At 64.9% G+C, this 55,630-nt stretch carries 51 protein-coding genes, 8 tRNA genes and 3 pseudogenes (1 of these 62 cut by a window edge); 37 read left to right on the top strand and 25 right to left on the bottom strand.

Features of this window, described 5'->3' with window-relative positions:
- Window positions 1-566, top strand: the 3' portion of a protein-coding gene (ttcA, locus tag Q358_RS0100325) for a tRNA 2-thiocytidine(32) synthetase TtcA (protein WP_027960210.1). 346 nt of this gene lie to the left of the window's left edge; the window shows 566 of its 912 coding nt (coding positions 347-912); its start codon lies off the left edge, out of view; the stop codon is at window positions 564-566.
- Between the two features lie 161 nt (window positions 567-727).
- On the opposite strand, the gene fnr is transcribed toward ttcA, so the two are convergent.
- The 11 genes from fnr to ccoN form a co-directional block, all read right to left on the bottom strand.
- Entirely contained in the window at window positions 728-1,471 is a 744-nt protein-coding gene (gene fnr / locus Q358_RS16220) for a fumarate/nitrate reduction transcriptional regulator Fnr (protein ID WP_043487423.1), read from the bottom strand.
- 152 nt (window positions 1,472-1,623) lie between these two features.
- Complete coding sequence (locus Q358_RS16215) at window positions 1,624-2,964, bottom strand: radical SAM protein (RefSeq protein ID WP_051530104.1); 1,341 nt, start codon at window positions 2,962-2,964, stop codon at window positions 1,624-1,626.
- Between the two features lie 90 nt (window positions 2,965-3,054).
- Window positions 3,055-3,759 carry a sulfite exporter TauE/SafE family protein gene (locus Q358_RS0100305; RefSeq protein ID WP_027960208.1) on the bottom strand — a complete coding sequence of 235 codons (705 nt, stop codon included), beginning with the start codon at window positions 3,757-3,759 and terminating at the stop codon, window positions 3,055-3,057.
- The gene (gene ccoS, locus Q358_RS18875; RefSeq protein ID WP_084286391.1) at window positions 3,759-4,025 is read right to left on the bottom strand and encodes a cbb3-type cytochrome oxidase assembly protein CcoS; all 267 of its coding nucleotides are present in this window, start codon (window positions 4,023-4,025) and stop codon (window positions 3,759-3,761) included. The genes Q358_RS0100305 and ccoS overlap by 1 nt, the downstream gene beginning before the upstream one ends.
- Entirely contained in the window at window positions 4,022-6,502 is a 2,481-nt protein-coding gene (locus Q358_RS0100295; RefSeq protein ID WP_027960207.1) for a heavy metal translocating P-type ATPase, read from the bottom strand. The genes ccoS and Q358_RS0100295 overlap by 4 nt, the downstream gene beginning before the upstream one ends.
- Window positions 6,503-6,516: 14 nt before the next feature.
- Complete coding sequence (locus Q358_RS0100290) at window positions 6,517-7,032, bottom strand: FixH family protein (protein WP_027960206.1); 516 nt, start codon at window positions 7,030-7,032, stop codon at window positions 6,517-6,519.
- A gap of 1 nt (window position 7,033) precedes the next feature.
- Complete coding sequence (gene ccoG / locus Q358_RS0100285; RefSeq protein WP_027960205.1) at window positions 7,034-8,455, bottom strand: cytochrome c oxidase accessory protein CcoG; 1,422 nt, start codon at window positions 8,453-8,455, stop codon at window positions 7,034-7,036.
- 136 nt (window positions 8,456-8,591) lie between these two features.
- Window positions 8,592-9,521 carry a cytochrome-c oxidase, cbb3-type subunit III gene (gene ccoP, locus Q358_RS0100280; RefSeq protein ID WP_027960204.1) on the bottom strand — a complete coding sequence of 310 codons (930 nt, stop codon included), beginning with the start codon at window positions 9,519-9,521 and terminating at the stop codon, window positions 8,592-8,594.
- Entirely contained in the window at window positions 9,518-9,748 is a 231-nt protein-coding gene (locus Q358_RS0100275; RefSeq protein WP_027960203.1) for a CcoQ/FixQ family Cbb3-type cytochrome c oxidase assembly chaperone, read from the bottom strand. The genes ccoP and Q358_RS0100275 overlap by 4 nt, the downstream gene beginning before the upstream one ends.
- A gap of 1 nt (window position 9,749) precedes the next feature.
- Entirely contained in the window at window positions 9,750-10,355 is a 606-nt protein-coding gene (gene ccoO, locus Q358_RS0100270; RefSeq protein ID WP_027960202.1) for a cytochrome-c oxidase, cbb3-type subunit II, read from the bottom strand.
- A 23-nt stretch (window positions 10,356-10,378) separates the two neighbouring features.
- Window positions 10,379-11,803, bottom strand: a complete 1,425-nt coding sequence (gene ccoN / locus Q358_RS0100265) for a cytochrome-c oxidase, cbb3-type subunit I (RefSeq protein ID WP_027960201.1) — start codon at window positions 11,801-11,803, stop codon at window positions 10,379-10,381.
- Window positions 11,804-11,966: 163 nt separating this feature from the next.
- Here ccoN and Q358_RS0100260 point away from each other — a divergent pair, with 163 nt between their 5' ends.
- From Q358_RS0100260 to Q358_RS0100215, 10 genes are all read left to right on the top strand, one after another.
- Window positions 11,967-12,686 carry an alpha/beta family hydrolase gene (locus Q358_RS0100260; RefSeq protein WP_342665532.1) on the top strand — a complete coding sequence of 240 codons (720 nt, stop codon included), beginning with the start codon at window positions 11,967-11,969 and terminating at the stop codon, window positions 12,684-12,686.
- Between the two features lie 59 nt (window positions 12,687-12,745).
- A tRNA-Val gene (locus Q358_RS0100255) sits at window positions 12,746-12,821 on the top strand.
- A 38-nt stretch (window positions 12,822-12,859) separates the two neighbouring features.
- A tRNA-Asp gene (locus Q358_RS0100250) sits at window positions 12,860-12,936 on the top strand.
- 27 nt (window positions 12,937-12,963) lie between these two features.
- A tRNA-Asp gene (locus Q358_RS0100245) sits at window positions 12,964-13,040 on the top strand.
- Between the two features lie 56 nt (window positions 13,041-13,096).
- Window positions 13,097-13,173 (top strand) — tRNA-Val (locus tag Q358_RS0100240).
- A 3-nt stretch (window positions 13,174-13,176) separates the two neighbouring features.
- Window positions 13,177-13,253, top strand: a tRNA-Asp gene (locus Q358_RS0100235).
- 231 nt (window positions 13,254-13,484) lie between these two features.
- The gene (locus tag Q358_RS0100230) at window positions 13,485-15,497 is read left to right on the top strand and encodes an NADPH-dependent 2,4-dienoyl-CoA reductase (protein WP_027960199.1); all 2,013 of its coding nucleotides are present in this window, start codon (window positions 13,485-13,487) and stop codon (window positions 15,495-15,497) included.
- Between the two features lie 233 nt (window positions 15,498-15,730).
- The gene (locus Q358_RS0100225) at window positions 15,731-17,653 is read left to right on the top strand and encodes a PrkA family serine protein kinase (RefSeq protein ID WP_027960198.1); all 1,923 of its coding nucleotides are present in this window, start codon (window positions 15,731-15,733) and stop codon (window positions 17,651-17,653) included.
- Between the two features lie 52 nt (window positions 17,654-17,705).
- Complete coding sequence (locus Q358_RS0100220; RefSeq protein ID WP_027960197.1) at window positions 17,706-18,992, top strand: YeaH/YhbH family protein; 1,287 nt, start codon at window positions 17,706-17,708, stop codon at window positions 18,990-18,992.
- A gap of 27 nt (window positions 18,993-19,019) precedes the next feature.
- Window positions 19,020-20,579, top strand: coding sequence for a SpoVR family protein (locus tag Q358_RS0100215; RefSeq protein ID WP_027960196.1), 1,560 nt, complete (start codon window positions 19,020-19,022; stop codon window positions 20,577-20,579).
- A gap of 95 nt (window positions 20,580-20,674) precedes the next feature.
- On the opposite strand, the gene Q358_RS0100210 is transcribed toward Q358_RS0100215, so the two are convergent.
- Window positions 20,675-20,989, bottom strand: a complete 315-nt coding sequence (locus Q358_RS0100210; protein WP_027960195.1) for a high-potential iron-sulfur protein — start codon at window positions 20,987-20,989, stop codon at window positions 20,675-20,677.
- A gap of 304 nt (window positions 20,990-21,293) precedes the next feature.
- On the opposite strand from Q358_RS0100210, the gene Q358_RS0100205 reads away from it, so the two are divergent.
- On the top strand, window positions 21,294-21,569 hold the full coding sequence (locus Q358_RS0100205; RefSeq protein ID WP_027960194.1) for an Lrp/AsnC family transcriptional regulator: 276 nt from the start codon (window positions 21,294-21,296) through the stop codon (window positions 21,567-21,569).
- Window positions 21,570-21,644: 75 nt separating this feature from the next.
- On the top strand, window positions 21,645-22,505 hold the full coding sequence (locus tag Q358_RS0100200; RefSeq protein ID WP_027960193.1) for a DNA/RNA non-specific endonuclease: 861 nt from the start codon (window positions 21,645-21,647) through the stop codon (window positions 22,503-22,505).
- A gap of 88 nt (window positions 22,506-22,593) precedes the next feature.
- Here the strand turns inward: Q358_RS0100200 and Q358_RS0100195 are convergent.
- From Q358_RS0100195 to Q358_RS0100185, 3 genes are all read right to left on the bottom strand, one after another.
- Window positions 22,594-22,680, bottom strand: a tRNA-Leu gene (locus Q358_RS0100195).
- 39 nt (window positions 22,681-22,719) lie between these two features.
- Window positions 22,720-22,806 (bottom strand) — tRNA-Leu (locus Q358_RS0100190).
- A 33-nt stretch (window positions 22,807-22,839) separates the two neighbouring features.
- Window positions 22,840-22,926: transfer RNA gene (locus Q358_RS0100185), tRNA-Leu, on the bottom strand.
- Between the two features lie 223 nt (window positions 22,927-23,149).
- On the opposite strand from Q358_RS0100185, the gene rnr reads away from it, so the two are divergent.
- Both rnr and rlmB read left to right on the top strand, forming a co-directional pair.
- A complete protein-coding gene (gene rnr, locus Q358_RS0100180) occupies window positions 23,150-25,600 on the top strand; it encodes a ribonuclease R (RefSeq protein WP_027960192.1) in 2,451 nt (816 codons plus the stop codon).
- Between the two features lie 53 nt (window positions 25,601-25,653).
- Entirely contained in the window at window positions 25,654-26,463 is an 810-nt protein-coding gene (rlmB, locus tag Q358_RS0100175; RefSeq protein ID WP_027960191.1) for a 23S rRNA (guanosine(2251)-2'-O)-methyltransferase RlmB, read from the top strand.
- Between the two features lie 69 nt (window positions 26,464-26,532).
- Here the strand turns inward: rlmB and Q358_RS0100170 are convergent, their stop codons facing one another.
- Window positions 26,533-27,912, bottom strand: a complete 1,380-nt coding sequence (locus Q358_RS0100170; RefSeq protein WP_027960190.1) for an NAD(P)-binding domain-containing protein — start codon at window positions 27,910-27,912, stop codon at window positions 26,533-26,535.
- Between the two features lie 625 nt (window positions 27,913-28,537).
- Between Q358_RS0100170 and rpsF the strand changes: the two genes are divergently transcribed.
- The 7 genes from rpsF to Q358_RS0100135 all read left to right on the top strand — a co-directional run bounded on the left by rpsF (window position 28,538) and on the right by Q358_RS0100135 (window position 34,336).
- Window positions 28,538-28,921, top strand: coding sequence for a 30S ribosomal protein S6 (gene rpsF, locus Q358_RS0100165; protein WP_027960189.1), 384 nt, complete (start codon window positions 28,538-28,540; stop codon window positions 28,919-28,921).
- 33 nt (window positions 28,922-28,954) lie between these two features.
- Entirely contained in the window at window positions 28,955-29,182 is a 228-nt protein-coding gene (gene rpsR, locus Q358_RS0100160; RefSeq protein ID WP_027960188.1) for a 30S ribosomal protein S18, read from the top strand.
- 12 nt (window positions 29,183-29,194) lie between these two features.
- Window positions 29,195-30,046 (top strand): hypothetical protein, encoded by an 852-nt coding sequence (locus tag Q358_RS0100155; RefSeq protein WP_027960187.1) that lies wholly within the window; start codon window positions 29,195-29,197, stop codon window positions 30,044-30,046.
- 15 nt (window positions 30,047-30,061) lie between these two features.
- Window positions 30,062-30,508 carry a 50S ribosomal protein L9 gene (rplI, locus tag Q358_RS0100150; protein WP_027960186.1) on the top strand — a complete coding sequence of 149 codons (447 nt, stop codon included), beginning with the start codon at window positions 30,062-30,064 and terminating at the stop codon, window positions 30,506-30,508.
- Between the two features lie 144 nt (window positions 30,509-30,652).
- Window positions 30,653-33,544, top strand: coding sequence for a replicative DNA helicase (gene dnaB, locus Q358_RS0100145; protein WP_027960185.1), 2,892 nt, complete (start codon window positions 30,653-30,655; stop codon window positions 33,542-33,544).
- Window positions 33,545-33,623: 79 nt separating this feature from the next.
- Window positions 33,624-33,917: a hypothetical protein gene (locus tag Q358_RS0100140; RefSeq protein WP_027960184.1), complete on the top strand. Its 294-nt coding sequence runs from the start codon at window positions 33,624-33,626 to the stop codon at window positions 33,915-33,917.
- A 116-nt stretch (window positions 33,918-34,033) separates the two neighbouring features.
- Window positions 34,034-34,336: a DUF6482 family protein gene (locus tag Q358_RS0100135; protein WP_027960183.1), complete on the top strand. Its 303-nt coding sequence runs from the start codon at window positions 34,034-34,036 to the stop codon at window positions 34,334-34,336.
- A gap of 25 nt (window positions 34,337-34,361) precedes the next feature.
- Here Q358_RS0100135 and Q358_RS16200 read toward each other — a convergent pair.
- Window positions 34,362-34,586 (bottom strand): annotated as a pseudogene (locus Q358_RS16200) (DCC1-like thiol-disulfide oxidoreductase family protein); the annotation flags it as partial.
- 218 nt (window positions 34,587-34,804) lie between these two features.
- On the opposite strand from Q358_RS16200, the gene hemH reads away from it, so the two are divergent.
- Entirely contained in the window at window positions 34,805-35,893 is a 1,089-nt protein-coding gene (gene hemH, locus Q358_RS0100120) for a ferrochelatase (RefSeq protein WP_169735495.1), read from the top strand.
- 26 nt (window positions 35,894-35,919) lie between these two features.
- Here hemH and Q358_RS0100115 read toward each other — a convergent pair whose 3' ends face one another.
- Genes Q358_RS0100115 through Q358_RS0100090 form a run of 6 tightly spaced genes read right to left on the bottom strand, consistent with a single transcriptional unit; the run spans window position 35,920 to window position 41,758 of the window.
- Complete coding sequence (locus Q358_RS0100115; protein WP_027960181.1) at window positions 35,920-36,312, bottom strand: Na+/H+ antiporter subunit G; 393 nt, start codon at window positions 36,310-36,312, stop codon at window positions 35,920-35,922.
- An 8-nt stretch (window positions 36,313-36,320) separates the two neighbouring features.
- On the bottom strand, window positions 36,321-36,590 hold the full coding sequence (locus Q358_RS0100110; RefSeq protein ID WP_027960180.1) for a K+/H+ antiporter subunit F: 270 nt from the start codon (window positions 36,588-36,590) through the stop codon (window positions 36,321-36,323).
- Window positions 36,587-37,081 carry a Na+/H+ antiporter subunit E gene (locus Q358_RS0100105; protein ID WP_027960179.1) on the bottom strand — a complete coding sequence of 165 codons (495 nt, stop codon included), beginning with the start codon at window positions 37,079-37,081 and terminating at the stop codon, window positions 36,587-36,589. The genes Q358_RS0100110 and Q358_RS0100105 overlap by 4 nt, the downstream gene beginning before the upstream one ends.
- The gene (locus Q358_RS0100100; protein ID WP_027960178.1) at window positions 37,078-38,586 is read right to left on the bottom strand and encodes a monovalent cation/H+ antiporter subunit D; all 1,509 of its coding nucleotides are present in this window, start codon (window positions 38,584-38,586) and stop codon (window positions 37,078-37,080) included. Before Q358_RS0100100 ends, Q358_RS0100105 begins: the two co-directional genes overlap by 4 nt.
- Entirely contained in the window at window positions 38,583-38,927 is a 345-nt protein-coding gene (locus tag Q358_RS0100095) for a Na+/H+ antiporter subunit C (protein WP_027960177.1), read from the bottom strand. The genes Q358_RS0100100 and Q358_RS0100095 overlap by 4 nt, the downstream gene beginning before the upstream one ends.
- Window positions 38,927-41,758: a monovalent cation/H+ antiporter subunit A gene (locus tag Q358_RS0100090; RefSeq protein ID WP_027960176.1), complete on the bottom strand. Its 2,832-nt coding sequence runs from the start codon at window positions 41,756-41,758 to the stop codon at window positions 38,927-38,929. The genes Q358_RS0100095 and Q358_RS0100090 overlap by 1 nt, the downstream gene beginning before the upstream one ends.
- A gap of 224 nt (window positions 41,759-41,982) precedes the next feature.
- Between Q358_RS0100090 and Q358_RS0100085 the strand changes: the two genes are divergently transcribed.
- From Q358_RS0100085 to rloA3, 9 genes are all read left to right on the top strand, one after another.
- Entirely contained in the window at window positions 41,983-44,313 is a 2,331-nt protein-coding gene (locus Q358_RS0100085; RefSeq protein WP_027960175.1) for a putative monovalent cation/H+ antiporter subunit A, read from the top strand.
- Window positions 44,306-44,731 carry a Na+/H+ antiporter subunit B gene (locus Q358_RS0100080; RefSeq protein WP_027960174.1) on the top strand — a complete coding sequence of 142 codons (426 nt, stop codon included), beginning with the start codon at window positions 44,306-44,308 and terminating at the stop codon, window positions 44,729-44,731. Before Q358_RS0100085 ends, Q358_RS0100080 begins: the two co-directional genes overlap by 8 nt.
- Window positions 44,732-44,746: 15 nt before the next feature.
- Complete coding sequence (locus Q358_RS0100075) at window positions 44,747-45,094, top strand: Na+/H+ antiporter subunit C (protein ID WP_027960173.1); 348 nt, start codon at window positions 44,747-44,749, stop codon at window positions 45,092-45,094.
- Window positions 45,091-46,608: a Na+/H+ antiporter subunit D gene (locus tag Q358_RS0100070; RefSeq protein ID WP_027960172.1), complete on the top strand. Its 1,518-nt coding sequence runs from the start codon at window positions 45,091-45,093 to the stop codon at window positions 46,606-46,608. Before Q358_RS0100075 ends, Q358_RS0100070 begins: the two co-directional genes overlap by 4 nt.
- Entirely contained in the window at window positions 46,605-47,078 is a 474-nt protein-coding gene (locus Q358_RS0100065; RefSeq protein ID WP_027960171.1) for a Na+/H+ antiporter subunit E, read from the top strand. The genes Q358_RS0100070 and Q358_RS0100065 overlap by 4 nt, the downstream gene beginning before the upstream one ends.
- Window positions 47,079-47,109: 31 nt before the next feature.
- Window positions 47,110-47,379 carry a monovalent cation/H+ antiporter complex subunit F gene (locus tag Q358_RS0100060; protein ID WP_027960170.1) on the top strand — a complete coding sequence of 90 codons (270 nt, stop codon included), beginning with the start codon at window positions 47,110-47,112 and terminating at the stop codon, window positions 47,377-47,379.
- Window positions 47,372-47,776, top strand: coding sequence for a monovalent cation/H(+) antiporter subunit G (mnhG, locus tag Q358_RS0100055; RefSeq protein WP_027960169.1), 405 nt, complete (start codon window positions 47,372-47,374; stop codon window positions 47,774-47,776). The genes Q358_RS0100060 and mnhG overlap by 8 nt, the downstream gene beginning before the upstream one ends.
- Window positions 47,777-47,900: 124 nt before the next feature.
- Window positions 47,901-49,178, top strand: a complete 1,278-nt coding sequence (locus Q358_RS0100050) for a lytic murein transglycosylase (RefSeq protein ID WP_043487417.1) — start codon at window positions 47,901-47,903, stop codon at window positions 49,176-49,178.
- Between the two features lie 39 nt (window positions 49,179-49,217).
- Window positions 49,218-49,760 (top strand): retropepsin-like aspartic peptidase RloA3, encoded by a 543-nt coding sequence (gene rloA3 / locus Q358_RS0100045; protein ID WP_027960167.1) that lies wholly within the window; start codon window positions 49,218-49,220, stop codon window positions 49,758-49,760.
- A gap of 44 nt (window positions 49,761-49,804) precedes the next feature.
- Here rloA3 and Q358_RS0100040 read toward each other — a convergent pair whose 3' ends face one another.
- Window positions 49,805-50,518 (bottom strand): 16S rRNA (uracil(1498)-N(3))-methyltransferase, encoded by a 714-nt coding sequence (locus tag Q358_RS0100040; protein WP_027960166.1) that lies wholly within the window; start codon window positions 50,516-50,518, stop codon window positions 49,805-49,807.
- Between the two features lie 102 nt (window positions 50,519-50,620).
- On the opposite strand from Q358_RS0100040, the gene phaR reads away from it, so the two are divergent.
- The 5 genes and pseudogenes from phaR to Q358_RS18075 form a co-directional block, all read left to right on the top strand.
- On the top strand, window positions 50,621-51,091 hold the full coding sequence (phaR, locus tag Q358_RS0100035) for a polyhydroxyalkanoate synthesis repressor PhaR (RefSeq protein WP_027960165.1): 471 nt from the start codon (window positions 50,621-50,623) through the stop codon (window positions 51,089-51,091).
- A 91-nt stretch (window positions 51,092-51,182) separates the two neighbouring features.
- Window positions 51,183-52,475 (top strand): phosphoribosylamine--glycine ligase, encoded by a 1,293-nt coding sequence (gene purD, locus Q358_RS0100030; protein ID WP_027960164.1) that lies wholly within the window; start codon window positions 51,183-51,185, stop codon window positions 52,473-52,475.
- 61 nt (window positions 52,476-52,536) lie between these two features.
- On the top strand, window positions 52,537-52,977 hold the full coding sequence (locus Q358_RS0100025) for an acyl-CoA thioesterase (protein WP_027960163.1): 441 nt from the start codon (window positions 52,537-52,539) through the stop codon (window positions 52,975-52,977).
- Window positions 52,977-53,846, top strand: a complete 870-nt coding sequence (locus Q358_RS0100020; protein WP_027960162.1) for a phosphoribulokinase — start codon at window positions 52,977-52,979, stop codon at window positions 53,844-53,846. The genes Q358_RS0100025 and Q358_RS0100020 overlap by 1 nt, the downstream gene beginning before the upstream one ends.
- Before the next feature lie 34 nt (window positions 53,847-53,880).
- Window positions 53,881-53,973 (top strand): annotated as a pseudogene (locus Q358_RS18075) (histidine triad nucleotide-binding protein); the annotation flags it as partial.
- Between the two features lie 31 nt (window positions 53,974-54,004).
- Here the strand turns inward: Q358_RS18075 and Q358_RS0100010 are convergent.
- A pseudogene (locus Q358_RS0100010) lies at window positions 54,005-55,557 on the bottom strand (IS3 family transposase).
- Window positions 55,558-55,630 lie beyond the last annotated feature (73 nt).

Below are 55,630 nucleotides of genomic sequence, written 5' to 3'. Positions count from 1 at the left end.
GCACCGGCGTCGAGTATCATATCCTCGAGCGTGACACCTACTCGGTGGTCAAGGAGAAGACCCCGGAAGGCAAGACCACCTGTGCACTCTGCTCGCGGTTACGCCGGGGCTCCCTCTACGGCTTCGCCGAGCAGATCGGTGCCAACAAGATTGCCCTGGGCCACCATCGCGAGGATATCCTCGAGACGCTGTTCCTCAACATGTTCTATGGCGGCAGCCTCAAGTCGATGCCGCCCAAGCTGCTCTCGGACGATGGCCGGAACATGGTGATTCGGCCGCTGGCCTACTGCCGCGAGGCGGATATTGCCGAGTTTGCCCGGCAGATGCAGTTTCCGATCATCCCCTGCAACCTGTGCGGCTCCCAGCCCAACCTCCAGCGCCAGGTGGTCAAGGAGATGCTGGCGGAGTGGGAGGCGAAGCACCCCGGCCGTCTGGAGAGCATGTTCAAGGCCGTGACCAACGTGGCCCCCTCGCAGCTGGCCGACCGTGAGCTGTTCGACTTCGCCGGCCTGGAAGAGAAGCAGGCCAGGATGCAGGCCAGCCGGATCGATATCCTCAACGAATAACACTCGACCCTGCCGGGAACGGGGCGCTTTACGACAACCCACCCCGGCTTGGCCTGCAGGGGACAGTCCCCGGATAAGCCGCCCCTGTTCCCTCTGCGGGGGACTGTCCCCAAGGGGCTATCGTGAGCCTCGGTGGCGTACAGCTTACGGCTTACACGGCTTTAGTGCGCTCCCTCTTCCTCGGCGAGGCGGGTAAGCGCCGGCAGGTCGAGGATATTGACCTCGCGGCCGGAGACGGCCACCAGTTCCTGGGTCTGGAAGCGCCCCAGGATGCGGCTTACCGTTTCTACCGCCAGGCCCAGATAGTTGCCGATATCGGCTCGCGACATGGAGAGGCGGAAGCTGTAGGGGGAGTAGCCGCGGCGGCGGAAACGGTCGGATAGGCTGGTGAAGAAGCTCGCCAGGCGTTGGTCCGCGGTCTTGCGGGAGAGCAGTCGCATCATGCGACGATCTTCGCGAAGCTCCTTGCTCATGCTGCGATAGAGTTGACCGCGCAGCTCCGGCAGCGACTCCGAGAGATGGTCCAGTCGATCGAAGGGGATCTCGCAGACGGTGGTGGTTTCCAGTGCCACCACGGAGCCCGGATAGTGTTGTTCGTCGATGCCGTCGAGGCCCACCAGTTCGCTGGGCAGGTAGAAGTTGGTCAGCTGGTCCTCGCCGCTGCCTTCGGTGGTGACCTGCTTGAGGCTGCCGGAACGCACCGCGAAGACGCTGGTAAAGGGAGTGTCCTGACGGAACAGGGTCTCGCCCTTCTTGAGCGGCGCACGGCGCCGGATAATGGCGTCGAAATGGCCCATATCCTCTACCTCGAGCGAGAGCGGCAGACACAGGGAGCTCAGGCTGCAGGTTTGACAGCGTGTCTCCTGCAGCACGGAACGCCGCCGGCCGGTGAGGGTATCCGCCATTGCCCTTTCCTTCTTGATCGTGGTCATGGCCACATTATGGAGCAAAGTGCGGGCAGGGCAAACCATCCTGGGTAGCGGACTGGGATTCCCTCCACGACCAGACCCCCGGCGCCATTCGCTATCATCCTGTCGCCGACACCGTATCGGGGCCGTCAGAGGCCCAGCGGGCCGGCGAGCGCCTCGAGTAAGTGCGGGAGTCGCCACTGCCCCTCGGCGGTCAGTGCCATGTGTCCTGCGGAGAGCTCGATCAGTCCTTCGGCACTCAATCTTTCCAGTCGTGGGCTTGCCGGCAGGGCTGAAAGATCGATGGTGCGGCCGCAGAGCAGCGACTCGAGCTTGGCACGACGGCGGCGCTGGTCGGCCGTCAGGTAGATGCCGCGTGTACCGGGTAGGCGGCTGGCATCCAGCGCGTCCTCGTACGCTCCCAGGGTGTCGGCATTGCGGACCCAGAGCGAGCCGATGCGGCTGGTGGCACTCATGCCGAGCCCCAGGAGGTCGGTTGCCGGTGCCTGGGTAAAGCCCAGCGGACCATGCTCCAGGGTGCCGTTGATCTGGGCCTGTGTCAGGCGGTCATTACGGTGTGCGTAGAGACCCAGGCCGATATGCACGTAACCGGCGCTGTCGAGACGTCCACGCGCCTCGGCCAGCAGCCGCCGGCGAGTCGCCGCGCCGGGTAGCCAGTCACGATGGATGGCGCGCTGCGCCCGGTTATGCTCCGGCCGGTGTCGGTAGCGGTAGAGGCGGATGCGTGCCGGGGCCATGCCGATGACCTGCTCGAGGGTGTCACCGAGGCCTTGCGGCGTCTGGAAGGGCAGGCCCAGCATCAGTGACAGCGTCAGCTCCCGAAAGCCCAGGCGGCCGGCCTCATCGACCAGGGCCTCGGTCAGGGCTCGCGGCTGGATGCGGTTGATAGCCTGCTGGACGCGGGTATCGAGTTCCTGTATCCCCAGATTCAGGCGATTGAAGCCCAGTGCCTGGAGGTGGCGCAGGGTCAGCATATCGGCCTCCCGGGGGTCGAGCTCGATGCTGAAGTCACGTTCTCGGGCGCCGGAGAGACCGAAGCGGGCGTCCAGGCGATCGAAGAGGTCGCTCATCTGCTCCAGGGAGAGGAATGCCGGAGGGCCGCCGCCCCAGTGCAGGCGTGATACCGGGGGCAGGCCGGGGAGCCGGCGCCGGACCAGTACCATCTCGCGATCGAGACGCGTCAGGTAGGGCTCGGCCTGGCGGCTGCTGTGCGAGGGCACGCATTGGCTGGCGCAGAAACGACAGGCCTGGCGGCAGAAGGGCAGGCGCACCTTGACCGCCAGGGGCGCCTCGGTGGGGCGGGTGGCAAGGGCCGATTCCAGTGCCTGGCCGCCGACCTCGTCGCGGTAGTGATGCGGGGCGGGGTAGGCCACTTCCCTTGCCGACACCAGGTCACCCGCGCCGGACAGCGGTTCCCGAGGCAGGCCCGAGGCCCCGGGAAGGGCGGCGCGCTTGGCGTGGACGGGCATGGGGCGACTCCGGTAGTGAACTTGCTTCCCATGCTAGGACGCGCTGACCGGGCCGACGTTGAGCTGCGTCAATCTTGCGTGGAATAGCGATTAGCCGGAGTGGGCCCCTCCCGCAGGAATCAGCAGCCATAGCTGCCAGAGGGCAAAGGCGATGATGGAGAGCGCGGCAATGCTGCGGGTCGCCCGGTGGCGGATCAGTCCGGAGAGCTGGCGTGCGGCGAACCCGGTGGCCAGCAGCGCCGGCAGGGTGCCCAGCCCGAAGGCGCCCATCAGCAGCGCGCCGCGCAGCGGGTCGGCGATGGCCAGGCTCCAGGTCAGCATGGAGTAGACCAGCCCGCAGGGCAGCCAGCCCCAGACCGCCCCCAGGGCCATCGCCTGGGGGAGCTTGACCACCGGCATCAACCGCCGCCCCAATGGTTCGATATGGCGCCATAGGCGCCGGCCGACCGCTTCTATTCTGAGCAGCCCCTTCCACCAGTCGGCGATATACAGTGCCATCAGGATCAGCATCAGCGCGGCGAGCCCCTGGAGAATCAGGCGAGCCGGGGCGGTCAGCGAGAGCAGGGTGCCGAGGGAGGCGGCCAGGGCGCCGGCAATCATGTAACTGGTGATGCGCCCCAGGTTATATCCCAGCAGCAGGCCCGACAGCCGCGCCGGCGAGCGCATGCTGGGCGGCACGGCGAAGGAGAGTGCGCTCATGATGCCGCCGCACATGCCGATACAGTGTGCGCCGCCCAGCAGGCCGAAGACAAAGGCGGCCGCGAAGGGCGGCAGGTCGAGGCCGGTGGGATCCATCAGTGCTTCACTCCTCCGGGAGTCGAGTCGACCGATCCGGTGTCACCGTTCCCGGCGTGTCTCTCCGAGGGCGGGTTGTGGCCATCGGTTGTGTCTTGTCGGCGCTGTTCGGGGGGGATGTCGTTGGCATCATCATCGAAGAGGATTCGGTAGGCCGGCCCCTCGAGGTCTTCGAACTGGTCATTCTTTACCGCCCAGAAGAAGGCCCAGACGGCCAGGCCGAGCAGAATCAGCGAGAGTGGAATCAGCAGGTAGAGGATGCTCATGGGTTGACCTCCGTGGATGCGGTGGCCGTCAATGCGGAGGAGTCGGTGCTTCGGTGGCGGAAGCGGTTGAGGCGCAGGGCGTTACCCACCACGACCAGAGAGCTTGCCGACATGCCGATGGCGGCCAGCCAAGGGGGCACGATGCCGATGGCGGCCAGCGGCATCGCCGACGCATTGTAGATCACCGACCATAGCATGTTCTGGCGCATTACCCGGCGGGTGGCGCGGCACAGGGCGATTGCCTCCGGGATGCGGGACAGGTGCGGGCTGAGCAGGATGGCGTCGGCGCTGGTGCGGGCCAGGTCGGTGGCGCCATTCATGGCGATGGCCACATCGGCGCCGGCCAGCACCGGAACATCGTTGATGCCGTCGCCGACCATGGCGACCCGTTCACCGGCGGCTTGACCCTCGCGAATACGCGCCAGCTTATCCTCGGGGCTGGCGCCACCCCGCCAGGTCGTGATGCCGAGCTTCCTTGCCAAATCTTCGGCGGCCCCGGGGGTGTCGCCGGAGAGCAGCTCCACTTCGAGGCCGAGCGCATCCAGAGCGGCCACCGTCTCGGCGGCATCCTCCCGGACCCGGTCCTGGAGGCGGAACCAGCAGCGTGGCTCGCCCTCCTCGGCCAGCAGCAACCATTGCCCCGTGTCGGGCGTCGTCGTCGACCGCTCCGGCGCGGCGAAGTCGGGCCTGCCCAGCCGCCAGCGGCGATCGTCCAGGCGACCCTCGAGGCCCTTTCCGGGGAGGCTGGTGATCTGCTGGGCCTGTGGGCAGCCGTCCCGATAGGGACGGAAGGCGCGGGCGATGGGGTGTTCGGAGCGCGCCTCCAGGGCGGCGGCCAGGGAGCGCGCATGTTCTGCCGTCAGGTCCCCCAACGGGCGAGTCGCCACCAGGCTCATGTGGCCCGTGGTCAGGGTGCCGGTCTTGTCGAGGATCACGCGATCGACCTGGGAGAGCGCCTCGATGGCATCGGCGCGGGTGACCAGGACGCCGCGTCGGCGCAGTTGACCGTGGCCGGCGGTGAGGGCGGTGGGTGTCGCCAGGGCCAGGGCGCAGGGACAGGTGACGACCAGCACCGAGAGGGTGACCCAGAGTACCCGTGACGGATCGATGAACCACCAGACGATGGCCACGCCCAGGGCCACGAACAGCAGCCTGAGAACGAAGAGGTGAGCCATGCGCGCTGCCATCTGGGCCAGGCGTGGCCGGCTGGCGAAGGCGCGATCGGTGAGGTCGACGATGCCGGAGACCCGGGTGTCACGGCCGGCATGGGTCACCCTCACCACCAGTGGGCTCTCGACGTTGTGGCTGCCGCCGGTAACGGTGTCGCCGCAGCGGCGGATCACCGGCAGGGTCTCGCCGGTGAGCATCGATTCGTCGAGGCTCGACTCTCCCTCTTCGATCACGCCATCCGCGGGCACGCTGTGGCCGGGCTTGATCAACACCCTGTCGCCGGCGTGCAGTTCGCCGGCGGGGAGGATGCGCTCCTCGCCGGCGTCAGTGAGCCGAACCGCCGAAGCGGGAAGGGCGCCGGCCATGGCATTGCCGTTATGACCGCTGCGACGCCGGGCACGGGCCTCCACATAGCGCCCGAACAGCAGAAAGAAGGTGAACATCGCCACCGAATCGAAGTAGACCTCCCCCTGGCCGCTGATCACCGCGAAACCGCTGGCGAGATAGGCGCCGCCGATCGCCAGGGAGACCGGTACGTCCATGCCCAGCACCCGGGTGCGCAGGTCGCGTGCGGCGTTACGGAAGAAGGGCAGCGCGGAGAAGAACACCACCGGCGTGGCCAGCGCGAAGGAGAGCCAGTGGAACAGGGCAAGGAAGTCCTCGCTGATTTCCCCGGGGCCCGTCATATAGATGGGAATCGAGAACATCATGACCTGGGCCATGCCGACCGCGGCGATGATCAGGCGTCGCACGGTCATGCGCTCTTCGCGCTGCAGCCGGGCCTGGGCCTCGTCGGGTTCCCAGGGCTGGGAGCGATAGCCGATGGCGGCCATCTCCGCCAGGATCCGCGATAGTTTGACGGCCGTCGGATCCCAGCTGACCCGGACTCGGTGGTGAGTCAGGTTGACCGCGCTGGTCGCGATGCCCTCCAGGGCGTTGAGGCGATGCTCGATCAGCCAGGCGCAGGCGGCGCAGGTGATGCCATCGACCGCCAGGGTGGCATGGACGCGGCCGCTGTCGTCGCGTTCGGGGTGCACGAACTGCTCCTGCAGTCCGGCATCGTCGAACACCACCCAGGTCTCGGCCCGGGCGGCGTCGTGGTCCTCGGGGCGCTCGGGCAGTTCGGTGCGGAAGCGGTAGTAGCTGGACAGCCCGCCATCGACGATGGCATGAGCTACCGCCTCGCAACCGGGACAGCACAGGGGGTGGCAGGCATCGTCCAGGGTGATCGACCAGGGGGCGCCCCGGGGCACCGGGTTGCCGCAGTGATAGCAGCGGGTATCGGCGATGTCGGTGGTGTCGGGCATGTCAGGGTACCGGGCTAGAGGCCCGGCTCCAGGGTGACGGGAGCATCACTCGGGAAGCTGACTTCACCGGTGAGACGCCACGGGGCCTGCTCCCCCGCTTCGGGTTGCAGCTGCAGGTACCAGCGATAGTGAAGCGGCTCCTCCATGGTGGTGATATAGCGACCCTCATGCACATGCTCCAGGGTCAGGGTACGATCGAAGTCGCTGTCGGTGGGGAAGATCAGTGCCAGTTGAAGACTCTCCGGCCGGCTCTCCGGGAGGCTCTCGCCGGCCAGGTCCACCACGACGTCGCCGGTACGGTCATCGAACAGGAGCTGGGCCTCCAGGCCCAGCCTCTGAGCGTGCTCCTGCTTGGCCAGCTGTTCGTTGATGGCCAGGCCGCGCTTGTAGTAATCGTCGCCGACCGATCCATCATAGTAACGGATCGAGAACGCCAGATAGACCAGGCTGAAGAGGATCGATGACAGCAACAGCCCGATCAGGAACCAGGGCCAGAACTGCTTGTACCAGGGCTTGAGGTCTTCGCGCATGCTATCTCCGCAGCTCGCCGAGGAAGCGCGCCTCGCGCTCCAGGCTGATATCGGTGGACGCTTCAGCGGTCAGCCGCAGGGTGATGGAGTGGCTGGGCTTGACGATGGCATCACCCGGAGCGGTGATGGTGACTACCCGCTGGCGTGAGTCGCTGGCGGGGACCCGGATGCTGGCGGTATCCAGCGTCAGTCCCGACAGGCCAGAGGCCTCCAGGCGATAGTCGTGAGCCTCACCGTCCATGTTGCGCACCGTGATGGTATAGCTGTTGCTGATATTGCCATCGGCGGTGGTCTGGAACAGCCGGTTACGGTCGCGCTCCACATCGAAGGAGAGGGGGGTGCGATCACTGACGGTCCAGGCGAACAGCCCGACCATGACCAGCAGGGCCGCCAGGTAGCCCAGCAGGCGTGGCCGCAGGATATGGGTCGGCTTGCCCTCCAGGGCGTTCTCGGTGGTGTAGCGAATCAGGCCACGGGGATAGCCCATCTTGTCCATCACGCTGTCGCAGGCGTCGATGCAGGCCGCACAGGTGATGCATTCGTACTGCAGGCCATCGCGGATATCGATGCCGGTGGGGCAGACCTGAACGCAGAGGTCGCAGTCGATGCAGTCACCGTGGCCGGCCTCGCGGGCCTGCTCGTGGGACAGGGTCTTCTTGCGCGCGCCGCGGGGTTCGCCGCGGGCGGCGTCATAGGAGACGATCAGGGTGTCACGGTCGAACATGACGCCCTGGAAGCGGGCATAGGGGCACATGTAGATGCACACCTGCTCACGCAGCCAGCCGGCGTTGAGGTAGGTGAACACCAGGAAGAAACCGGCCCAGAAGTAGGACCAGCCATTGGCCTCCAGGGTGGGCAGCTCCATCACCAGGCGGTTGATGGGGGTAAAGTAGCCCACGAAGGTGACGCCGGTGGCCAGGGCAATGAACAGCCAGATGGCATGCTTCGCCCCCTTGCGCCATAGCTTGTCGGCAGTCAGCGGCTGCTTGTCGAGCTTGATGCGACGGTTGCGTGAGCCTTCCAGGCGGTGTTCGACCCAGATGAACAGGAAGGTCCAGACGCTCTGTGGGCAGGTATAGCCACACCAGACGCGACCGGCGAACACGGTGATGAAGAAGAGTCCGAAGGCACAGATGATCAGCAGCCAGGAGAGCAGCATGAACTCCTGGGGATAGAAGGTCGCCGAGAAGATATGGAACTCGCGGCCGGGCAGGTCGAACCAGATGGCCGGGCGGTCTCCCCAGGGAATCCAGGGCAGGAGGAAGAAGGCCATCATCAGCGCCCAGTTGGAGGCACGGCGCAGGCGCTGGAAAAAGCCCTTTATCTCGCGCACATAGATGTGGCGACGGCTGGCGTACATCTCCTGCTTCACCGGCTCCCCGGGCGAGGGGGTGACATCATGGGTGGGAATCTTGTCGCTCATGGCTGGCTCACGGTAGGGGAGTGAGGTCCGAACGGACTCGGGTCGGGACGGGACTATTGTAGCGATGCAGCGCACAAACGAGAAAGGGTGCGACCTGACGTCGCACCCTTCAATGCCTGCTTGCTGGTGAGCTGCCTCAGTCCTGGTCGCGCAGGCTGTAGACATAGGCGGCCACCAGGTGGACGCGCTCCTCACCGATATAGGCGGCCTGGGCCGGCATATGGCCGTTGCGGCCGTTGCGCAGGGTCTGGCGTACGGAGTCCGCTATGCTCTGGCCGGGCTGCTGATAGAGCCAGTTATCGTTGGTCAGGTTGGGCGCTCCCAGGGCCTGATTGCCGGTGCCGTCGGGCATGTGACAGGCGGCGCATACCGACGCGAAGGTTGCCGCACCGCTCTCGGCGCTCTGGGCGTCGTGGTCCTGATTCGACAGCGACAGAACATGTTGGGTGACGTTCTCGATGTTCTCCTCGCCGAGCTGCTGCCAGGAGGGCATCAAACCGTTTCGGCCGTTGTTGAGGGTCGCCAGGATGTTCTCGGGCTCGCCACCGTAGAGCCACTCGTCGTCGGTCAGGTTGGGGAAGCCGTAGCCGCCCTGGGCCCCGGAACCGTGGCACACCGCACAGTTGTTGAGAAAGATGCGCTCGGCAACCTGCATGGCCTCGCCATCCTGGGCCAGCTCGGGAATCGCCACCTCCTCGTACTGGGCGAAGATCGGCGTAAAGCGTTCCTCGGCGCGGGCCACTTCCTGTTCCCACTGGCTTTCCTGACTCCAGCCCAGCAGGCCGGCAAAGTTGCCCAGGCCCGGGTAGAGCACCAGATAGCCCAGCGCAAACACCACGGTGCCCAGGTAAAGCTGGAACCACCAGCGCGGCAGCGGGTTATCGTATTCCTCGATACCGTCGGCGGCGTGGCCGGTGGTATCGACATTGCCTTCGGCATCAGGGGTCTTGTCGGTCTTGCGGTTGGCATAGAGTAGCCAGAAGGCAATACCGATGGAGCCCAGCGTGATGACGATGATCCAGGCGCTCCAGAACCCGGAAAGGGAGTCACCCCAGAGATTGTTCATGTGTTCCTGTCTCCCTTGCTCTTGCAAGAATCGCTCTTGCGGGAATCGGCCCCGTCCGGCGAGGCGCTAGTGTCACGGTTCTGTTGCGGGTCATCGTCGGCAAAGGGCAGGTTGGCCGCTTCGTCGAAGTCCGGCTTGCGCCGCTTCGAATAGGCCCACACCGTGATGCCGATGAAGACCAGGATCAGAATGCCGGTGACGATGCCGCTGACGGTGCCGCTATCCATGTCATTGGTCCTTGAGGACGGTGCCGAGTTGTTGCAGATAGGCGATCAGAGCGGTGATCTCCTGTTCGCCCCGAACCTCGCCTGTGGCGTTCTCGATCTGCTCGTCGGTATAGGGCACGCCGAGGGCGCGCAGGGCACGCATCTTCTTGGGCGTGGCCTCGCCGTCAACGGTGTTCTTGAACAACCACGGATAGGCGGGCATTACCGACTCGGGAACTACATCACGCGGGTTGTAGAGGTGCGCGCGATGCCAGTCGTCGCTGTAGCGGCCGCCCACTCGGGCCAGGTCCGGCCCGGTACGCTTGGAGCCCCACAGGAAGTTGTGGTCGTAGACCGTTTCGCCGGCCACGGTGTAGGGCCCATAGCGCTCGGTCTCGGCGCGGAAGGGGCGCACCATCTGTGAGTGACAGCCGACACAACCCTCACGGCGATAGATATCGCGTCCCTCGAGCTCCAGGGCGGTCAGCGGCTCGAGCCCCTCCACCGGCTCTGTGGTCTGCTTCTGGAAGAACAGTGGTACTACCTCGGCCAGGCCGCCGAAGCTGATGACCACCAGGATCAGCACGGCGAGCAGGCCGACGTTCTTTTCGACGATCTCGTGTCTCATTGGAAGTCTCGTTCCCTGTAGGCTCAGGCGGTCTGGGGAAGCGGCTGATGGGCCCCTTCACCGCGCTTGATGGTCCGGGTGACGTTATAGGCCATGATCAGCATGCCGGTGACCCAGCACAGGCCGCCGATCAGGCGCACGATGTAACCGGGGCCGCTGGCCTCGACGGCCTCGACGAAGGTGTACATCAGGGTGCCGTCCGGATTGATCGCACGCCACATCAGGCCCTGGAGGATGCCGTTGACCCACATGGAGGCGATGTAGAGCACGGTGCCGATGGTCGCCAGCCAGAAGTGCACGGCGATCAGGTTGACCGAATGCATCTCGGTGCGGCCGAACAGGCGCGGAATCAGGTGATACATGGAGCCGATGGTGATCATCGCCACCCAGCCCAGGGCGCCGGCGTGGACGTGGCCGATGGTCCAGTCGGTATAGTGGGACAGGGCGTTGACGGTCTTCACTGCCATCATCGGTCCCTCGAAGGTGGACATGCCGTAGAAGGAGAGGGCGACCACCAAAAAGCGCAGGGTGGGGTCGGTGCGCAGCTTATGCCAGGCGCCGGAGAGCGTCATCATGCCGTTGATCATGCCGCCCCAGGAGGGTGCGAGCAGGATGATGGACAGCACCATGCCCAGCGACTGGGTCCAGTTGGGCAGGGCGGTATAGTGCAGATGGTGCGGGCCGGCCCACATGTAGACCATGATCAGCGCCCAGAAGTGGACGATGGACAGGCGATAGGAGTAGACCGGGCGCTCGGCCTGCTTGGGCACGAAGTAGTACATCATGCCGAGGAAGCCGGCGGTCAGGAAGAAGCCTACCGCGTTGTGGCCGTACCACCACTGCACCATGGCGTCGATGGCGCCGGCGTAGATGGACGTGGAGTACCAGGCGGTAACGGGAAGCGCCGCGTTGTTGACGATATGCAGCACCGCGATGGTGAGGATGAAGGCGGCATAGAACCAGTTGGCCACATAGATATGCGACACCTTGCGGCGCTTGATGGTCATCAAAAAGACGATCGCATAGGCGATCCAGACCACGGCCAGCAGGATGTTGATCGGCCACTCCAGTTCGGCGTACTCCTTGGTGGTGGTGTAACCCAGCGGGAGAGTCACCACGGCCAGCAGGATCACCGCCTGATAGCCCCAGAACGTGAAGGCCGCCAGCCGGTCAGAGAACAGGCGTACCTGGCAGGTGCGTTGAACCACATAGTAAGACGTGGCAATCAGTGCCGAGCCGCCAAAGGCGAAGATCACGGCGTTGGTATGCAGCGGGCGTAGACGGCCGAAGCTGGTCCAGGGTAGATCGAGGTTCAGTTGCGGCCAGACCAGCTGGGCGGCGAGGGTGACACCGAGTGCCATGCCCACGATGCCCCAGACCACGGTCATGATCGCGAACTGCCGAACTACCTTGTAGTTGTAGGTCGGATGTTCAAATGCTGTGCTCATGTCGGGTTCCCATCGAACGCGGTAGGAGATAAAGCTGCGTCAGTTTGTCACTGATGCGGCCTCCCTGAGGTGATGCAGATCAATTCGCGGGGGATTCTACCCTAGCGGAGCCATATCCTGAACACGCCAATCGGCGTAGTCGGAGAACTTGCAAGGAGATCGCGTGTCAGATCACACCCCTCAGCATCATGATTCGATCACTGCAGCCGAGTGTCGCGAGCGCCTGTTGAGAGGCGAGCGCGGCCACTGGCATCTGCCTGGAGGTCCCCTGACAGTCTGTGGCGAGGCGCATGTGGGCCGGTTGCTGGTAGCCCATGGTGCCGGCGCGGGCCAGGATTCCACGTTTCTGCAACGGTTGCGAAGCGGCCTGGCAGGAAGCGGCGTTCAGACTCTTGCCATCGAGTTCGCCTACCTCCAGCAGATGCGCCGCGAGGGGCGCCGCCGCCCACCACCGAGGGTCGACCGCCTGATGGAGGAGATGGCGACCTGGTGCGACACTCTGTCACACCCCGACCTGCCTCCCCTGTGGTTGGGTGGCAAGTCCATGGGGGGCCGAGTGGCCAGTCTGCTCGCCGCCCGTGATGGCGCCCCGGGCCTGGTGCTGTGTGGTTACCCCTTTCATCCGCCGCGCAAGCCGGAGCGACGACGCCTCGAGCACTGGCCGCGACTCCGCTGTCCCACCCTGGTCGTGCAGGGGAGTCGTGACGCCTTCGGTACCCGAGAGGAAGTGAAGCACTATGCATTGCCCGACGTAGCGCGCCTGCACTGGCTGGAAGATGGCGACCACGACTGGAAGCCGCGACGCGTCAGCGGTAGAACCCAGGAGCAGCTGATCGATGAGGGGGTCGCCACGATCGCCGCCTTCATGGACGAGTCGACATGACCCGATAAAAAGCGTTGACATTCAAGGCGGCCCCTGTAGAATGCAGCGCCACGTACCGGGGGTGGTTAGCTCAGTTGGGAGAGCACCAGCCTTACAAGCTGGGGGTCACTGGTTCGAACCCAGTACCACCCACCACTGCTTCGGCAGTCCCGATTACGTAGGCAACACGCAGCGGACTGGTAGTTCAGTTGGTTAGAATGCCGGCCTGTCACGCCGGAGGTCGCGGGTTCGAGTCCCGTCCAGTCCGCCAACGTGTTTCCACAGTCAGTCCTTTTGCGGACCGGTAGTTCAGTTGGTTAGAATGCCGGCCTGTCACGCCGGAGGTCGCGGGTTCGAGTCCCGTCCGGTCCGCCATCAAGGCCTGATGTAGTGAATAGTAGTAGAAAGTGTAGTATCTTGTGCGATTGCGTGGGTGATTAGCTCAGTTGGTTAGAGCACCAGCCTCACATGCTGGGGGTCACTGGTTCGAATCCGGTATCACCCACCACGCGGACTGGTAGTTCAGTTGGTTAGAATGCCGGCCTGTCACGCCGGAGGTCGCGGGTTCGAGTCCCGTCCAGTCCGCCATTATCGCCACGAATTCCAGAAGCCCCGGGCCCAGTGCCCGGGGCTTTCTCGTTGTGCGCCACACCCCTCGGGGCTTCGGGCTCTTCCTTCTGTATAGACCGTCTGTGTAGACCGTCCTTTCTCTCCGGACAAAACTGTCATACAGTTGTTTGAATATTCGTGGCTGTGTTCGGGCGCCGTGTTTCGCCGGTGCCTCTGAATCAGCGTTGTTCAAATAACAGGAGTGTCGCCGTGGCCGCCTATTCGCGCATTTTTCAGCCCCTGCAACTCGGTCATCTGACCCTGCCCAATCGAGTGTTGATGGGGTCCATGCATACCAATCTGGAGGAGAGGCCGGGAGGCTTCGAGCGCCTGGCGGCCTTCTATGCCGAGCGCGCCCGGGAGGGCGTCGGGCTGATCGTCACCGGCGGTATTGCCCCCAACCCCGAGGGTGCCGTCTTTCAGGGCGCGGCGAGCCTCGAGGAGGAGGCGCAGCTGGATGATCATCGTCGGGTGATCGAGGCGGTACACGCCGAAGGCGGGCGGATCTGCATGCAGATCCTCCATGCCGGTCGCTATGCCTATACGCCGGAACTCGTGGCGCCCTCGGCGATTCAGGCCCCGATCAATCCCTTCGCCCCTCGGGCGCTGGCCGGCGACGAGGTGGAGCGCCAGATCGAGGACTATGTGCGCTGCGCGACGCTGGCCAAGCGGGCCGGCTATGACGGCGTGGAGGTGATGGGCTCCGAGGGGTATCTGATCAACCAGTTCATCTGCCGGCGCACCAATCATCGAGAGGATGAGTGGGGGGGCGCCTTCGAGAACCGGATCCGCTTCCCGCTGGAGGTGATGCGCCGCATTCGTGCGGCGGTCGGCAATGATTTCGCGGTGATCTTCCGTCTCTCCATGATCGATCTGGTGGAAGACGGCAGCACCCACGATGAGGTGGTCGCCCTGGCCAGGGCGCTCGAGGCCGCCGGGGCCGATGCGCTCAATACCGGCATCGGCTGGCATGAAGCCCGGGTGCCGACCATCGTCACCAGCGTGCCCCGGGCGGCGTTCACGGAGGTGACCCGAAGACTGAAGGGCGAGGTCTCGCTTCCATTGATTACCACCAATCGCATCAACATGCCCGAGGTCGCCGAACGGGTGCTGGCCGAGGGGCATGCCGACATGGTCAGCATGGCACGCCCCTTCCTCGCCGACCCGGCCTGGGTCAGCAAGGCGGCGGCGGGGCGCAGCGAGGAGATCAACACCTGCATCGCCTGTAATCAGGCTTGCCTGGATCACACCTTCGAGGGCAAGCCGACGTCCTGTCTGGTCAATCCCCGCGCCGGTCACGAGACCGAGCTTGTGATCGAGCCGGCGGCCGCGCCGCGTCGCGTCGCCGTGGTCGGTGGCGGGCCGGCCGGTCTGGCGGCGGCGCTCACGGCGGCCGAGCGCGGCCACGCGGTCACCCTCTTCGAGCGCGATAGCGAGCTGGGCGGCCAGTTCCACTATGCCCGCCAGATTCCCGGCAAGGAGGAGTTCAACGAGACCCTGCGCTACTACCGGGTGATGCTCGACAAGCATCGCGTCGAGGTGCGGCTCGACTGTGCGGCGGATGCCGCCATGCTGGCCGACTTCGATGCGGTGGTGCTGGCCAGTGGCGTGCGTCCGCGGCGGCTCACGCTACCCGGCAGCGACCATCCCAGCGTGATGAGCTATCCCGAGGCCATCCTGCACACCGAGCGGGTAGGTCGCCGGGTGGCGATCATCGGGGCGGGGGGGATCGGCTTCGATGTGGCGGAACTGCTGACCCATGTCGGCCAACCGTCCCTGGACACCGGGGCCTGGTGTGCGGAGTGGGGGGTGGATCTCACCGTCTCCTCGCCGGGCGGGCTCAAGGCGCCCGAGCGGCCCGAGGTGCCACGCCAGGTCTTCCTGCTTCAGCGCAAGCGTTCCAAGCCGGGCAAGGGCCTCGGCAAGACGACGGGCTGGGTGCATCGTGCCTCGCTTCGGCAGCGCGGCGTGGAGACCCTGGCCGGCTGCGAATATCGGCATATCGATGATGCCGGCCTGCATATCCTGCATGCCGACGAGCCGCGCCTGCTGGAGGTCGATACGGTGGTGGTCTGTGCCGGCCAGGAGTCGGTGCGTGACCTCCACGAGCCGCTCCGGGACGCCGGCGTGGCGGTCCACCTGATCGGCGGTGCCGATGAGCCCGGCGAGCTGGATGCCAAGCGTGCCATCGACCAGGGGACACGGGTAGCGGCGGCGCTATAATCGCCGCTCGCCGGTTCCGCCACGGGCCTGCCGCCTGCGAAGGGGCAGGCCCGTGGCGTCGAGTGGTCCGGCATTGAAACATCGAACCCTCCTGCTCTCATCGCGTCTACAGGTGTAGGTGAAGCGTTGACTCGATATCCGCTGAACCAGGGCCCGTCTGGCTACGCTGAGAGTGACCCAGTTCTCGAGCGCCCATGGGCCGGCGCCGAGCCATCGGGCTTAAGGAGGCATCGATGAGCATCTTCGACCACGTTCAGAACCGTTTCGCTCGCGTCCAGCAGGAGGAGATGAGCCTGCAGGAGTACCTGGCGCTGTGTCGCGAGGAGCCGCTGGCCTATGCCTCGGCCGCCGAGCGCATGCTTCAGGCGATCGGCGAGCCGGAGGTCATCGACACGGCCAAGGATCCCCGGCTTTCACGCATCTTCTCCAACAAGGTGATTCGCCGCTATCCGGCCTTCGCCGAGTTCTACGGCATGGAGGAGGCGATCGAGCAGATCGTCGCCTACTTCCGGCATGCCGCTCAGGGCCTGGAGGAGCGCAAGCAGATCCTCTACCTGCTGGGGCCGGTGGGTGGTGGCAAGTCATCGCTGGCCGAGCGCCTCAAGCTGCTGATGGAGAAGGTTCCCTTCTATGCCATCAAGGATTCGCCGGTCTACGAGTCTCCCCTGGGGCTGTTCTCGCCCGAAGAGGACGGGGCGCTGCTGGAGGAGGAATACCGGATCCCTCGCCGCTATCTGAAGAGCGTGATGTCGCCCTGGGCGGCCAAGCGGCTCAGGGAGTACGGCGGTGATATCAGCCAGTTCAGGGTGGTGAGGCTCTACCCGTCGCGGCTGAACCAGATCGCCGTCTCCAAGACCGAGCCGGGCGACGAGAACAACCAGGACATCTCGTCGCTGGTCGGCAAGGTGGACATCCGCCAGCTCGAGCTTTACTCCCAGGATGACCCCGATGCCTACAGCTTCTCCGGTGGGCTGTGTCGCGCCAACCAGGGGTTGATGGAATTCGTCGAGATGTTCAAGGCGCCGATCAAGGTGCTGCATCCGCTGCTGACCGCCACTCAGGAGAGCAACTACAACCCCACCGAAGGCATGGGCGCCATCCCCTTCGAGGGCGTGGTCCTGGCCCACTCCAACGAGAGCGAGTGGCAGACCTTCCGCAACAACCGCAATAACGAGGCCTTCCTGGATCGGGTCTATATCGTCAAGATTCCCTACTGCCTGCGGGTCTCCGAGGAGATCAGCATCTATCGGAAGCTGCTGGAGCACTCCTCGCTGGCCGAGGCGCCCTGTGCTCCGGATACGCTGCGCATGCTGGCGCAGTTTTCGGTGCTCTCGCGGCTCAATGAGCCGGAGAACTCCAGCGTCTATTCCAAGATGCGGGTCTACGACGGCGAGAACCTCAAGGATACCGATCCCAAGGCCAAGTCGATTCAGGAATATCGCGATGCCGCCGGGGTCGATGAGGGCATGAACGGGCTCTCCACCCGCTTCGCCTTCAAGATCCTGGCCAAGGTGTTCAACTTCGACGGCCATGAGGTGGCGGCCAACCCGGTGCATCTGCTCTACGTACTGGAGCAGCGCCTGGAGCAGGAGCAGCTGCCGAGCGAGACCTTCGAGCGCTACCTGCGCTTCATCAAGGAGTTCCTGGCGCCCCGCTACGTGGACTTTATCGGCAAGGAGATCCAGACCGCCTATCTCGAGTCCTACTCCGAGTACGGCCAGAACATCTTCGATCGCTACGTGACCTACGCCGACTTCTGGATCCAGGACCAGGAGTACCGTGACCCCGAGACCGGCGAGTTCCTCGACCGCCAGGCCCTCAACGAGGACCTGGAGAAGATCGAGAAGCCGGCGGGTATCTCCAACCCCAAGGACTTCCGCCACGAGGTGGTCAACTTCGTGCTGCGGGCGCGGGCCCAGAACAATGGCATGAACCCCGGGTGGCAGTCCTACGAGAAGCTGCGCGGGGTGATCGAGCACAAGATGTTCGCCAATACCGAGGAGCTGCTGCCGGTGATCTCCTTCAACGCCAAGGCCTCCAGCGCCGACCAGCAGAAGCACGAGGACTTCGTGGCACGCATGGTGGAGCGTGGCTACACCGAGAAACAGGTGCGCCTGCTCTCCGAGTGGTACCTGCGGGTACGCAAGTCCCAGTAGCCCGATGCCGCGCCGTGGCGGCAAGGCCCCCGCGGTGCGCAGGAGAGTTGCCATGAGCTACTTTATCGATCGGCGGGCGAATGCCAAGCACAAGAGCGCGGTCAATCGGCAGCGCTTCCTCGACCGCTATCGCACCCATATCAAACGCTCCGTGGAAGAGGCCGTGAATCGGCGCTCGATCACCGACATGGAGCGTGGTGAGAAGGTATCGATTCCCACCCGCGATATCTCGGAACCGGTGTTCCAGCATGGCCCCGGTGGCAAGCGCCGCATTATCGCCCCCGGCAACCAGGAGTTCGTGGAGGGGGATCGCCTGCAGCGCCCGAGTGGGGGCGGCGGGGGAGATGGCGCCGGCGAGGGTGGGGCGTCCAACCAGGGTGAGAGCATGGACGAATTCGCCTTTACCCTCTCCCGGGAGGAGTTTCTCGATTTCGTCTTCGATGGCCTGGAGCTGCCCCATCTGGAGCGCAAGGCGATGGTGGATCTCGACGAGGTGCGTCCGGTGCGTGCGGGGGTCTCCAAGGAGGGGGTGCCGGCGCGGGTCAATATCGTGCGCTCCATGCGCGAGGCCCATGCTCGTCGCATCGCCATGCGCGCACCGATTCGTCGCGCCCTGCGCGACGCCCGCGACGCGCTGGAGGCCGAAGAGCGCAAGGACCCGGTGCTGCGCAACCCGGCGCGCATCGCCGAACTCAAGGCGGAAATAGAGCGCCTCGAGAAGCGTCTCGAGGCGGTGCCCTTCATCGACACCTACGACCTTCGCTACAACCATCTGGTCAATCAGCCGCAGCCGTCCAGCAAGGCCGTCATGTTCTGCGTCATGGACGTGTCCGGCTCCATGACCCAGGCCCACAAGGACATCGCCAAGCGCTTCTTCCTGCTGCTTTACCTGTTTCTCGAACGCAACTACGAGAAGGTCGAGCTGGTCTTCGTTCGCCATCATACCGCCGCCCGGGAGGTGGACGAGGAAGAGTTCTTCTATTCACGTGAGACCGGCGGCACCATCGTGTCCAGTGCGCTGTCGCTGGTGGATGACATCATCGTCGAGCGCTACCCGCCGGGCCAGTGGAACCTCTACGTCGCCCAGGCCTCGGACGGCGATAACTGGGATGACGACTCGGTGACCTGTCGTGACCTGTTGATCAGAAAGCTGATGCCGCGCGTGCAGTACTTCACCTACGTGGAAATTACCCCCCATGCCCACCAGGCCCTCTGGGAGGAGTACGAAACCGTGGCCACCGAGTTTCCGGCGCGTTTTGCCATGCGCCAGATCGTCGAAGCCGGAGATATCTATCCGGTGTTTCGCGAGCTGTTCAAGCGCCGCGCTGCCGGCGGCTGAGGGCCGGTCAGCGGCCGAGGAGGCAAGATGACCCGACGCAAGCCTATCGCCAGCGGATCCGACTGGAACTTCGAGATACTCACCGAGTTCGAGCAGGAGATTGCCCGCCTGGCGGATGAGTATCGCCTCGACACCTACCCCAATCAGATCGAGGTGATCACCTCGGAGCAGATGATGGATGCCTACGCCAGCGTGGGCATGCCGGTGGGCTATCACCACTGGTCATTCGGCAAGCAGTTCCTGGCCGTGGAGCAGGCGTATCGCCGCGGTCAGATGGGCCTGGCCTACGAGCTGGTGATCAACTCCGACCCCTGCATCGCCTACCTGATGGAGGAGAACACCCTGATGATGCAGGTGCTGGTCATGGCGCACGCCTGTTATGGCCACAACTCCTTCTTCAAGGGCAACTATCTATTCCGCACCTGGACCGATGCCGGTTCGATCATCGACTATCTGGTGTTCGCTCGGCGGTATATCGTCGAGTGTGAGGAGCGTCACGGTGTCGCGGCGGTGGAGCAGCTGCTGGACGCCTGTCACGCCTTGCAGAACTACGGCGTCGATCGCTACAAGCGCCCCTCGCCGATCTCCACCGAAGAGGAGGTGCGCCGCCAGAAGGAGCGCGAGGAGCTCCTGCAGGCCCAGGTAAATACCCTGTGGCGTACCATTCCCGGTCGCCATCGCGAAGACCGGCTGCCGGACATGGTGGACGAAGAGGAGGACCCGCTCGGCCTGCATGCGGGAGGGCGCTATCCGCCTGAGCCCCAGGAGAACCTGCTCTACTTCATCGAGAAGAATGCACCGCTGCTGGCGCCCTGGCAGAGGGAGGTGGTGCGCATCGTGCGCAAGCTGGCACAGTACTTCTATCCCCAGCGACAGACTCAGGTGATGAACGAGGGCTGGGCCACCTTCTGGCACTACACCCTGATGAACCGGCTCTATGAGGAGGAGGCGGTGGATGAGGGGTTGATGTTGGAGTTCCTGCAGTCGCATACGGCGGTGGTGCAGCAGCCGGCCTTCGACAGCCCCCTGTATAATGGCATCAACCCTTATGCACTGGGCTTTGCCATGTTCAGTGACCTGCGGCGCATCTGCGAGTCTCCCACCGACGAGGACCGCCGCTGGTTCCCCGATACCGCCGGTAGCGACTGGCGCGAGACCCTGGAGTTCGCCATGCAGAACTTCAAGGATGAGTCCTTCATTCAGCAGTTTCTATCACCCCGGGTGATTCGCGATCTCAAGCTCTTCATGGTGGTCGACGACGACCAGGATGAGATGCTGGAGGTGGGGGCGATTCATGACGAGCGCGGTTATCAGCGTATCCGCGAAGCGCTGGCGGCCCACTATGCGCTGGCCGTGCGTGAGCCCAATATCCAGGTCTATGCGGCGGATATTCGCGGCGACCGCTCCCTGACCCTGCACCATGTTCAGGATGAGCGTCGCCCGCTGGCCCGCAGCGTCTATCCGGTGATGCGCCACCTGCATCAGCTGTGGGGCTTCCCGGTGCGCCTGGAGTCGGTCCAGGGGGAGCGGGTGGTGCGGCGCTACCAGTGGCCGTTATCCGATGAGCAGGCCGCCGATGGGGCCTGAGTCGACGGCTGTCGCGGCGGATAAAAACGACAGGACCCGCGCCGTGGCGCGGGTCCTGTCTGGGCCGGTGTGGCGGCGGCCGCCGCCTGGCCATATCAGTTCTGGGCGGTCCAGGATTGGCACCAGCCTGCCGGCTCGACGCTGTTCTGCGGGAACAGCTGGCAGCCCTGACTGTCGGCCTGGAAGAACATGCAGTTATCACACTGCTCGCCTTCCTCATGGGCCGGATGATCGGCGGCCTCGGCGGTGTCTTTCACGTAGTTGAGAGCCTGCGCCTGCTCGGCGGAAGGATCCAGCGGCGGCAGGTCCTGGGCAAAGGCGCGGCCGGAGAGGATGCCGGCACCCAGCGGCAGGGCGGCCATGCCCATCAGGCTGTGGCGCATGAAATCACGACGGCTGTGGTTAGCCATGGAATCTCCTTGGGTCTCGTTGAGGGTCACGGTCGGGCGTTGGCCCGCTATTCCTGGGTGGTGCTCCACCTCTTGGAAGCCGGCAAGTGACTGCCGGCAATATTCATTCCGTATCATAGTCAAGGTGATGCCTGTATGCGAACGAGCCTCTGCGACGACTTGTCGCGCCGTTGCGCAAGGTCAGGAAAGAGGGTGATGCTTCACGCTTCCCGGCGCTGGTATACTCGGCAGGACAACCCGGGCAGCCGTCGGTGGCTGTCTGCCGTCAACCTCCGCCCGTGAGGCGACACCCGGAGAGAACCCGATGCAGAATGCCGTGATCCTGATCAACACCGACAAGGGGCAGGTCAAGTCGGTGGCCGAGCGCCTGGCCGACGTCGAGGGAATCAGCGAGGTCTACTCCACCTGTGGTCGCTACGATCTGGTCGCCATCGCCCGCACGCGCGACTTCGAGAGCCTGGCCGAGCTGGTGACCGGGCGCCTCAACGCCGTGGAGGGTATTCGTGAGACGGAGACGCTCAACGCCATGCAGGTACACTCTCGCCACGACCTGGAGACCATGTTCTCGCTGGGCTGGTAGCGTCCTGGACCGGGTGGCATGGATGCCCGGCCGGTGCCCCCTGTCTTTCACTGATCACAGGAACGTCTTTCACGGATGAGTCGCCTTCGTTTTCCACGTCGTGGCCGCACGCTGCGGCGTCTTGCCGTCAGCCTGCTGTTTGTGATCGTGGGTGCCGGGCTATGGCACTTCCAGGAGCGCGAGCTGCGCGACTCCCTGGTATGGATGGGAGTGCCCGAGTGGCAGGAGCCTTCACTTGTCGGCTTCCACCGCGTGCTACGCAACGAGGGGTTTCTGGTCGGTTGGTCGGACCTGAGGGTCAATCCGCTGTGGGTCAGCTATCGACTCCAGGCGGTGGACGATCCCGGAAGCGGGCCGCGCCCCGGATTCCGCCAGGACTGGCGTACCCTGTGGCCCATTGGTACCGGTCACTACGCCGGCAGCGGCTTCGACCGCGGACACATGGCGCCCAACTACGCCATCGCCGCGGTGCACGGGCGCGACGCTCAGCGCGACACCTTCTACATGAGCAACATGACGCCCCAGCGACCCGACCTCAATCGCCGCCTCTGGCAGCGCCTGGAAGAAGTGGTGATGGACCACTTCGTGCCGCGCTTCGGCGCGGTGCAGGTGATTACCGGGCCCGTGTTTCCCGAGCGCTTTCTCGACAACGTCCTCAATCGGGTCGGCTTCGTGGAAATTCCGACGGCCTTCTACAAGATTATCGTGATTCCCGGCGAGCGTCCCCTGGCCCTGGCCTTCCTGATGCCCCAGCAGGTGCGCGGCGACGAGGCGCTGGATGATTACCTGGTGAGTATCGATGAGGTCGAGGCGCGCACCGGGCTCGACTTCTTCCCCCGGCTCCCCGAAAAGGCCGCCGATGTGCTCGAGGGTCGGGTGAGTACTCGCGGCTGGGCACTGGAGGAGGTGGCAAACCGCCCCGGGCGCTTCGAGTAGCGTATTGTATAGACACAAAAAAACCGCGATCCAGTGTCGCGGTTTCTCGATAATCTTGCCTGCTCCAGCCTGCATGACGCGATATGAATGGTGCCCAGGAGAGGACTTGAACCTCCACATCCGTAAGGATACTAGCACCTGAAGCTAGCGCGTCTACCAATTCCGCCACCTGGGCGCATCATGCATCTCGTCGTGGTCGCGTTTCCCGAAGGAATGGTGCCCAGGAGAGGACTTGAACCTCCACGTCCATAAGGACACTAGCACCTGAAGCTAGCGCGTCTACCAATTCCGCCACCTGGGCGAACACGAGCGAGTCGAACTGTATAAAGAGCAATGGTGCCCAGAAGAGGACTTGAACCTCCACGTCCGTAAGGACACTAGCACCTGAAGCTAGCGCGTCTACCAATTCCGCCATCTGGGCAAGCGACGCGTATAGTACCCGAATTGTTCTTTTTTGCAAGGGGTAGGGTGACGAGGAAGCAACTTTTTTCCAGGCGTCTGTGGCTCGCCAAGGTTGGGTGGCCGCGCCTGCGGCGCTATAATGCTGGCATGATCAATAATCCCCAAGGCAATATCCCGTTTCCGCGGCGCTCGAGCGCCTCCTCCCCCATGTCGTCTCCGACCCTGCCAAGGATGCATCGCGCATGACCCACTGGACGCTCAGCGACGATCCGCACGCGGAACGTGAAGCCCACAAGTATGACAAGCCAGCCCCCAGCCGCGAGTACCTGCTAGCCCGCCTGGAGGATGTCGGCAAGCCGATTACCCATGAGAAGATGAGCCAGTTGCTGGGGCTCGAGGACGAGGAGCTGCAGGAGGCCGTGCGTCGCCGACTGGCGGCCATGGAGCGCGACGGCCAGGTGCTGCGCAACCGAGCGCGGGCCTATGCGCTGATCAACAAGCTCGATCTGGTCAAGGGCAAGGTGCTTGGCCATCGTGACGGTTTCGGGTTCGTGCTGCGTGACGACGGCAAGAAGCCCGACCTGGTGCTGCCGCCACGCCAGATGCGCCGCGTCTTTCACGGTGACCACGTGCTGGTGCGCGTCAGTGGGCGCGATCGTCGCGGCCGCGATGAGGCGACCATCGCCGAGGTGCTGGCACGCAACACCCAGACCATCGTTGGCGTCTACCGCGAGAACACCCCCGAGTTCGGCGTACTGATTCCCGAGAATCCGCGCATCACCCAGGAAGTGATCATCCCGCACAGCGCCTGTGGCGGGGCCAAGGATGGTCAGGTGGTCTCGGCGCATATCGTCAAGCAGCCCGAGACCCGGGTGCAGCCGGTGGGCGAGGTGATCGAGGTGCTGGGCGAGTGCATGGATCCCGGCATGGAAATCGACATCGCCATCCGTAGCTATGAGATCCCCGCCGAGTTTCCGCCGGAGGTCCACGACCAGATCGCCAGCATGTCCGCCGAGGTGGCCGAGGAAGACAAGCATAGCCGCATCGACCTGCGCGACGTGCCGCTGGTGACCATCGACGACGAGAGCGCCAAGGACTTCGATGACGCCGTCTGTGCCTGGAAGACCAAGTCCGGCAGCTGGAAGCTGTTGGTAGCCATCGCCGACGTCTCCCACTACGTGCGTCCCGGCAGCGCCCTGGACCAGGAGGCGATACGCCGCGGCAACTCGGTCTATTTCCCGGGGCAGGTAGTGCCGATGCTGCCCGAGCTGCTCTCCAACGGGCTCTGCTCGCTCAATCCGGCGGTCGACCGTCTCGCCCTGGTCTGCGAGATGAACATCTCCCAGAGCGGCGCCATCAGTCGCTATCGGTTCTACGAGGCGGTGTTCCAGTCTCATGCGCGCCTCACCTATAACAAGGTGGCGTCGATCCTCGAGGATGAGGGGGAGCAGGGGGACGCCCTGCGCGAGGAGTATCGCGAGCTGGTACCGTCCCTGAAGAGTCTTCACTCTCTCTATCGACTGCTGCGCGAGGCTCGGGTGGAGCGGGGCGCCATCGACTTCGAAACCACCGAGACGGCGATCGTCTTCAATGACGAGCGCAAGATCGAGAAGATCGTGCCCCGCTCGCGCAACGACGCCCACAAGATCATCGAGGAATGCATGCTGGCGGCCAACGTGGCCACGGCGCGCTTCCTCGACAAGCATGATCTGCCGGCCCTCTATCGCATTCACGAGCAGCCCTCGCCCGAGCGTCTCGACAAGCTGCGCCTGTTTCTCAGCGAGCTGGGCCTGTCGCTGGGGGGAGGCGATGACCCGAGCCCCCAGGACTACCGCGAGCTGGCCGAGGCCATCAAGGGGCGCCCCGATGCCGACGTGATTCAGACGGTGATGCTGCGCTCCATGAGCCGGGCGATCTACTCGCCCCAGAATGATGGCCACTTCGGCCTGGCCTATCCGGCCTATGCGCACTTCACCTCGCCGATCCGCCGTTATCCGGACCTGATCGTGCACCGTGCGATCCGTTCGGTGATTCGTGGACCGCGCCAGACCAATACCGTGCTGCGTGCCGAGGGGGCGCCCGTCGAGCCGCCGAGCAAGTGGGCCCCCTATACCTTCGAGCAGATGCTCGAGCTCGGCGAGCACAGTTCGATGACCGAGCGCCGCGCCGACGACGCCACCCGCGACGTCGAGGACTGGCTCAAGTGCGAGTTCATGTCCGACAAGCTCGGCGAGGTATATGACGGCACCATCGCCTCGGTGACCCAGTTCGGCATCTTCGTGCGCCTCGACGAGTTCTTCGTCGAAGGGCTGGTTCACGTGACATCACTGCCTTCCGACTATTACCACTACGAGCCGGAGAAGCACCGTCTCAAGGGCGAGCGCAGTGGCATGAGCTATCGCCTCGGCGATGGGGTTACCGTCCAGGTGGCGCGAGTCGATCTGGATGATCGCAAGATCGACTTCGCCCTGGCCGACGATCAGCCGCGTCCCAAGCGGACGCCGCGTCGCCGCCGAGCGGTGGATGATGCCCCCGCCAAGGGGCGCGCGAGTGCCGGCGGCAAGCCGCCCAAGGCCGATGGCGCCCGCGGCGGTGCTTCCGATGGCGGAGACAAGTCGGGCAAGGGTACCCAGTCCGAGAAAAATGATGGCCGCAAGCGAAGCAGTAGTCGTCGGCGCCGCTCGCGGCGCTGAATTCTGGGGCGGGCCTTCGGGCCCGCCGTATCCCCCGCGATGAAGCGAGAAACATGAAGCATAAGCGACCCCAGCGGCCTGCCGCTGGCAAGCCTGCCGTGCCCGGTGGCCTGGAGGCGGTGTTCGGCGTTCATGCCGTGCGTGCGCTGATGGAGCGCGGGGAGACGCCCCGCGAACTCTGGGTGCAGGAGGGCGAGGCGGGAACGCGCCTGTCCGATCTGGTAGAGGCCGCCCGTCGTGGCGGTGCCCGAATCCAGTCGCGTCCGCGAGACGAGCTCGACCGTCTGGCCCAGGGGGCTGCTCATCAGGGCATCGCGGCCTTCGCTACGCCGCTGGCGTTCGAAGGCGAGAATGCATTGTGGTTCCGGCTCGAGGCCTGGCCCCATGCCGAGCCCCCGCTGCTGCTGGTGCTCGACGGCATCACCGACGTGCACAACTTCGGCGCCTGCCTGCGCAGTGCCGATGCCGCCGGGGTGCATGGGGTCATCGTGCCCAAGGACAAGGCCGCACCGCTCAATGCCACGGTGCGCAAGGTGGCCTGCGGCGCCGCCGAGAGCGTGCCGGTCTATCGAGTCACCAACCTGGCCCGCGCCCTGGCGCGGCTCAAGTCGCTGGGTGTCTGGGTCACGGGTACCGCCGGTGAAGCGGAGTCGCTGGTGTTCGAGGCCGATCTTACCGGACCCACGGCCCTGGTCATGGGGGCCGAGGGCAAGGGCATGCGCCGCCTGACGCGGGAGGCCTGCGACCAGCTGGTCAAGTTGCCCATGGCCGGCAGCGTCTCCAGCCTCAATGTCTCGGTGGCCACGGGTGTCGGCCTCTTCGAGGTGGTTCGCCAGCGGGGGGCGGCGAAGCCGGGGAGCTAAGCATTCCTGGAAGCGCAACCGCAGCGCCTGCCATATGGCAGGCGCTGCGGTTTTGACGGTGTCTGACGATCAGCTGTCGGCGTTCTCGGTGGCGGCGGAATGCCTGGCGGGGGCATTGAGGAAGGATTCCAGCGAGTCATCCATGGCATCCAGCCAGCGGGTATGGTGGCGCGGCGCCTGGGTGCCGGTCATCAGCGAGCGGTAGGACTTGTCACGGAACGTCATGATGTCCTTGTGCTTGTGGGCTTCCCATTCGAGGAAGGTCTGGTTGACTCCTTCGATATCGAAGCTCGGGTAATCCGTTGCCTCGATCAGGCTGGCCACATAGTCACCCTGGAACCGAATCATCTGCTCATCGCTTTCCAGGGCCTCTTCGCGTGCCCGCCATGCCTGGCTGTCGGCTTGCATGGTCTCGCGGTCGGGCAGGGCGGTGCGCCCCAGGATGAGGTCGCGCACATACCAGGCCTGGGCGTCGAACATGTTGAAGGTATACCACTGATCCTGCATGCCCAGGTAGAAGAGCCTCGGATTGGCTTCCCAGGCGACGCCACGATAGAGCCCCAGCGGCCACAGGCGATTATTGGTCTGCAGGCGCAGGGTATCGGGAAGGAAGGGAAAGTGATGCAGGTAGCCGGTGCACAGGATGATGGCATCCACCTGCTTGCTGCTGCCGTCGGCAAAATAGGCGGTATTGCCGTCGACACGCTGCAGCAGGGGCTTCTCTTCCCAGTTCTCTGGCCAGTCAAATCCCATGGGGCGGGTGCGGTAGCTGGTGGTAATGCTGCGCGCGCCATACTTGTAGCACTGTGAACCGATATCCTCGGCGGAATAGCTGCTGCCTACCAGCAGCAGGTTCTTGCCCTGAAACTCCAGGGCGTCGCGGAAGTCGTGGGCATGCAGGATGCGGCCGTTGAAGGCCTCGAAGCCCTCGAACTCGGGCACATTGGGCGTGGAGAAGTGGCCGGAGGCCACCACCACATGATCGAAGACCCGGCTCTCGACCACGTCGCGGTCGTGGTCATGCACGGTGACCAGGAAGGTTTCGTCCTCTTCCCGGTATGCCACATCGCGGACCGCGGAGTTGAAGCGGATGTACTGGCGTACGCCGGCCTTCTCGACGCGGCCCTTGATGTAATCCCACAACACGGCACGGGGCGGATAGGAGGCGATCGGCTTGCCGAAGTGCTCTTCGAAGCTGTAGTCGGCAAATTCCAGGCATTCCTTGGGGCCATTGGACCACAGGTAGCGGTACATGCTGCTGTGCACGGGCTCGCCATTGGCATCAATGCCGGTGCGCCAGGTGTAGTTCCATTGGCCTCCCCAGTCGCTTTGTTTTTCGTAGCAGACCAGCTCAACGGTGTCGGCCCCCTGCTCGAAGGCTGACTGGAAGGCTCGCAGCTGTGCCAGGCCGCTGGGGCCGGCGCCGATAATGGCAACACGTTGGGTCATGAATGGCTCCGTGGTTGAGGCTCGCCACGGCGCTGCCGAGGGGGGAGGCCGGGTCGAGCATCGAGATGGCAGAAAGCATGGATGCCCGCTGCCCGTCAGGAGATGATGTCGACTCCAGGCTTCGCCTCCAGGGCGAAAGTCCGTTACCCGAGGTGGGGCCCCTCATGATGAAGAGACGAGGGCTTCTGATGGCGTCATTTGCTCGTTCTGGTGCCGGGGCCGTGTAGGCCAGCGGCGGAGGCAAGATGGCATCGCTCGCCTGAAGGATCAGTGCGAGTGTGGCGTATCGGCCACGGGTAAAGCGGGGCAATCCATAACTACGCGTTATCAAAATATGGATATTTGATCATTATGTCAAATATGCCCCAGGGGTCGACTCGAACGGTGCGTCGTCGGCGCTTGCCGGCCATCCGCGGTTTTCGGTCATCCGACAAGGCGGCGCGACAGGGCTTGTCCTGGGCGATGCCGGTGGCACGACGATCAAGCCTTGCCAGGTGGGGGGGCATTCCTTAGAATACCTGCGCCCGTTCGTCCATCGAGCGGGCATTCGTGTTTTTCTATCACCTCCTTGCTTCCCCGGAGCCCAAGACCTCCCGAGGAAGCTGCCAAACCGCAAGGAGATTCCATGCGTCATTATGAAATCGTGTTCATGGTCCATCCGGATCAGAGCGAGCAGGTTCCGGCCATGGTCGAGCGCTACACCGGCCTCGTTACCGAGAACGGCGGCACCGTGCATCGCCTGGAGGATTGGGGCCGTCGTCACCTGGCCTACCCGATCAACAAGATCCACAAGGCTCACTACGTGCTGATGAACGTCGAGTGCAGCGGCGAGACTCTCGACGAGATCGAGAACATCTTCCGCTTCAACGACGCCATCATTCGCAGCCTGGTGCTGCGCTGCAATGAGGCGGTCACCGAAGCCTCGCCGATGATGAAGCCGGTGGAAGAGAAGCGCGCACGCCGCGACGAGAAGCCTCGCGACGACAAGCCCCGCGCCGAGTCCGCCTGATCACCCCCATCGCACGTCTGAAGGAGTCTTTACATGGCACGCTTTTTCCGTCGCCGTAAGTTCTGCCGTTTCACCGCCGAGGGCGTGAAGCAGATCGATTACAAGGATCTGGACACCCTCAAGGCCTATATCACCGAGACCGGCAAGATCGTTCCCAGCCGCATTACCGGTACCAAGGCCCGCTATCAGCGCCAGCTGGCGACTGCCGTCAAGCGCTCGCGCTACCTGGCTCTGCTGCCCTATTCCGATAGCCACCAGTAAGTCCGCGGCAAGATGCTGACGATCGCCCGCTGGGTGATGCGCGGCACGCCCTACGCTACCGCCGGGGCCGCCGTGGCTACCCTGATACCCTGGCTCTTCTGGCTGGGGGCCGCCATCGCGGCCCTGGTCACGCTGCGTCGGGGACTTTCATCGGCGCTGCCGGTGATCGTGGCCGCCGCCGTGCCCTCGGGCTGGTGGTGGATGCAGGGAGATGTCATTCCGCTGGCCAGCGTACTGCTGGTCACGCTGATGGCGGTGGTGCTGCGCTCTCGCCTGCGCTGGAGCGAAGCGTTGATCGTCGGCGCCCTGGCTGGCGCCGTACTGATCCAGCTGGGCGTCTTTCTACCGCCCGGCGGCTCCGGGGAGATGCTCGACCAGCTGCGTCAGGCATCCCCCGAGGTAGAGCGTCTGCTCAGTGATCTGGGTAGCCAGGGGGTGGATACCGAGCAGCTGGCGAGCCTGCTGATCGGCGGGGTTACCGGGCTCATCGTGCTGATTGCCGCCGTGGGCTGTCTGGCCCTGGCGCGCAGCTGGCAGGCAGGGCTCTATAACCCGGGGGGCTTTCGCGAGGAGTTTCACGCCCTGCGTCTGACGCCGCGTGAGCTCGCCGTGCTGGTCGTGGTCGGGGTAATCGGTGCCGTTCTGGAGCTGCCTGGCCTGGGTATGCTTCTATGGATACCGCTACTGGTCGCCGGCATCGCCCTGGTGCATGGTTTTATCGGACTTAAAGGGATGAACGGGCTGTGGCTGGTCGCCTTCTATCTGCTGCTGATCACCACCTGGCCCATGATTCTGATCGTGCTGTTGCTGGCCCTTATCGACGCCTTCGCCAATATCCGCGAGCGCCTGGCCAGTCGCAACTGACAAGAGGTTTACGAGATGGAAGTCATTCTGCTCGACAATATTGGCAAGCTGGGCGGCCTGGGTGACCAGGTCACCGTCAAGCCCGGCTATGGCCGCAATTACCTGGTGCCCTACGGCCTCGCCGTGCCGGCCACCAAGGACAACATCGAGGCCTTCGAGGCCCAGCGTGCCGAACTCGAGGCCCAGGCCGCCGAGCGTAAGGGCGAGGCCGAAGAGCGCGCCGCCCAGCTCAACGAGATCGAGCTTTCCCTGGTGGCCAAGTCCGGTGACGAGGGCAAGCTGTTCGGCTCCATCGGGCCGCGGGACCTGGCCGATGCCATCGCGTCCGCCGGCATCGATGTCTCCAAGAGCGAAGTGCGCATGCCGGAGGGGCCGATCCGTGCCACCGGCGAGTACGACATTCAGCTGCGCCTGCATGCCGAAGTCGACGCCACCGTGCGCGTGGTAGTCGTGGCCGAGTAAGTCACGGCGGCCGCTTCCGACGAGGGGCGCGAGGAGAGATCCTCGCGCCCCTCGTTGCGTTGGTACCTGGTCATCGAGCCATGGGGCCCACCGCTCGTCTGAGGTAGAATGATGCCCCCGCCACGCCCAGGGTGAATCATTGCCATGTCAGAGATGCTCGAGCACGACCAGGAAACCGCCGCCCTCAAGGTGCCGCCTCACTCCATGGAGGCGGAGCAGTCGGTGCTGGGCGGGCTGATGCTCGACAACCAGGCCTGGGACAATGTCGCCGACCGCCTGGTAGCCGACGACTTCTACCGCTACGAACACCGACTGATCTTCAACGTCATGGCCGAGCTGGCCGAGTCGGCGCGGCCGCTGGACGTGGTGACCCTCTCCGAGGCGCTGGAGGGGCGCGACCAGCTGGATACCGTGGGTGGCCTGGCCACCCTCGCCGAACTGGCCCGCAACACGCCTTCCGCCAGCAACATCCGTGCCTACGCCGATATCGTTCGCGAGCGGGCGACCCTGCGCAAGCTGATTCGCGCCTCCAGCCAGATTGCCGATGGCGCCTTCAGTCCCCAGGGCCGGCCGGCGGATGAGCTGGTCGATGAGGCCGAGCGGCTGGTGTTCCAGATCAGCGAGGAACGGCCCAAGTCGGGAGGGCCGGTGGGCATGAGCGAGCTGCTCGCCAAGGCGGTGGATCGCATCGACGAGCTGTTCAACATGCAGGGCGAGATGACGGGGCTGTCCACCGGCTTTCGCGACCTGGACGAGATGACCTCGGGCCTGCAGCCCTCGGACCTGGTGATCATCGCCGGACGTCCCTCCATGGGCAAGTGCATCATGACCGGCTCCCGGTTGGTGGACCCGGCGAGCGGGGCGCTGGTGACCATCGATGAGCTGGTGGCCCGCCAGCGGGCCGATCTGCTGACGCTAGATGATACGTTTCGCCTGGCGCCTTCCCGGGCCAGTGCCTTCGTGGATGACGGCCGGAAACCGGTGTTTCGAGTGCGTACCGCGCTGGGTCGTGAGATCTGTACGACCCTGACGCATCCCTTTCTGACCGGTGATGGCTGGCAGCCGCTGGAGCGCCTTGAGGTGGGGGAGCGTGTGGCCGTGCCGAGGCGCCTGCCGGTCTTTGGTCGAGAGCGCTTGCCCGAGCACCAGATCAAGGTGCTGGCCTACATGCTTGGGGATGGTGGCACGACTCAGTCGAATGCCTTGTTCACCAATGCCGACCCACGCCTGCGCGAGGAGTTTGCCGAGGCGGTAGCGGCCTTCCCCGGCCTGGTGTGTCGGCCGGTGGAAAGCGTCGGTCGCACACCGACCCTGCGTGTGAGTCGTGACTCCCAGGCCCTGGCCTCGATGCGCCAGGCCTTCGGCAAGGCGCTTCGCGGGGCCCTGGTTCGGGGCGGGATGAGCGGGGAGGCACTGGCGGGGGCGCTCAGCGTCAGCAAGGCGGCGGTCAGCGCCTGGTGCCATGGCCGGTCCATGCCCGCCGAAGCGACCTTCGGGCGGCTCTGCCATGTGCTGGAGGTGTCGCCGGCCGGGCTCGACGTGCCCGACTACGCCCAGGCGGCGAAGAACGCCACCAGTCCGATGCGGCGCTTCCTGGAAACCCATGGTGTCTGGGGGATAAAGGCCACCGGCAAGCGGATTCCTCCCGGCGTTTTCCGGCTGGAGAAACCGTTGCTGGCACTCTTCCTCAGCCGCCTATTCGCCTGCGACGGCAGCGCCTTCGTGCAAGCCAATGGCCAGGCCAGAGTCAGCTACGCCTCCTCCAGCCGCGAGCTGATCCGAGAGGTGCAGCATCTGCTGCTACGCTTCGGCATCCTGGCCAAGGTGCGGGAGAAGGCACACGCCCATGCCAGCCCCTCCTGCCTGCCCTGGGAGCTGGAAGTTCTCGACCGTGCCAGCCTCGAGGCCTTTGCCGACGAGATCGGAATCTTCGGGAAGGAGTCTCGGCTCGCCGAAGTCACGGCCTGTCTGGCGGGCAAGCGCCGTCACAGCAATCGCGACAGCCTGCCGTGCTCGGTGAATCGTTATGTGCAGGCGGCCAGAGGAGGGCGCTCCTGGCGCCACCTGTTCGAAGCGGCCGGGTACGCGCTGCCTGAGGGCAGCAATCTGCATCTTGCCGGCCGCAGCGAGCGCTGCCTGTCCCGTGCTCGAGCGGCGGAGCTTGCCGAGATACTGGAGGATGAGTACCTGGCGAACCTGGCCGACTCGGACCTCTACTGGGACGAGATCGTCGAGGTCGTACCGTTGGGACGACGGCAGGTCTACGATTTGACCGTGGAGGGGACCCACAACTTCGTGGCCGAGGATGTCTGTGTCCACAACACGACATTCGCCATGAATATGGTCGAACATGCGGTTATCTCCAGTGAAAAGCCGGTTATGGTGTTCTCCATGGAGATGCCGGCCGATGCCCTGATGTTGCGCATGCTCTCCTCGCTGGGTCGCATCGACCAGACGCGGGTGCGTACCGGCCAGCTGGAGGACGAGGACTGGCCACGGTTGACCTCGGCGGTGAACCTGCTCAAGGACAAGCAGCTGTTTATCGATGATACCGCGGCATTGTCGCCCAATGAGATGCGCTCGCGCATTCGGCGCCTGGTGCGGGAGCATGGCAATGTCGGGCTGGTCATGATCGATTATCTGCAGCTCATGCAGATACCGGGCTTTTCCGAGAACCGCACCGGCGAAATTTCCGAGATCTCTCGCTCGCTCAAGGGCTTGGCCAAGGAATTCGGCTGCCCGGTGGTGGCGCTCTCCCAGCTTAACCGCTCCCTCGAGCAGCGGCCCAACAAGCGCCCGGTGATGTCGGACCTTCGCGAGAGTGGCGCCATCGAACAGGATGCGGACGTGATCGCCTTCGTCTACCGCGACGAGGTCTACAATCCCGATAACCCCGACAACCAGGGGCTCGCCGAGCTGATCATCGGCAAGCAGCGTAACGGTCCCATCGGCGCGGTACACATGGCATTCATCGGCCGCTACACTCGCTTCGAGGACCTGGCGCCGGACAGCTACGGCGACGGTTTCGGCCAATAGGCGTTGGTGCCGCGGGTTGAGCCGGGACGGTGGGCCCGTATAATGCGCATCCTTCCAACGAGCATAGCCAGGAGGCAGCATGGCAGGTGGATTTCGGCGCGGTAATCGTCAGCGTACCCCCAAACTGGAGGCGCGCGGTGAACTCCAGTCCGCGGAGCGTGAAGGCCCCTTCAAGGAGTGGTTGGGCATGCCCGACCTCTACCGTTACCAGCTGGTAGTCGAGGGCGAGACTTACAGCTACCAGACCGAGGATGCCGAACTGCCGGTGGCCATCGGCGACCGGGTGGTGTTTCGCTACAAGGAGACCAAGGCCGGCAAGTGGGTGGACCGCAACTCCCTGGGCAAGGCCATCGATCCCTCCGATTATCAATGACTTGTGGAACCCTTCAGGGTGTTTGATGTCTTACCAGGACGCAGCCGTCATCAGATTGTCATCTCTGTGAGGCAGGCTGCCAGGAATCGACATCACAATAAACGCTGGAGGGATCCATGGAATTCCACGATCTCAAGGCCTTCGCGGCCCATCACGACAACTACGAGATTCGCGTCATCGGCCATGCCGGCAGCCGCTTCTATCAGGTAGAACTGGAAGATATCGAGGGCCAGCGCCATATGCTGACTCGTCGAGGCAAGCCGGTGCTCTTCCGCTCGCTGGAAGACGTCTACGGGGAGCTCAAGCGTGCCGGTATCCATCGCGCCTACCTGGTGCAGCAAGTGCCCCATGATGAGGTGGTCGGCCGCGAAACCCACTATCAGGAGCCCTTGGCCTCACGCATGCCGCTGGTGTTCTGAGCCGCCCTCGCGAACAGGGCCCGCGTCACTCCTTCTCCCGCCGTTCCAGCCAGCGTCCCAGACGCAGACGACGGCGGGCTAACCACCGGTACCCCGCATCCATCAGCCCGCCGACCCCTGGCAGGGTGCTCATCCAGACCAGCCGTCGATAGCCCAGCACCGCGTAGAGGGCACGGCTGGCGTCCATTCCCACGAACCAGCGACCGTCCGCGTCGCGCACGTGCAGCCGGCCCATCATCGCCGCAACGCTGCGGCCGAGCGGTGCGGCACCACCGCGTTGACGGGCAGGTCGCGGAGACTGTGAAGCGCCGGGTCGAGCTGGTCGCCGAGCATGAGAGGATGGGGCATATCCTTACCTCAGGTTGTACAAATTATATTGATAGTACAATCTGATCGCCGCCGCTGCGAGGGGCCTGATACACTAGCTTCATCTTTATCCACCCTGTGTATCGATCAAGGAGCACGCCCATGACCACCACGCCCCAGGATTCGGCCCATCCCGGCATGGACCCCGCCGGCAGCGGGCGCCTGGCCCATGCGCCGGACGATCATCCGTCGATTCCTCGTGCCAGGGTCGGGGTGGTGTTGGTCAACCTGGGCACCCCGGATGCCACCGATTACTGGTCCATGCGTCGCTACCTCGGTGAATTTCTCTCCGACAAGCGGGTGGTGGACTACCCGAGCTGGAAATGGCAGCCGTTGCTGCAGTTGATCATTCTCTCGCGTCGCCCCTTCAAGTCCGGCGAGGCCTACCGCGGGATCTGGAACACCGAGAAGGACGAGAGCCCGCTGCTGACCATCACCCGGGAGCAGACTCGCCGGGTGGCCGATGGACTGGCGGCGCGCCACGGCGACGAGGTGATGGTCGATTTCGCCATGCGTTACGGCAATCCCTCCACGGACAGCGTGCTCCGCCGCCTGCAGGATGCGGGCTGCGAGAAGATCCTGTTCTTCCCGCTGTATCCCCAGTACGCCTCGCCGACGACCGCCACGGCCAACGATCACGCCTTTCGAACCCTGATGAAGCTGAAATGGCAGCCGGCGATTCGCACCGTGCCGGCCTACTTCGACCATCCGCAGTACATTCAGGCGCTGGCCGGCAGCGTGCGTGACGCCTACGGCGCCGCCGAGACGCCGCCGGAGGTGCTGGTGGCCTCCTACCATGGCGTGCCCAAGCGCTTCTTGATGGAAGGCGATCCCTACCACTGCCAGTGCCAGAAGACCACTCGCCTGCTGCGCGAAGCGCTGGGCTGGAAGGGCGATGCCATCCAGACCGCCTTCCAGTCGAAGTTCGGCCCCGAGGAGTGGGTGGGGCCGGCTACCGTGGAGCATGTCGCCGAGCTGGCCCGCCAGGGCAAGAAGCATATCGCCGTGGTGTCTCCGGCGTTCTCCGCCGACTGCGTCGAGACCCTGGAGGAGATCCAGGAGGAGATTCGTGACGCCTTCCTCGAGGCCGGCGGCGAGACCTTTACCTACGTACCCTGCCTCAACACGCGTGACGACCATATCGCCGCCCTGTTGTCGATTATCGACAATGAACTGCAAGGCTGGGTATAGGCCCGCCATGGCGGGCCTGCGACGAGTCAGTCGTGGGCGCGGTCGGGGTGGGGTACCGGCTTCTCGCCGAGCTCTTCGGGACGCAGCTCGATCGGTCGGCCGGCGGTCTTTTCCACGTATTTTATGCGCAGGTGGAGGGCCGTCTTGGCCAGCAGGTGGGCACTCACCGGCGCGGTGATAAACAGGAACAGGGTAATCAGCATTTCCTGAATATCGGGCTTGCCCTCGGTGCCCCAGAAATAGAGCATCGAGGCGACCAGCATGCAGCCGATCCCCAGGGTCGTGGCCTTGGTGGGGCCGTGCAGGCGCATGTAGAAGTCGCGCAGGTGGGCCATGCCCAGGGAACCGATAAACACGAAGGCCCCGCCGGCGACCAGCAGCAGGGAGATGACCCCCTCGAGAATGACATGCAGTGTCATGGCGCCTCCTATTCGATGATGTCGCCGCGCAGCAGGTACTTGCACACCGCCACGGTACTGATGAAGCCGAGCATGGCGATCAACAGCGCCGACTCGAAGTAGGTCTTGGTATCGAGCCACAGCCCCAGCAGCACGATCAGGGCGATGGAGTTGATATACATGGTATCCAGCGCCAGCAGGCGGTCGGGCATGTCCGGGCCGATGGTCAGTCGATAGACGTTGAGTGCCATGGCCGCCACGACCAGGGCCAGGCTGATCCAGAGTGCAACCTCAATCATTCATAAATCTCCTTCAGCGGCCGCTCGTAACGCTCTCGAATGGTTGTGACCAGGGCGTCATCATCCTCCACGTCGAGGGCGTGAATCAGCAGCGATCTGCCATCCAGGCGCAGATTGGTCGACACCGTACCCGGGGTCAGGCTGATGGTGTTGGCCAGCAGGGTGATGGTGAAGCGGTCCTCCAGCATCAGTGGGTACTCGATGAAGTGCGGGCGCATGCGCCGCCAGGGGTTGATGATCAACCAGGCAACATGCAGGTTGGCGATCACGATGTCGCCGAGCAGGCGCAGCGTGAAGCGCAGCAGCAGCCCGGGTTTCTGTATATGCGGCTGGGCATCCCAGAAGCGGTGGGTCGCCAGGGGGATTGCCACCGCCAGGGCACCGCCCAGCAGGAAATGGCCGAAGGCGAGGCTGCGTACCATCAGTAGCCAGACGATCAGCAGCAGGATCGACAGCAGGGGGGTGGGCAGCCAGGAACGCGGCTGAATCATGGGACATCTCCCTCGTTGTTCAGCAGGGCCCGGGTCATGACGCCGGGGTGGGCCAGCTGCTCGGCGGTGGCATCGGTGTACTCGACCAGCGGGCCGGCCAGGGCCACCAGCAGCGGTGCCGCCCCGATCAGCCAGGCGACGCCGAACCATTGGCGATAGGGCAGGCGCTGGCCATCCGCCTCGCCGGTGCTGCGCCAGAACAGGGTCGAGCCCGCCCGTGACAGCGCAATGATGGCCGCCAGGCCGCTGAGCAGCAGAAGCGGCCATAGCCAGGCGCGCTGCCCGCCCTCGGCGGTGGCCATCAACAGGGCCTTGCCGATGGCGCCCGACAGCGGTGGCATGCCGGCCACGGCGATGGCGCCAACGAAGAACATCACGGCCAGCCAGCCCCCCTGGCGCAGTGGACGCCCCTTGACCAGGCGGGTACCGGCCTTGCCACGCTGGGCCCCGATCATCTCGGCGAGCAGGAAGAGCCCGCCGGTAATCAGGGTGGTATGAATCAGATAGTAGAGCAGGGCGGAGACCGCCGCAGGGGTGCCGATGCCGATCCCCGCCAGCAGGGTGCCCACCGAGACCAGTACCAGATAGGCCACCAGCAGGCGCAGGTCGCGGGCGGCCAGCACGCCTGTCGCGGCGGCCACGAGCGTGCCCAGCGACAGCCACCATACCCAGCCTTGTTCGAGGTCGGCCAGGGGGCCGGCGCCGTCGCCGAATATCAACGAGTAGACCCGCAGGATGGCGTAGATTCCTATCTTGGTCATGATGGCAAACAACGCGGCTACCGGCGCCGGTGCCGCGGCATAGGCCCTGGGCAGCCAGAAATAGAGCGGCAGGATGGCGGCCTTGAGGCCGAATACCACCAGCAGCATCAGGGCGCCGGCCACCACCAGCCCCTCGCGTTCGGCGGGCAGGTCGGCCAGCCGTACGGCCATGTCGGCCATGTTGAGGGTACCGGTGGCGCCATAGAGAATGCCGACGCTGATCAGGAACAGCGATGACCCCGCCAGGTTGAGCGCCACATAGTGAACCCCGGACATGATCCGGTCCTTGCCGCCGCCGTGCAGCAGCAGCGCATAGGAGGCAAGCAGCAGGACCTCGAAGAACACGAACAAGTTGAACAGGTCGCCGGTCAGGAAGGCACCGTTGATCCCCATCAGCTGCCACTGGAAGAGGCCATGAAAGTTGCTGCCCCGTTCATCGTCGCCGGCACAGGCGAACACCACGGCGCCCAGCGCCAGGAGTGCGGTGAGCAGCACCATCAGCGCCGAGAGCCGGTCGAGCACCAGCACGATGCCGAAGGGTGGTTGCCAGTCACCCAGGGCGTAGTAGATCACCTCGCCGCCGGCGGCGCGTGCCACCAGGCCGATGCCCACCAGCAGGAGGGCGAGGGTGGTAGCGACGCCGATCAGGCGTTTCAGGCGGACACTGCCCTGACGCTGAAACAGCAGCAGGATGCCCGCCACCAGTGGCAGCACCACCGGCAGAACGATCAGATGAGCATTCATCGGCGACCCTCCCCGGCTTCATGCTTGCGGCCGTCGACGTGATCGTTGCCCGCCTCGCTGCGCGCGCGCATTGCCAGGATCACCACGAAGGCGGTCATGGCGAAGCCGATGACGATGGCGGTCAGCACCAGCGCCTGGGGCAGGGGGTCTGCATAGTCTCTGGCGCCGTTGACCAGGGCCGCGCCGTCGGTGGTCAGCCCTCCCATGGAGAACAGGAAGAGGTTCACCGCATAGGAGAGCAGGGTCAGGCCCACCACGACGGGGAAGGTTCGTGAACGCAGGATCAGGTAGAGCCCACAGGCAGTCAGAACGCCGGTGGTGATGGCGTAGAGGCTTTCCATCAGGTGGTCTCCTTGCGAGGGCGTTCGGGGGAAGCGTCGGCCCCGGAGCTCGGCTCCTTGCTGGGGCGATGAACGGTGGTGACCTTGCCCAGGTTGGCCAGGATCATCAGGGTGGCGCCGACCACGGCGAGATAGACCCCGAGGTCGAACAGCATGGCGGTGGCCAGCTCGAAATCGCCCACCAGCGGCAGGTGGAAGTGGCCGAAGGCCGAGGTCAGGAAAGGATGGCCGAACAACCAGCTGCCCAGGCCCGTGAGGGTGGCGATGCCGACCCCGGCCACCGCGACCGGTTGATAGGGGAAGTCGAGGCGCTGCTGGCTCCACTCCACGCCGCGAGCCATGTAGAGCAGAATCAGTGCCACGGCGGTGACGAGGCCGGCGATAAAGCCGCCGCCGGGCTGGTTGTGGCCGCGCAGGAATATAAAGGCGGAGACCAGCAGGGCCAGTGGCAGCAGAGCCATGGAAATGGACGTCAGGATTGCCGGATAGCGATCCGGCGACCAGACGCGTCCCTCGCCGTCGCTATGGGGCATGAAGACCCGCAGGCGGTTGAGCAGCTTGAAGATCGCCAGGCCGGCGAGTGCCAGCACGGTGATCTCGCCCAGGGTATCGAAGCCGCGGAAGTCGACCAGAATGACGTTGACCACGTTATGACCGCCACCCCCCGGTACGCTGTTCTCCATGAAGAAACCCGAGATGGGAGTGTTGTCACGGGTCAGCACCGCATAGTTGAGGCTGGCGATCACCAGGCCGAGGCTGCCGGCCAGCACGACATCGCGCAGGTTGCGGCGGTTGGAAGACTCGGTAGGGGTCTTCTGGGGCAGGAAGAACAGCGCCAGCATCAGCAGAATCATCGTCACCACCTCGACCGAGAGCTGGGTCAGTGCCAGGTCCGGGGCCGAGAAGCGGGCGAAGGTCAGCGAGACGACCAGACCCACCACCGAGAGCATGATCAGAGAGATCAGGCGAAAGCGGTGAGTCACCGCGGTGGCGATGCCGCTGAACACCAGCAAGGCGGCGCCCAGCAGGACGACGCCGTCGACGGGCTGGTTGCCCAGCGAACCGGTCAGGCCACTGATGCGGGCGAGTCCCAGCCCCCCCATGACCAGGGTGGCGAACAGCAGCCAGGTCATGTAGCGCTGAAGGGAACCCCCGTCGAAGCGCTTCAGGCTGCGCTCTGACCCGTTGCCCAGGCGCTGCAGGGCGGCCTCGAATACGAGGCGGGCATCCACCGGACTGAAGCCGCGGTGGAAGTGGCGGAGGTCGGCATGCCGCCAGTAGGCCGTGACCCCGGCGACAAGGGCCAGGGCGCTCATCGCCAGCGGCAGGTTGAGGCCATGCCAGATGGCCAGGTGAAAGTCGAAGGGCTCGCCCAGCACCGCTTCCACGGCCAGGCCCAGCAGGCCTTCGGCCAGCACGGGTGCCAGGCCCACGAGCACGCAAAGCGTCACCAGCAGTTCCACCGGTGCACGCATCAGCCAGGGCGGCTCATGGGGCGACTTGGGCGGGCCTGCCTTGGCGGGCTTGAAGAATACCGCGTGGACCAGGCGCAGCGAATAGGCCACCGAGAGGATGCCGCCCAGGGCGGCGAGTACCGGAAGCATCCAGCTGAGTCCGGCCAACACCGGCGTCTCCAGGGTCTCGGTGAAGAACATCTCCTTGGAGATGAAGCCGTTGAGCAGTGGCACCCCGGCCATGGCGGCCCCCGCCACGCTGGTCAGCAACGCCGTCACCGGCATGGCTCGCCTGAGGCCGCCCAGGCGGCCGAGCTCGCGGGTGCCGGTCTCGTGGTCGATGATCCCGGCGCTCATGAACAGCGCCGCCTTGAAGGTGGCGTGGTTGAGGATATGGAACAGCGCGCCCAGCACCGCCATGGGGCTGCCGATGCCCAGCAGCACGGTGATCAGGCCCAGGTGGCTGACTGTGGAGAAGGCCAGGATGCCCTTGAGGTCGGTCTTGACCAGGGCAAACCAGGCGCCGTAGAGCATGGTGGCCATGCCCACCAGGGAGACGATCGCCGACCATAGCTCGCTGCCGGCGATGGCCGGGTGCAGGCGTGCCATCAGGAAGATGCCCGCCTTGACCATGGTGGCCGAGTGCAGATAGGCCGAGACCGGCGTGGGCGCCGCCATGGCGTGGGGCAGCCAGAACTGAAAGGGAAACTGGGCCGACTTGGTGAAGGCCCCGAGCAATATGAGGGTCAGCATGATCGGGTAACGCGGATCGGCGAGTATCATCTCGCCGCCGGCCAGCACGTCGTCCATGGCGTAGCTGCCCACCATGTCGCCCAGCAGCAGCAGGCCGGCGAGAAGCGCCAGGCCGCCCGCACCGGTCACGGTCAGCGCCATGCGTGCCCCCTTGCGAGCATCGCTGCGATGGGACCAGAAGCCGATCAGCAGGAAGGACGAGAGGCTGGTCAGCTCCCAGTAAAGCCACAGCAGAATCAGGTTGTCGGCCATCACGATGCCGACCATGGAAGCCATGAACAGGATCAGATAGGCATAGAAACGCCCGAAGGGTTCCTCCGGCGAGAGATAGAAGTGGGCATAGAGCAGGATCAGCAGGCCGATGCCCAGGATCAGCAGGTTGAAGAGCGCCGAGAGGCCGTCCAGGCGGAAGGCCAGCTCGAGCCCCAGGCTGGGGATCCAGTCGGCGGAGGTGCGCAGGGCCTCGCCGGCGGAGAGGGTCGGCAACTGGGCCAGCATCAGCAGCAGGGCCAGGGCCGGGAGGACGGCCGTGGCCACGGAACAGATAAGCCGTCCGCGGCCGGCGGTGACCATCGGCACCAGCATGCCCATCAGCGGCAGCAGGGCTATCCACATCAGTGTCATCGATCGCTCATCCTGCGAATTATAAAGTGAGAAGGAGGGACGCAGGATGCCTGCTGGGAGGAAGGATGCAAGCGACGTCGGATCGCATCCCGTCCCTGGCTCGCTGGCCCGACCGCGACGTTATGCCGTTTATCCTAACGTAAAGTTCTCCATTGCGCGCCAGCCTTGTGTTTCAACACGCTGTGTGAATAAGGTGGTGCGGTCGACCGACGGGAGGGTGGCAGATGCAATACGCCGTGCTGGGAGGGTTCTGTGTGGCGGCTATGGCGCCGCTGTTGTATCGCTGGTTCGGTGCGCGAACGGCAGGTGTGATGGCGCTGCTGCCGGCGGCTATTGCCGCCTGGTTGATGGCTCAATGGCCGACCATCGCCGGTGGCGGGACGCTATGGCGGGAGTGGGCCTGGGTGCCGGGCCTCGATATCACCCTCACCTTTATGATCGATGGGCTGGCTTGGTTGTTCGCCATGTTGATCACGGTGATCGGTACCCTGGTGTTGATCTACTCCGGAGAATACCTCCACGGCCATCGTGATCTGCCGCGCTTTCTGGTGGTGATCACCGCCTTCATGATGTCGATGCTCGGCCTGGTGCTGGCCGACAACCTGGTTGCCCTGTTCGTGTTCTGGGAGTTGACCAGCATCACCTCCTATCTGCTGATTGGTTTCAATCACACTGACCCGGTGGCACGCAAGTCGGCTCAGCAGGGACTCTTCGTTACCGTGGGCGGTGGGCTGGCGCTGCTCGCCGGCTTCGTGATGCTGGCCCTGGCCGGGGAGAGCTGGTCACTGGCCGAGCTCACCGAGCGTGGCGAGCAGCTCAAGGCACATGCACTCTATGCGCCGTTGCTGGTCTGCGTGTTGCTGGGTGCCTTTACCAAGTCGGCCCAGTTCCCCTTCCATTTCTGGTTGCCCAATGCCATGGCCGCTCCCACGCCGGTCTCGGCCTATCTGCACTCGGCGACCATGGTCAAGGCGGGCATCTACCTGCTGGCGCGCTTGCACCCGGCCCTGGGGGGCACCGAGGCCTGGGTGGTCACGCTGTCGCTGGTGGGGGCGCTGACCATGGCCAGCGGCGCCTTCCTGGCGATCCAGCACACCAATATCAAGAAGCTATTGGCCTACTCCACGGTGATGGCGCTGGGTACCCTGACGATGCTGCTGGGTATTGGCACCGAGACGGCGCTCGCCGCCTTCGTGGTCTTTCTGCTCGGCCACTCCCTCTACAAGGGGGCGCTGTTTATGGTCGCCGGCATCCTCGACCATGAGACCGGCACCAAGGAGGTCACCGCCATGGGGGGGCTGCGCCATGCGATGCCGCGCACTGCCCTGGTAACGGTGGTGGCGGCACTGTCGCTGGCGGGCCTGCCGCCGCTGGTGGGGTTTATCGGCAAGGAGTCGATGCTGGAGTCGCTGCTCGCAGCAGAGCACCATCGGGCGGTGATCCTGCCGATGGCCTTCTTCGCCGCCTTTCTGACCCTGGCGGTGGCGGCCATCGTCGCCATTCGCCCCTTCTTCGGTGGGTGGCGCGAGACGCCCCGGACGCCCCATGAGCCACCGGGGGGGATGCTTGCCGGTCCCGCCCTGCTGGCCGCATTATCGCTGCTGTTCGGGCTGGCGCCGGGACTGCTCGACTCGCTGGTGGGCGTCACCGTGGCGGGGATTGGTGCGCCACAGGCCGAAGTGCACCTGGCGCTATGGCATGGCCTCAATCTGCCGCTTGTGCTGTCGCTGGCTAGCCTGGTGCTCGGTGCACTGGTGTTTCGCCGCTGGGATCGCCTGCGTTCGTGGCTGGCGCGCCTCGAGCCGCTGATGGCCCGCGGGCCCGAGGCCGGCTACGAGGCCTCGATGAGGGGGCTTACGCGTGTCGCCGAGTGGCAGACCCGCTTTCTGCAGAATGGCTATATCCGCAACTATCTGGTAATGACCCTGCTGGTGCTGCTGGGCCTGGTAGGCCACGCCCTGCTGATGCGGCAGACGCCGAATCTCACCTTTGCGCTGGACCTCTATCTCCACGAGGCGCTGGTGGCGGGACTGATGGTGGCCGGGGCGGTCGCCGCCTGCGTGATGCGTTCGCGGCTGGCGGCGGTAGCGGCGGTGGGGGTGATGGGCTACTCCATTGCCCTGACCTTCGTGCTGTTTAGCGCGCCGGACCTCGCCATTACCCAGCTGCTGGTGGAGACCCTGACGGTGATCCTGCTGGTGCTGGTGCTGTTCCGGCTGCCGCGCTTCGCCACCCTCTCCACCCCGATCGAGCGGCTGCGCGACCTGGTCGTGGCGGGGTTGTCCGGCGGACTGATCACCCTGCTGATGCTGGCGGTGCTCTCCGGCGATCGCCTGCCGCGCATCTCCGACTATATGGTGGCCAACAGCCAGCCGCTGGGCCACGGCCATAATATCGTCAATGTCATCCTGGTGGACTTCCGCGCCCTGGATACCCTCGGCGAGATGTTCGTGCTGGCGCTGGCGGCCATTGGGGTCTATGCCATGCTGCGCTTCCACGCCGAAGAGTATGAGGCCAGGAACGCCTCGCGGATATGGAGAGGCGACAATGGTTAGATCGGGCACGCTGATCCTCAATGTGGCGGCACGTCTGCTGCTGCCACTGCAGCTGATGTTTTCGCTGTTTCTATTGTTACGCGGCCATGACGAGCCGGGTGGGGGGGTTATTGCCGGCCTGGTAGCGGCGGGGGCCTTTGCGCTCTATCTGTTTGCCTATGGGCGTCGTGCCCTGGAGGCGATGCTCAAGGTCTCGCCGCGTGACCTGATCGGCGTGGGGCTCCTGTTGGGGGTGGCCTCGACGCTGCCCGCCTGGTGGCATGGACAGCCCTTCCTTACCGCCCAGTGGTGGACCATCCCCCTCATCGAGGTCGAGGCCTCCACGCCGCTGGTGTTCGATATCGGCGTCTATCTGGTGGTGCTGGGCTCGGTGCTGACCGCCATTGTCGCCCTGGTCGAGACCGACGATGACGCCTGATACCAAGGAGCTTACATGGAACCCTTGATGGCCGTGACCATCGGCATCCTGTTTGCCGCCGCCATCTACATGATGCTGCGTCGCTCCATCGTCAAGCTGGTGGTCGGGCTGATATTGCTCTCCAATGCCGCCAATCTGCTGATCTTCGCCACCGCCGGCATGCTCCGCGGGGCGCCGCCGCTGGTGCCCCAGGGGCTCTCTGCCCCCGCGAACATGGTGGCCGACCCGCTACCCCAGGCGCTGGTATTGACCGCCATCGTTATTGCCTTCGGCGTGCTGTCGTTCGCCGTAGTGCTGGTGCGGCGCGCCTGGGAGATCGTGCGTGCCGATGATCTGGACAAGATGAAGGATACCGATACGTGAGCCCGGAGATCGCGCTGCCCATCCTGATCCCGCTGATGGCGGGAGCCGTGTCGCTGGTCTTCTGGCGTTCGCGCCTGATGCAGCGGCTGATCGCCGTGGGCGCTACCGCCGGGCTGTTGATTACCACCCTATGGCTGCTCGCCTCGGTGAACCGCGAGGGTATCCTGGTGATGCAGATGGGCGGCTGGGCAGCGCCCTTCGGCATCAGCCTGGTGGCCGATCTGCTCGGCGCCATCATGGTGGTGCTCACCGGCATCATCGGCTTTTCCGTGGCGGTCTACTCCCTGGCCACCACCGGTCGGGGGCATGAGGCCTATGGCTACTTTCCGCTGATGCATCTGCTGTTGGCCGGGGTGGCCGGCGCCTTCCTTACCGGTGATATCTTCAATCTCTACGTCTGGTTCGAGGTGATGCTGGTGGCCTCCTTCGCGCTGCTGATACTGGGCAGCGAGAAGGCGCAGATGGAGGGGGCGATCAAGTATGTGGCGCTTAACCTGCTTTCCTCGGTGATCTTCCTGATTGCCGTGGGACTGCTTTACGGCATGGTGGGCACCCTGAATATGGCCGATATTGCCCGGCGCCTGGCTATGGTCGAGGATCAGGGCATGGTCGATGCCCTGGCGATGATGTTTATGGTGGCATTTGGCATCAAGGCGGGAGCCTTTCCGTTATTCTTCTGGCTGCCTGCCTCCTATCATACCCCGCCGGTCGCGGTGTCGGCGCTGTTTGCAGGGCTGCTGACCAAGGTCGGGGTCTATGCGCTGTTCCGCGTCTTTACCCTGATCTTCCACCACAGTCCGGGCTATACCCACGAGATCCTGCTGTGGGGGGCGGGACTGACCATGCTGACAGGGGTGCTGGGCGCGGCGGCCCAGTTCGAGTTTCGCCGCATCCTGTCGTTTCATATCGTCAGTCAGATAGGCTACATGATTCTCGGCCTGGCGCTGTTTACGCCGCTGGCGGTCATTGGGGGAGTCTTCTACATCATGCATCACATCATTGTGAAGACGAACCTGTTCCTGGTCAGCGGCATCATCCACCGGCTGCGTGGCAGCTATCAGCTCAAGCAGCTGGGCGGCTTCTATCGCAGCCATCCGTGGCTGGCGGTGCTGTTCCTGATTCCCGCCCTGTCGCTGGCCGGCATTCCGCCGCTGTCGGGGTTTCTGGCCAAGTTTATCGTGATCCGGGCGGGCATCGAGGCGGAGGCCTATGGGGTCACGGCCATCGCCCTGCTGGTGGGCCTGCTGACGCTCTACTCCATGATCAAGATCTGGTCCGAGGTGTTCTGGAAGTCGGTGCCGCCGGAGGGCGATGTCGACCCCTACCCCGAGGTACGCCAGCGCGAGCTCTGGCTGATGGCCGCCCCGGTGGCAGGTCTGGCGCTGTGTACCCTGTTTATCGGCCTCTATCCGGCGCCGATTTATGCCCTGGCCGAGGCCTCGGCCGCCCAGCTGCTCGACCCGCAGGGCTATATTCGGGCGGTACTGGGGGCTCAGACGGAGATGGTGCCATGATCGGTGCGGCCTGGAATCTGCTGCTGGGCTTCGCCTGGGTGGTGCTGACCGGTGACTTCAGCGGCCGCAATCTGCTTGCCGGCCTGCTCTTCGGCTACCTGGTGCTGGCACTGATCCAGCCTCAGGTGCCGGCCTTGACGGGCTATGCCCAGCGCCTGCCGCGGCTGATTGGCTTTGTGGGTTTCTTTCTCAAGGAGCTGGTCATGGCCAACCTCAAGGTGGCCTTCGATATCATCACGCCCCCCTGGTACATGACGCCCGGTGTGATCGCCATGCCGCTCCAGGCACGCAGCGAGTTCGAGATCGCCTTCGTCGCCAACCTGATCTCGCTGACGCCGGGCACCCTGAGCCTGGATGTCTCCGATGATCGCCGGGTGCTCTATATCCACGCCATGTTCCTGGATGATGAGCGGGAGTTGCGCCGCAACCTGGCGGAAATGGAGCGCCGTGCCCTGACGCTGTTCCACTGATACCCATGTCGAATCACGGAGGAGGTCACCGATGACGCCCATCATCCTGCTGAGCCTGGTGCTAATGTCCCTGGCCTTGTGCTTGGCCTTTGTGCGTCTGTTCCGCGGCCCGAGCCTGCCCGATCGGGTGGTGGCGCTTGAGCTCTTTTCCTCGATTCTGGTGGGCATGATCGGGGTAGTGGCCATCGCTACCGATGTGGCCAGTCTGCTCGACGTCGCCATTGTCATGGCGCTGATGGCCTTCATGACCTCCATCGGTTTCGCGAGGTTCCTGGAGCGGGGAGGGCGGAGGGATGAATGAGATCGTCAAGGAAGGGCTGATACTGGTCGGAGCACTTTTTATGCTACTGGCGGCACTGGGGGTGGTGCGCCTGCCCGACCTGCTGACCCGCATGCACGCGACCACCAAGGCGGCCACCTTCGGGGTCACCCTGATCATGCTGGCGGTGGCGCTTCACTTCGCCCAGGTAGCGGTCGTGGCACGGGCCTTCGGGGTGATCCTCTTTATCATGATGACGGCCCCCGTGGCCGCCCATGTGATCGGCCGGGCGGGCTATTTCGTGGGGACCAGGCTCTGGGAGAGAACGCTCAAGGACGAGCTCAGGCCGCACTACGACCCCCTGACCCACGAATTGAAGAGCGGCCGAGAGTGCGAGCGCAATGCGCGATACGGCGCCGAGGAGGACGCCGAACGCTGAGGGTCACAATGCCCAAACCGGTCGTCGTCGGCCCCCATGGCAAGGCTTTCGCGGCTCGCCACTGGCTGAGCGAGGCGATCTGCGCGATGATCCCCCCCTTTCGCCCCACGCCAAGGAGAGACTGATGCAACGGATGACCCTGACATGCTGCCTGACGCTGGCCCTGCTGGCCGGTTGTCAGAGCGGCCCGGCCCGCGAAGCCAGTGCCGCCCAGGAGGCGAGTGTCGCCCCCAGCGAGCCGGTGGCGAGCGATGCCGCCGCCGATGCCCGGGCGCCCGTGGCCGCCGAGACCTTTACCGCCTGGCTGGCCCGCTTCCGCCAGGAGGCACGCGCCGCTGGCATCTCGTCGGCGACTCTCTCGCGGGCCCTGGACGATATCCGCTATCGCCCAAGGGTCATCGAGCTGGACCGCTCCCAGCCGGAGTTCGTGCGTCCCATCTGGCAGTATCTGGATTCGGCGGTCTCTGCCCAGCGGGTCACCACCGGGCGGGCTCGCCTGGCGGAGCACCGTGATACCGCGCGCCGCATGGAGCAGCAGTACGGGGTGCCGGCGGAGGTGATCGTGGCGATCTGGGGCATCGAGAGCAATTACGGCGGCAACTTCGGCGACTTCTCGACCCTCGAGGCACTGGCGACGCTGGCCCATGACGGGCGCCGCCGCGACTTCGCCCGGGGCGAGCTGCTCGCCGCCCTGCGTATCATAGACGCCGGAGATATCGCCCCCGGACGGATGCTGGGATCCTGGGCGGGCGCCATGGGGCATACCCAGTTCATTCCCTCCAGCTTCGAGGCCTATGCCCGGGACGGCGACGGGGATGGCCGCCGCGATATCTGGGGGAGCATCCCCGATGTCATGGCCTCTACGGCCTATTACCTGGAGCGTTCCGGCTGGCGTGCGGGAGAGCCCTGGGGCGTCGAGGTCGCCCTGCCGGAGGGATTCGATTATGCCCAGACCGAGCTCTCCCAGCGTCGTTCCTCCCGCGCCTGGTCGGCCCAGGGTGTGCGCCCGGTGGGTGGCGGCGCCTTGCCCGCCTTCGATGAGGCGGCGGTGATCGCCCCCGCCGGGGCGAGGGGACCGGCCTTCCTGGTGGGACCCAACTTCCGGGTCATCCTGCGTTACAACAACGCCACCAGCTACGCGCTGGCCGTCGGCAACCTGGCCGACGAGATCGCGGGTCGTGACGGAGTCATCGGCGGCTGGCCCCGCGATGAGCAGCCGCTGGCACGCGCGGACGTGCGCGAGATGCAGCATGCCCTCAACGCGCGTGGCTTCGAGGTGGGAACCCCCGATGGCATCCTGGGTCCCAATACCCGGCGTGGCCTGCGTGAGTACCAGGCCTCCATCGGCGAGGTGCCGGATGGCTTCGCCACCCGGCGCCTGCTGGAGCGCTTGGACCACTGAGTTCACCCCGAATCTCGCCCATGGAAAGGAAAGAAGACGATGCGTATCAAGCCACTGCTGACCGCTCTTTTGGGAACGACCCTGCTGGCCTCTGCCGTCCAGGCCGACGACAAGGTCTTCGGCTGGGTCGAGAAGGCCACCGTCGAGCCGTGGGGCGTGGAGGTGAAGGCCAAGCTCGATAGCGGCGCCTTGACTTCCTCGCTGGATGCCCGTGATATCGAGGTCTTCGACAAGGAGGGCGAGGAATGGGTCCGCTTTCGCCTGAAGCTGGAGGATGAGGCCGACGGCGAGACCTTCACCGAGCACCTGGAACGGCCGCTCTATCGCGACCTCAGGGTGCGCGGCGCCGGTGGCCGGGATGAGCGTCCGGTCGTGCTGATGGAGATCTGCCTGGGAGACACCCTCTACGAAGAGCAGTTTGGACTGCGCAACCGCGAGGAGATGAATTATCCGCTGCTCCTGGGGCGCCGCACCATCGGCCACCTGGGCCTGCTCGACGTGGGCGAGACCTTCGTCTCCGAGCCGCGCTGCGACGATGATTCACGGCTGGTCGAGCATGTCGCGGACGAGGGCGACGACTAGAGCCGATAGAGAACGGCTGCTAGGGCGGATGAGCGCGACTGCTACTAGAAGAGACGCGCCAGCAGGGCGGTGACGGCGGTCTCCACGCGCAGGATGCGCTGACCCAGGTGTATGCCCTCGCAGCCCGCATCGAGCAGCCTTTCCACTTCCCAGGGAATGAACCCACCCTCCGGCCCCACCGCTAACAGGGTGGGGCTCTCCAGGCCCCGCGGGCAGGCGCTCTGCATGCCCGGGTGGGCCAGCAGACCGCGCCGCTCTTTCAGTAGTCCGGGCAGGCGGTCCTCCACGAAGGGGCGAAAGCCCTTGTCCAGGGTCACCTCGGGCATCAGGGTGTCGCGGGCCTGCTCCAGCCCCAGCACCAGATGATGATGGATCTTCCGGGCCTCGAGCTCCGGCGACATCCAGTAGCTCTTCTCGACCCGCCGGGTGTGCAGCAGGGTGATCTCCTTGACCCCCAGCGCGGTGACGTGCTCCAGGGTGCGCGCCAGCATGCGAGGGCGTGGCAGCGCCAGCACCAGATGGACCGGTAGCGGCGCCGGCGGCTTCTGGTCGAATGGCATCAGGGCGAAGGTGGCCTCCCGGTCGTCGAGGGTGAGCAGTTCGCCCTGGCCGATGGCCCCGCCGGCCACGCCGAGGGTGAAGCGGTCCCCGGGGGCGGCGCGGTGAACGTCGCAGAGGTGACGCAGCCGTCGCGGGTCGCGCACACGCGCCAGGCGGTCGTTCTCGATGTCGTCGGGGGAGAGCAGGATCAGGTTCATGGGGCCTCGCGTTGGCGGCTTTGTCTTGCATGGTGTGTGTCGCGGTGCACAATGGTCCTGCAGGGGCCGTGGCCCCACCCATGCCAAATGAGGAGTAGCGCCGTGCGCGTGATTCGCAAGTATGCCAACCGCAGGCTCTATGATACCGAACAGAGCCGCTATGTGACCCTCGAGGACTTGCGTGGGTTGATTCTCGACGAGGTGCCTTTCCGCGTCGAGGATGCCAAGAGTGGCGAGGATCTGACCCGCACCATCCTGCTGTCGATCATCATCGAGCAGGAGCAGGCCGATGGCGATGCCCAGGTGTTCTCCAACGACCTGCTGGCCCAGTTTATCCGCGTCTATGACATGGCTCAGCCCCTGCCGCTGTCGCGCTACCTGGAGCAGGGGACCCAGCTGATGATGGAGCAGCAGCAACGCATGCAGGATCAGTGGCAGCAGGCCATGCGCCATTCCCCCATGGACCTGATGCGTGACATGGCCGAGGAGAACATGCGCTTCTGGCAGCAGACCATCGGCCAGGCCACGGGGGCCGGCAACAAGGGTAACAAGGACGACGATGACGAGTCGTGAGCGCGTCGACGCAGGCGCCACGACTTTCTGACATAATGCCGCCTCGATTTCCCACGCCGCATAGTCGGCCAGCAGCATGAAGGTGGATAGGATGAAGGTGCTGATCATCGGCGGCGGTGGCCGCGAACACGCCCTGGCCTGGAAGGTCGCCCAGTCGCCGAGGGTGGCGATGACCTATGTGGCGCCGGGTAATGCCGGCACCGCCCGGGAGCCCGGGCTGACCAATGTCGCCATTGCCGCGGATGACCTGGAAGGGCTGCTGGTCTTCGCCCGCGATGCGGCGGTGGACCTCACCATCGTCGGCCCCGAGGCGCCGCTGGTGGCCGGCGTGGTGGACCGCTTCCGCGAGGCGGGGCTGGCGATCTTCGGTCCCACCGCCGGCGCCGCCCAGCTCGAGGGATCCAAGGCCTTCACCAAGGACTTCCTGGCACGCCACGCGATTCCCTCCGCCGAGTACTGCACCTTTACCGCCGTGGCGCCGGCCCTCGATTACCTGCGCGAGCAGGGCGCTCCCATCGTGATCAAGGCCGACGGCCTGGCCGCCGGCAAGGGCGTTATCGTCGCCATGACCCTCGAGGAGGCCGAGGCGGCGGTACGCGACATGCTCGAGGACAATGCCTTCGGAGATGCCGGTGCCCGAGTGGTGATCGAGGAGTTCCTCGACGGCGAGGAGGCCAGCTTCATCGTCATGGTGGATGGCGAGACCGTGCTGCCCATGGCCACCAGCCAGGACCACAAGCGAGTCGGTGAAGGCGACAGCGGCCCCAACACCGGCGGCATGGGAGCCTACTCACCGGCACCGGTCGTTACCGCCGAGGTCAACGAGCGCATCATGGAGCGGGTGATTCGGCCGACGGTGCGGGGCATGGCGGAAGAGGGCCTCCCCTATACCGGCTTTCTCTACGCCGGCCTGATGATCGATGCCGAGGGTAACCCCCGGGTCATCGAGTACAACTGCCGCTTCGGCGACCCCGAGACTCAGCCGATCATGCTGCGCCTGCGCTCCGACCTGGCCGAGCTGTGCCTGGCCGGTGCACGGGGCGAGCTGGCCGGCATGGCCTGTGAATGGGACGCGCGGGCCGCGGTAGGCGTGGTACTCGCCGCCGGCGGCTATCCGGGCGACTATCGCAAGGGCGATGCCATCGAGGGGATCGAGGCCGCCGAGGCCGCCGGCGGCAAGGTGTTCCATGCCGGCACCGCCGACCGGGATGGCCGCCTGGTGACTGCCGGCGGACGCGTGCTCTGCGTTACTGCCCTGGGTGAGGGGGTCTCCGCGGCCGCCACCAATGTTTATCACGGGGTCGATGCCATCCGCTGGGAGGGCGCCTTCTGCCGCCGTGATATCGCCCATCGGGCCATCGCCCGGGAGCGGGGCGAGCGCTGAGCCCCGGGGTCGACCTATAACGGATTCAATCTATAACAAGAGCAACAGAGAGGAGGCGAGCATGGAGCGCGTCAGGCTCGAGTTTCCCGAGAACGTCATCATCCACCGTCAGCCGCTGACGGTGCGTGTGACCGACATGAACTATGGGCGTCACCTGGGGCATGATGCCCTGGTATCGCTGCTCCATGAGGCGCGCATCCAGGCGCTGGCCGGGCTGGGTCTGAGCGAATGGGACCTGGGCGGCTTTCCCAGCGTGGTGGCGGACCTCGCCGTGCAGTACCAGTCCGAGGCGCGCTGGCCCGATGCCCTGGTGGTGGAAACGGCGATTCCCGCCCCGCGTGGCAAGGCGCTTACCGTCTTCCAGCGAGTGTGCCACGCCGAGGGCGGGCGGCCGGTGGCCACGGCACGGCTCAACCTGCTGCTGCTGGACCCCGAGACGGGTCGTCCGGTGGCGGTGCCCGAGGGCGTGGCCTTCGCCATTGCCGGGGCGGGAGGGGCCTGATGTCCCGTGAATATCCCATCATTGCCGTGACCGGCTCCTCGGGGGCCGGTACCACCACGGTCAGGCGTACCTTCGAGCGCATGTTCTCCCGAGAGGACGTGCATGCCGCCTTCGTCGACGGCGATGCCTTCCACCGCTATACCCGCGAGGAGCTGGCGCTTGCCTTCCGCGAGGCGCCCGACAAGGGCGAGCTTTCCCATTTCGCCGTGGAGGCCAACCTGCTCGAGGAGCTCGAGACGCTGTTCCAGGAATATGGCGATGGTGGCAACGGCACCTATCGCCACTACATTCATGCCGAAGACAAGCAGATGATCGAGGCCGGCTACCGGATCGGCACCTTCACCGAGTGGGAATCGCTGCCCGCCGGCACCGACCTGTTGTTTTACGAGGGGCTGCATGGTGGCCTGGTCACCCCCGAGAACGATATTGCGCGTCATGTCGACCTGCTGGTGGGGGTGGCACCGACCATGAACCTGGAGTGGATCCAGAAGATTGACCGTGACACCAGGCTGCGTGGCTACTCCCAGGAGGCGGTGATCGACACCATCCTGGCGCGCATGAACGACTATGTGCGCTATATCCAGCCCCAGTTCTCGCGTACCCATATCAACTTCCAGCGGGTGCCCACGGTGGATACTTCCAACCCCTTCGAGGTGCAGGATATCCCCTCAGATGCCGAGTCCTTCGCGGTGATTCGCTTCCGCGAACCGGCGACGGTGGATTTTCCCTATCTGCTGGCGATGATTCCCGATGCCTTCATGAGCCGCCCCCACACCCTGGTGGTACCCGGGGCGCGAGTTTCCCTGGCCATGGAACTGATCCTGGGGCCCCTGGTGCGTCACCTGCTGGCTCAGCGCCGCATGCGCTGAGCGCGATCAACCCGTCGAGAAGGAGGTCCGAGTGATGGAGTGCCTGTTCTGCAAGATCATCAATCGCGAGATTCCCGCCGAGATCGTCTTCGAGGATGATCGGGTAGTCGCCTTCGAGGATATCAATCGATGACTGTCAAGCTTGTTGGAACCTGGAATCAGGCGGCTTCTAACCGCTGATCGCGTTGAACCAGCGGGTCTTCCTGATCGGGGTTCAGCCAGACCGTCCGGCGCGGCGTCCAGTTGCGGGTGGCACTACTCCACCGCCCGGGATGTTGCCGTTTCGCCTCGGCATAGATGGCGTCTCGCCTTGCCAGCACCTCGTTATCCAGGCCGGCATGCCGCTCCCCCGGGGTGACGAACCGTATGGCGCTGTGGCGGTGTTCGTGGTTGTACCACTGCACGAAGCGCGTCACCCACTGCTGCGCCGCTGACAGGCTCTCGTAGCCGTCCATCGGGTAGTCGGGCCGGTACTTGCAGGTCCTGAACAGCGACTCCGAGAAGGCGTTGTCATTGGAGACCCGAGGGCGGCTGTACGACGGAGTGATATTTAACCGCTGCAACGTCGCCTGAAGCGTCGAGCCTTTCATGGCGGAGCCATTATCGGCGTGTAATACCAGTGGCTGGTTGATGCAGCCTTCGCGCAGCACGGCACGCTGGATTACCTCGCTGCTGTTGGCCATGGATTCCTGGTCGAAGACCTCGGCATCGACGATCTTGCGGCTGTAGATATCGACGATCATGTACAGGTAGTAGAACTGCCCACGTACACGGGTTGGTAAGTAGGTCACGTCCCAGCTCCAACAGGTATTGGGGCGTGTCACCCGGCGTCGCTGGGGGTCGCCCTTGGGACGTGGAGCGCGAGCGCGGCCACGGTGGTGCTGCTCACCATGCTCCCGGAGGATGCGGTAGTAGCTGGACTCTGACGCCACGTAGCGGCCTTCTTCGTCCAGCAGCCGCGGCACGATCTGCCCAGGCGGCAGGCTGGCGAACTCAGGACGATGGCAAATCTCCAGCACCTGCTGACGCTCCTCCGGCGATAGGGCATGACGCGGGACAGGCCGCACCGCTTGAGGCCGGCGATCCTGATCGCCCCGCACCCAGCGGCGATATGTGTTGGTGCCGATGCCAAGCTCTGCACACGCGGCTTGCAGGCGGGCTCCTTCGGCGCGGGCCTCATCGATCAGCTGTATGGCATCCTGGCGATCTGAAGTGCTGATCATTCGTCCTCGTCCCCCCAGATCGCTCGGGCCTTTTTTCGCAATGTCAGTAGTGCAGCGGTTTCCGCCAGCGCGGCTTCCTTGCGGCGGAGCTCACGCTTGAGCTCCTTGTTCTCCTGGCGCTCCGCCTTGCGGGCTTCACTCTGCTGCTTGGTGGCGGCATCGCTTCGGTCGTTGGCACCTTCACAGCTCGCACGCCAGCGCTGGATCTGCTCGGGATAGAGGCCACGCTGCCGGCAGTATTCAGCACGTTCAGCCTCGCTGAGGGCCGCTGTCTCCAGAACGGCGTGGAACTTGTCCTGCGAGCTCCAGCCTTCGGGATCATCGCTCTGGTCAGGTAGCAAACGGCCTGCTTGACGAGCCTTCTTGCGCCAGTTGTACAGTGTCGCGGCGGAGATGCCTTCTTCCTGGGCCACTTCCGCCACCGTGCGGTTGTGCGGCGGGAGCAGCTTCTTGAGGATGGCTTCTCGGCGCTCGTCGGAGTACTTCATCGGAACCTCATCACGCCCCATATGGTTCAGAGTCTAACAGCCGCTGATACTCCAACTAGCGTGACAGTGGGGG

It is taken from the genome of Halomonas halodenitrificans DSM 735 (assembly GCF_000620045.1).
Lineage (GTDB): Bacteria > Pseudomonadota > Gammaproteobacteria > Pseudomonadales > Halomonadaceae > Halomonas > Halomonas halodenitrificans.
This window is presented reverse-complemented; position numbering and strand designations above follow the sequence as displayed.

Bases quoted from the DNA above. Each gene is read 5' to 3' on its own strand.
- rnr (WP_027960192.1), top strand. From the start codon at position 23,150: ATGACCCACTGGACGCTCAGCGACGATCCGCACGCGGAACGTGAAGCC.
- Q358_RS0100080 (WP_027960174.1), top strand. From the start codon at position 44,306: ATGGTTAGATCGGGCACGCTGATCCTCAATGTGGCGGCACGTCTGCTG.
- Q358_RS0100170 (WP_027960190.1), bottom strand. From the start codon at position 27,912: ATGACCCAACGTGTTGCCATTATCGGCGCCGGCCCCAGCGGCCTGGCA.
- ccoN (WP_027960201.1), bottom strand. From the start codon at position 11,803: ATGAGCACAGCATTTGAACATCCGACCTACAACTACAAGGTAGTTCGG.
- Q358_RS0100020 (WP_027960162.1), top strand. From the start codon at position 52,977: ATGTCCCGTGAATATCCCATCATTGCCGTGACCGGCTCCTCGGGGGCC.
- Q358_RS0100210 (WP_027960195.1), bottom strand. From the start codon at position 20,989: ATGGCTAACCACAGCCGTCGTGATTTCATGCGCCACAGCCTGATGGGC.
- Q358_RS0100155 (WP_027960187.1), top strand. From the start codon at position 29,195: ATGCTGACGATCGCCCGCTGGGTGATGCGCGGCACGCCCTACGCTACC.
- rplI (WP_027960186.1), top strand. From the start codon at position 30,062: ATGGAAGTCATTCTGCTCGACAATATTGGCAAGCTGGGCGGCCTGGGT.
- hemH (WP_169735495.1), top strand. From the start codon at position 34,805: ATGACCACCACGCCCCAGGATTCGGCCCATCCCGGCATGGACCCCGCC.
- purD (WP_027960164.1), top strand. From the start codon at position 51,183: ATGAAGGTGCTGATCATCGGCGGCGGTGGCCGCGAACACGCCCTGGCC.
- Q358_RS0100040 (WP_027960166.1), bottom strand. From the start codon at position 50,518: ATGAACCTGATCCTGCTCTCCCCCGACGACATCGAGAACGACCGCCTG.
- ccoP (WP_027960204.1), bottom strand. From the start codon at position 9,521: ATGAACAATCTCTGGGGTGACTCCCTTTCCGGGTTCTGGAGCGCCTGG.
- Q358_RS0100100 (WP_027960178.1), bottom strand. From the start codon at position 38,586: ATGAATGCTCATCTGATCGTTCTGCCGGTGGTGCTGCCACTGGTGGCG.
- Q358_RS0100295 (WP_027960207.1), bottom strand. From the start codon at position 6,502: ATGCCCGACACCACCGACATCGCCGATACCCGCTGCTATCACTGCGGC.
- ccoO (WP_027960202.1), bottom strand. From the start codon at position 10,355: ATGAGACACGAGATCGTCGAAAAGAACGTCGGCCTGCTCGCCGTGCTG.
- Q358_RS0100275 (WP_027960203.1), bottom strand. From the start codon at position 9,748: ATGGATAGCGGCACCGTCAGCGGCATCGTCACCGGCATTCTGATCCTG.
- ccoG (WP_027960205.1), bottom strand. From the start codon at position 8,455: ATGAGCGACAAGATTCCCACCCATGATGTCACCCCCTCGCCCGGGGAG.
- Q358_RS0100220 (WP_027960197.1), top strand. From the start codon at position 17,706: ATGAGCTACTTTATCGATCGGCGGGCGAATGCCAAGCACAAGAGCGCG.
- Q358_RS0100085 (WP_027960175.1), top strand. From the start codon at position 41,983: ATGCAATACGCCGTGCTGGGAGGGTTCTGTGTGGCGGCTATGGCGCCG.
- rpsR (WP_027960188.1), top strand. From the start codon at position 28,955: ATGGCACGCTTTTTCCGTCGCCGTAAGTTCTGCCGTTTCACCGCCGAG.
- Q358_RS0100090 (WP_027960176.1), bottom strand. From the start codon at position 41,758: ATGACACTGATGTGGATAGCCCTGCTGCCGCTGATGGGCATGCTGGTG.
- Q358_RS16215 (WP_051530104.1), bottom strand. From the start codon at position 2,964: ATGCCCGTCCACGCCAAGCGCGCCGCCCTTCCCGGGGCCTCGGGCCTG.
- Q358_RS0100095 (WP_027960177.1), bottom strand. From the start codon at position 38,927: ATGGAAAGCCTCTACGCCATCACCACCGGCGTTCTGACTGCCTGTGGG.
- dnaB (WP_027960185.1), top strand. From the start codon at position 30,653: ATGTCAGAGATGCTCGAGCACGACCAGGAAACCGCCGCCCTCAAGGTG.
- Q358_RS0100290 (WP_027960206.1), bottom strand. From the start codon at position 7,032: ATGCGCGAAGACCTCAAGCCCTGGTACAAGCAGTTCTGGCCCTGGTTC.
- fnr (WP_043487423.1), bottom strand. From the start codon at position 1,471: ATGGCGGATACCCTCACCGGCCGGCGGCGTTCCGTGCTGCAGGAGACA.
- Q358_RS0100050 (WP_043487417.1), top strand. From the start codon at position 47,901: ATGCAACGGATGACCCTGACATGCTGCCTGACGCTGGCCCTGCTGGCC.
- Q358_RS0100135 (WP_027960183.1), top strand. From the start codon at position 34,034: ATGGAATTCCACGATCTCAAGGCCTTCGCGGCCCATCACGACAACTAC.
- Q358_RS0100115 (WP_027960181.1), bottom strand. From the start codon at position 36,312: ATGACACTGCATGTCATTCTCGAGGGGGTCATCTCCCTGCTGCTGGTC.
- Q358_RS0100060 (WP_027960170.1), top strand. From the start codon at position 47,110: ATGACGCCCATCATCCTGCTGAGCCTGGTGCTAATGTCCCTGGCCTTG.
- Q358_RS0100065 (WP_027960171.1), top strand. From the start codon at position 46,605: ATGATCGGTGCGGCCTGGAATCTGCTGCTGGGCTTCGCCTGGGTGGTG.
- Q358_RS0100140 (WP_027960184.1), top strand. From the start codon at position 33,624: ATGGCAGGTGGATTTCGGCGCGGTAATCGTCAGCGTACCCCCAAACTG.
- rlmB (WP_027960191.1), top strand. From the start codon at position 25,654: ATGAAGCATAAGCGACCCCAGCGGCCTGCCGCTGGCAAGCCTGCCGTG.
- Q358_RS0100225 (WP_027960198.1), top strand. From the start codon at position 15,731: ATGAGCATCTTCGACCACGTTCAGAACCGTTTCGCTCGCGTCCAGCAG.
- mnhG (WP_027960169.1), top strand. From the start codon at position 47,372: ATGAATGAGATCGTCAAGGAAGGGCTGATACTGGTCGGAGCACTTTTT.
- Q358_RS0100075 (WP_027960173.1), top strand. From the start codon at position 44,747: ATGGAACCCTTGATGGCCGTGACCATCGGCATCCTGTTTGCCGCCGCC.
- Q358_RS0100105 (WP_027960179.1), bottom strand. From the start codon at position 37,081: ATGATTCAGCCGCGTTCCTGGCTGCCCACCCCCCTGCTGTCGATCCTG.
- Q358_RS0100215 (WP_027960196.1), top strand. From the start codon at position 19,020: ATGACCCGACGCAAGCCTATCGCCAGCGGATCCGACTGGAACTTCGAG.
- Q358_RS0100200 (WP_027960193.1), top strand. From the start codon at position 21,645: ATGAGTCGCCTTCGTTTTCCACGTCGTGGCCGCACGCTGCGGCGTCTT.
- Q358_RS0100205 (WP_027960194.1), top strand. From the start codon at position 21,294: ATGCAGAATGCCGTGATCCTGATCAACACCGACAAGGGGCAGGTCAAG.
- Q358_RS0100025 (WP_027960163.1), top strand. From the start codon at position 52,537: ATGGAGCGCGTCAGGCTCGAGTTTCCCGAGAACGTCATCATCCACCGT.
- ccoS (WP_084286391.1), bottom strand. From the start codon at position 4,025: ATGAGCATCCTCTACCTGCTGATTCCACTCTCGCTGATTCTGCTCGGC.
- Q358_RS0100110 (WP_027960180.1), bottom strand. From the start codon at position 36,590: ATGATTGAGGTTGCACTCTGGATCAGCCTGGCCCTGGTCGTGGCGGCC.
- rpsF (WP_027960189.1), top strand. From the start codon at position 28,538: ATGCGTCATTATGAAATCGTGTTCATGGTCCATCCGGATCAGAGCGAG.
- Q358_RS0100305 (WP_027960208.1), bottom strand. From the start codon at position 3,759: ATGGATCCCACCGGCCTCGACCTGCCGCCCTTCGCGGCCGCCTTTGTC.
- rloA3 (WP_027960167.1), top strand. From the start codon at position 49,218: ATGCGTATCAAGCCACTGCTGACCGCTCTTTTGGGAACGACCCTGCTG.